The organism is Bradyrhizobium sp. CER78 (assembly GCF_029846235.1).
Lineage (GTDB): Bacteria > Pseudomonadota > Alphaproteobacteria > Rhizobiales > Xanthobacteraceae > Bradyrhizobium.
The window spans coordinates 114305-171975 of sequence record NZ_JARVWP010000010.1; the positions used below are offsets into that span (position 1 = coordinate 114305).

General features: G+C 61.5%; 52 protein-coding genes (2 of these 52 running past the window's edge). 42 read left to right on the top strand and 10 right to left on the bottom strand.

The annotated features are described in order from the left end of the window. The 5 genes from QDT69_RS22405 to QDT69_RS22425 all read left to right on the top strand — a co-directional run. Positions 1-2357 carry the 3' portion of an FAD-dependent oxidoreductase gene (locus QDT69_RS22405; RefSeq protein ID WP_279708641.1) on the top strand. It extends 496 nt beyond the left edge of the window, so the window shows 2357 of its 2853 coding nt (coding positions 497-2853); its start codon lies beyond the left edge, outside the window; its stop codon occupies positions 2355-2357. Positions 2358-2380: 23 nt separating this feature from the next. Then, positions 2381-2893 (top strand): aromatic-ring-hydroxylating dioxygenase subunit beta, encoded by a 513-nt coding sequence (locus QDT69_RS22410; RefSeq protein WP_163154246.1) that lies wholly within the window; start codon positions 2381-2383, stop codon positions 2891-2893. A gap of 80 nt (positions 2894-2973) precedes the next feature. Continuing rightward, positions 2974-5352, top strand: coding sequence for a xanthine dehydrogenase family protein molybdopterin-binding subunit (locus QDT69_RS22415; protein WP_279708642.1), 2379 nt, complete (start codon positions 2974-2976; stop codon positions 5350-5352). Next, a complete protein-coding gene (locus QDT69_RS22420; RefSeq protein WP_279708643.1) occupies positions 5349-6188 on the top strand; it encodes an FAD binding domain-containing protein in 840 nt (279 codons plus the stop codon). Before QDT69_RS22415 ends, QDT69_RS22420 begins: the two co-directional genes overlap by 4 nt. Continuing rightward, positions 6185-7327 (top strand): 2Fe-2S iron-sulfur cluster-binding protein, encoded by a 1143-nt coding sequence (locus QDT69_RS22425; RefSeq protein WP_279708644.1) that lies wholly within the window; start codon positions 6185-6187, stop codon positions 7325-7327. Before QDT69_RS22420 ends, QDT69_RS22425 begins: the two co-directional genes overlap by 4 nt. 87 nt (positions 7328-7414) lie before the next feature. Here QDT69_RS22425 and QDT69_RS22430 read toward each other — a convergent pair whose 3' ends face one another. After that, complete coding sequence (locus QDT69_RS22430) at positions 7415-7960, bottom strand: MarR family transcriptional regulator (protein ID WP_279708645.1); 546 nt, start codon at positions 7958-7960, stop codon at positions 7415-7417. 182 nt (positions 7961-8142) lie between these two features. Between QDT69_RS22430 and QDT69_RS22435 the strand changes: the two genes are divergently transcribed. The 7 genes from QDT69_RS22435 to QDT69_RS22465 all read left to right on the top strand — a co-directional run bounded on the left by QDT69_RS22435 (position 8143) and on the right by QDT69_RS22465 (position 15714). After that, positions 8143-9342 (top strand): ABC transporter substrate-binding protein, encoded by a 1200-nt coding sequence (locus QDT69_RS22435; RefSeq protein ID WP_279708646.1) that lies wholly within the window; start codon positions 8143-8145, stop codon positions 9340-9342. A gap of 79 nt (positions 9343-9421) precedes the next feature. Further along, the gene (locus tag QDT69_RS22440; RefSeq protein ID WP_279708647.1) at positions 9422-10390 is read left to right on the top strand and encodes an amidohydrolase family protein; all 969 of its coding nucleotides are present in this window, start codon (positions 9422-9424) and stop codon (positions 10388-10390) included. 19 nt (positions 10391-10409) lie between these two features. Further along, positions 10410-11210 carry an Asp/Glu racemase gene (locus QDT69_RS22445; RefSeq protein WP_163159960.1) on the top strand — a complete coding sequence of 267 codons (801 nt, stop codon included), beginning with the start codon at positions 10410-10412 and terminating at the stop codon, positions 11208-11210. Further along, positions 11207-12064 carry an alpha/beta hydrolase gene (locus QDT69_RS22450; protein WP_279708648.1) on the top strand — a complete coding sequence of 286 codons (858 nt, stop codon included), beginning with the start codon at positions 11207-11209 and terminating at the stop codon, positions 12062-12064. Before QDT69_RS22445 ends, QDT69_RS22450 begins: the two co-directional genes overlap by 4 nt. Then, positions 12045-13103 (top strand): 2,5-dihydroxypyridine 5,6-dioxygenase, encoded by a 1059-nt coding sequence (locus QDT69_RS22455; RefSeq protein ID WP_279708649.1) that lies wholly within the window; start codon positions 12045-12047, stop codon positions 13101-13103. Before QDT69_RS22450 ends, QDT69_RS22455 begins: the two co-directional genes overlap by 20 nt. Next, positions 13100-13765 (top strand): isochorismatase family protein, encoded by a 666-nt coding sequence (locus QDT69_RS22460; RefSeq protein ID WP_279708650.1) that lies wholly within the window; start codon positions 13100-13102, stop codon positions 13763-13765. The genes QDT69_RS22455 and QDT69_RS22460 overlap by 4 nt, the downstream gene beginning before the upstream one ends. Before the next feature lie 347 nt (positions 13766-14112). Beyond that, positions 14113-15714, top strand: coding sequence for an MFS transporter (locus QDT69_RS22465; protein WP_279708651.1), 1602 nt, complete (start codon positions 14113-14115; stop codon positions 15712-15714). 1194 nt (positions 15715-16908) lie between these two features. Here QDT69_RS22465 and QDT69_RS22470 read toward each other — a convergent pair. After that, complete coding sequence (locus QDT69_RS22470) at positions 16909-18279, bottom strand: styrene monooxygenase/indole monooxygenase family protein (RefSeq protein WP_279708652.1); 1371 nt, start codon at positions 18277-18279, stop codon at positions 16909-16911. Between the two features lie 89 nt (positions 18280-18368). Beyond that, on the bottom strand, positions 18369-19592 hold the full coding sequence (locus tag QDT69_RS22475) for an acyl-CoA dehydrogenase family protein (protein ID WP_279708653.1): 1224 nt from the start codon (positions 19590-19592) through the stop codon (positions 18369-18371). A gap of 511 nt (positions 19593-20103) precedes the next feature. Here QDT69_RS22475 and QDT69_RS22480 point away from each other — a divergent pair. From QDT69_RS22480 to QDT69_RS22530, 11 genes are all read left to right on the top strand, one after another. Continuing rightward, entirely contained in the window at positions 20104-21525 is a 1422-nt protein-coding gene (locus tag QDT69_RS22480) for an LLM class flavin-dependent oxidoreductase (RefSeq protein WP_279708654.1), read from the top strand. Between the two features lie 6 nt (positions 21526-21531). Continuing rightward, entirely contained in the window at positions 21532-22302 is a 771-nt protein-coding gene (locus QDT69_RS22485) for an ABC transporter ATP-binding protein (RefSeq protein ID WP_279708655.1), read from the top strand. Between the two features lie 7 nt (positions 22303-22309). Beyond that, the gene (locus QDT69_RS22490) at positions 22310-23191 is read left to right on the top strand and encodes a branched-chain amino acid ABC transporter permease (RefSeq protein ID WP_279708656.1); all 882 of its coding nucleotides are present in this window, start codon (positions 22310-22312) and stop codon (positions 23189-23191) included. A gap of 3 nt (positions 23192-23194) precedes the next feature. Then, on the top strand, positions 23195-24262 hold the full coding sequence (locus tag QDT69_RS22495) for a branched-chain amino acid ABC transporter permease (protein ID WP_279708657.1): 1068 nt from the start codon (positions 23195-23197) through the stop codon (positions 24260-24262). An 83-nt stretch (positions 24263-24345) separates the two neighbouring features. After that, positions 24346-25695 (top strand): ABC transporter substrate-binding protein, encoded by a 1350-nt coding sequence (locus tag QDT69_RS22500; RefSeq protein WP_279708658.1) that lies wholly within the window; start codon positions 24346-24348, stop codon positions 25693-25695. Between the two features lie 19 nt (positions 25696-25714). After that, complete coding sequence (locus QDT69_RS22505) at positions 25715-26503, top strand: ABC transporter ATP-binding protein (RefSeq protein ID WP_279708659.1); 789 nt, start codon at positions 25715-25717, stop codon at positions 26501-26503. A 16-nt stretch (positions 26504-26519) separates the two neighbouring features. Beyond that, entirely contained in the window at positions 26520-27605 is a 1086-nt protein-coding gene (gene sfnG, locus QDT69_RS22510; RefSeq protein ID WP_279708660.1) for a dimethylsulfone monooxygenase SfnG, read from the top strand. Positions 27606-27837: 232 nt separating this feature from the next. After that, entirely contained in the window at positions 27838-28866 is a 1029-nt protein-coding gene (locus QDT69_RS22515; protein ID WP_279708661.1) for an ABC transporter substrate-binding protein, read from the top strand. A 10-nt stretch (positions 28867-28876) separates the two neighbouring features. After that, positions 28877-29869: an ABC transporter permease subunit gene (locus QDT69_RS22520; protein ID WP_279708662.1), complete on the top strand. Its 993-nt coding sequence runs from the start codon at positions 28877-28879 to the stop codon at positions 29867-29869. Next, positions 29869-30657 (top strand): ABC transporter ATP-binding protein, encoded by a 789-nt coding sequence (locus QDT69_RS22525; RefSeq protein ID WP_279708663.1) that lies wholly within the window; start codon positions 29869-29871, stop codon positions 30655-30657. Before QDT69_RS22520 ends, QDT69_RS22525 begins: the two co-directional genes overlap by 1 nt. A 34-nt stretch (positions 30658-30691) precedes the next feature. Beyond that, positions 30692-30949, top strand: coding sequence for a hypothetical protein (locus QDT69_RS22530; protein WP_279708664.1), 258 nt, complete (start codon positions 30692-30694; stop codon positions 30947-30949). Positions 30950-31167: 218 nt separating this feature from the next. On the opposite strand, the gene QDT69_RS22535 is transcribed toward QDT69_RS22530, so the two are convergent. Continuing rightward, complete coding sequence (locus QDT69_RS22535) at positions 31168-32208, bottom strand: helix-turn-helix domain-containing protein (protein WP_279708665.1); 1041 nt, start codon at positions 32206-32208, stop codon at positions 31168-31170. A gap of 196 nt (positions 32209-32404) precedes the next feature. Between QDT69_RS22535 and QDT69_RS22540 the strand changes: the two genes are divergently transcribed. After that, a complete protein-coding gene (locus tag QDT69_RS22540; protein WP_279708666.1) occupies positions 32405-33385 on the top strand; it encodes an alpha/beta hydrolase in 981 nt (326 codons plus the stop codon). Positions 33386-33446: 61 nt separating this feature from the next. Here QDT69_RS22540 and QDT69_RS22545 read toward each other — a convergent pair whose 3' ends face one another. Genes QDT69_RS22545 through QDT69_RS22560 form a run of 4 tightly spaced genes read right to left on the bottom strand, consistent with a single transcriptional unit; the run spans position 33447 to position 37689 of the window. Beyond that, on the bottom strand, positions 33447-35057 hold the full coding sequence (locus QDT69_RS22545) for an ABC transporter substrate-binding protein (protein ID WP_279708667.1): 1611 nt from the start codon (positions 35055-35057) through the stop codon (positions 33447-33449). Next, complete coding sequence (locus QDT69_RS22550; protein WP_279708668.1) at positions 35020-35868, bottom strand: ABC transporter ATP-binding protein; 849 nt, start codon at positions 35866-35868, stop codon at positions 35020-35022. The genes QDT69_RS22545 and QDT69_RS22550 overlap by 38 nt, the downstream gene beginning before the upstream one ends. A 1-nt stretch (position 35869) precedes the next feature. Further along, positions 35870-36640 (bottom strand): ABC transporter permease, encoded by a 771-nt coding sequence (locus tag QDT69_RS22555; RefSeq protein WP_279708669.1) that lies wholly within the window; start codon positions 36638-36640, stop codon positions 35870-35872. Continuing rightward, a complete protein-coding gene (locus tag QDT69_RS22560; RefSeq protein WP_279708670.1) occupies positions 36637-37689 on the bottom strand; it encodes a glycine betaine ABC transporter substrate-binding protein in 1053 nt (350 codons plus the stop codon). Before QDT69_RS22560 ends, QDT69_RS22555 begins: the two co-directional genes overlap by 4 nt. 330 nt (positions 37690-38019) lie before the next feature. Between QDT69_RS22560 and QDT69_RS22565 the strand changes: the two genes are divergently transcribed. From QDT69_RS22565 to QDT69_RS22575, 3 genes are all read left to right on the top strand, one after another. Beyond that, positions 38020-38181: a hypothetical protein gene (locus QDT69_RS22565; protein WP_279708671.1), complete on the top strand. Its 162-nt coding sequence runs from the start codon at positions 38020-38022 to the stop codon at positions 38179-38181. Between the two features lie 206 nt (positions 38182-38387). Then, entirely contained in the window at positions 38388-39170 is a 783-nt protein-coding gene (locus QDT69_RS22570; RefSeq protein ID WP_279708672.1) for a MetQ/NlpA family ABC transporter substrate-binding protein, read from the top strand. A 448-nt stretch (positions 39171-39618) separates the two neighbouring features. Further along, entirely contained in the window at positions 39619-40593 is a 975-nt protein-coding gene (locus tag QDT69_RS22575; RefSeq protein ID WP_279708673.1) for an aliphatic sulfonate ABC transporter substrate-binding protein, read from the top strand. A 40-nt stretch (positions 40594-40633) separates the two neighbouring features. On the opposite strand, the gene QDT69_RS22580 is transcribed toward QDT69_RS22575, so the two are convergent. Then, positions 40634-41152 (bottom strand): nuclear transport factor 2 family protein, encoded by a 519-nt coding sequence (locus QDT69_RS22580; protein ID WP_279708674.1) that lies wholly within the window; start codon positions 41150-41152, stop codon positions 40634-40636. 133 nt (positions 41153-41285) lie between these two features. Between QDT69_RS22580 and QDT69_RS22585 the strand changes: the two genes are divergently transcribed. Further along, positions 41286-41606: a hypothetical protein gene (locus QDT69_RS22585; RefSeq protein WP_279708675.1), complete on the top strand. Its 321-nt coding sequence runs from the start codon at positions 41286-41288 to the stop codon at positions 41604-41606. Positions 41607-41645: 39 nt separating this feature from the next. Here the strand turns inward: QDT69_RS22585 and ftrA are convergent, their stop codons facing one another. Then, positions 41646-42689 (bottom strand): transcriptional regulator FtrA, encoded by a 1044-nt coding sequence (gene ftrA / locus QDT69_RS22590; protein ID WP_279708676.1) that lies wholly within the window; start codon positions 42687-42689, stop codon positions 41646-41648. A gap of 59 nt (positions 42690-42748) precedes the next feature. Between ftrA and QDT69_RS22595 the strand changes: the two genes are divergently transcribed. The 14 genes from QDT69_RS22595 to groL form a co-directional block, all read left to right on the top strand. Then, entirely contained in the window at positions 42749-43504 is a 756-nt protein-coding gene (locus QDT69_RS22595; RefSeq protein ID WP_279708677.1) for a carbon-nitrogen hydrolase family protein, read from the top strand. A gap of 22 nt (positions 43505-43526) precedes the next feature. Continuing rightward, positions 43527-44156, top strand: coding sequence for an MSMEG_1061 family FMN-dependent PPOX-type flavoprotein (locus QDT69_RS22600; RefSeq protein WP_279708678.1), 630 nt, complete (start codon positions 43527-43529; stop codon positions 44154-44156). Positions 44157-44171: 15 nt separating this feature from the next. Beyond that, complete coding sequence (locus QDT69_RS22605; protein ID WP_279708679.1) at positions 44172-44930, top strand: MBL fold metallo-hydrolase; 759 nt, start codon at positions 44172-44174, stop codon at positions 44928-44930. 780 nt (positions 44931-45710) lie between these two features. Beyond that, positions 45711-46016, top strand: a complete 306-nt coding sequence (locus tag QDT69_RS22610; protein WP_279708680.1) for a hypothetical protein — start codon at positions 45711-45713, stop codon at positions 46014-46016. A gap of 10 nt (positions 46017-46026) precedes the next feature. Next, positions 46027-46596 (top strand): DMT family transporter, encoded by a 570-nt coding sequence (locus tag QDT69_RS22615; RefSeq protein WP_279708681.1) that lies wholly within the window; start codon positions 46027-46029, stop codon positions 46594-46596. Between the two features lie 795 nt (positions 46597-47391). Beyond that, positions 47392-49002, top strand: a complete 1611-nt coding sequence (locus QDT69_RS22620; protein ID WP_279708682.1) for an ABC transporter substrate-binding protein — start codon at positions 47392-47394, stop codon at positions 49000-49002. A gap of 9 nt (positions 49003-49011) precedes the next feature. Continuing rightward, the gene (locus QDT69_RS22625; protein ID WP_279708683.1) at positions 49012-49929 is read left to right on the top strand and encodes an ABC transporter permease; all 918 of its coding nucleotides are present in this window, start codon (positions 49012-49014) and stop codon (positions 49927-49929) included. After that, positions 49926-50834, top strand: a complete 909-nt coding sequence (locus tag QDT69_RS22630; protein ID WP_279708684.1) for an ABC transporter permease — start codon at positions 49926-49928, stop codon at positions 50832-50834. Before QDT69_RS22625 ends, QDT69_RS22630 begins: the two co-directional genes overlap by 4 nt. Next, complete coding sequence (locus QDT69_RS22635) at positions 50831-52612, top strand: ABC transporter ATP-binding protein (protein ID WP_279708685.1); 1782 nt, start codon at positions 50831-50833, stop codon at positions 52610-52612. Before QDT69_RS22630 ends, QDT69_RS22635 begins: the two co-directional genes overlap by 4 nt. 2 nt (positions 52613-52614) lie before the next feature. Beyond that, positions 52615-53838 carry an acyl-CoA dehydrogenase family protein gene (locus QDT69_RS22640; protein WP_279708686.1) on the top strand — a complete coding sequence of 408 codons (1224 nt, stop codon included), beginning with the start codon at positions 52615-52617 and terminating at the stop codon, positions 53836-53838. A 205-nt stretch (positions 53839-54043) separates the two neighbouring features. Continuing rightward, on the top strand, positions 54044-54568 hold the full coding sequence (locus tag QDT69_RS22645) for an OsmC family protein (protein WP_279708687.1): 525 nt from the start codon (positions 54044-54046) through the stop codon (positions 54566-54568). A gap of 21 nt (positions 54569-54589) precedes the next feature. Next, positions 54590-55651 carry an LLM class flavin-dependent oxidoreductase gene (locus QDT69_RS22650; RefSeq protein ID WP_279708688.1) on the top strand — a complete coding sequence of 354 codons (1062 nt, stop codon included), beginning with the start codon at positions 54590-54592 and terminating at the stop codon, positions 55649-55651. Between the two features lie 221 nt (positions 55652-55872). Next, positions 55873-56160: a co-chaperone GroES gene (gene groES, locus QDT69_RS22655; protein ID WP_021077051.1), complete on the top strand. Its 288-nt coding sequence runs from the start codon at positions 55873-55875 to the stop codon at positions 56158-56160. An 85-nt stretch (positions 56161-56245) separates the two neighbouring features. Then, a protein-coding gene (gene groL / locus QDT69_RS22660) for a chaperonin GroEL (protein ID WP_279708689.1) crosses the window boundary here: on the top strand, positions 56246-57671 show its 5' portion. The gene runs 200 nt beyond the window's last position; only the first 1426 of its 1626 coding nucleotides appear in the window; its start codon is at positions 56246-56248; its stop codon lies off the right edge, out of view.

The window sequence follows — 57671 nt, forward strand, 5'->3', positions numbered from 1 at the left end:
CGCCACTCTCAAAGGATGTTCTCCTCGGAAAGGCGTCGATCGAATCGTGTCGGCGTTTGCCTGAAGCCGACGTGGTCTCCCTCGACGTCAGGATGCACCTCGGCCGCTCCGTCACTCGCATCGATCCCGCCGCCAGGATTGCGCTCTTGAGTGACGGGACTGCGCTTCAATACGATGCGCTCTTGCTGGCGACCGGTGGAGTCCCGCGGCGACTTTCCATTGCGGGTGCCGATCTACCCGGTGTGCATTATCTGCGCACAATCGAGGATGCCAATTCCATCAGGCGGTCTCTCGAAAAGGCGAAGCGTCTAGTCATCGTTGGCGGCGGCTTCATTGGCCTTGAGCTTGCATCGGCCGTCGCGACGCTCGGGGTCGCCACCGTCGTCCTCGAGCGCGAGGGCGAGCTGATGGCCCGCGTGCTGCCCGCACCACTTGGGCACACCTTTCGCTCTCTCGCCGAACGCCACAACGTCTCCGTTCTGCGCGAAGTGGAGGTTCAGGACATTCGGCTCGATGGTCAGCACCTTGTGGTCACTACATCCGCCGGCCCTTTCGCTGCGGACGCCGTTTGCATTGGTGTCGGGTTGGCCGTCGAGACCGAATTGGCAGCCGCGGCCGGGTGCTCCGTGGATGGGGGGATCGTTGTCGACGCAGAGCAAAGGACGAGCGTCGCAGGCATATGGGCAGCTGGCGATTGCGCGTTGCACCATAGTCCCGTCAGGGGACGCTCGCGCCGTTTAGAGAGTTGGCACAATGCCGAGCTGCAAGGTGCGGCCGCAGGTCAATCGATTGCCGGGGTGCCTCGGAGTGAGGACATCCAGGCCCCCTGGTTCTGGACCGATCAGTTTGGTCTGAACATCCAGATACTCGGTGTCTCGTCACCAGGCGACAAGGTCGCGCTCACTGGGCGCGACGGCGAGCGTGGCGCCGTGTACCGCACGATTGATCCGGAAACCGGGCGGCTTACCAGCGTGGTCGCGTTTTCCGATCCTGCCGCGATACGGCACGCGCGCAAGGAGCTCGAAGGCCCGGGAGTTTTTGATATCGCCAAGGCTTCCGCCGCTTGGCTCACGAGCGACGGCAAAGAGGAGAACGGTCAGGTGGTGAACGAGAAGTCAGTGGCGACGATGACGAGCCAATACGTCTGGCCATCCGAAGGGCTCACCAGGGTGCCCGATTGGGTCTACACGGACGACTACATCTACCGGCGCGAAGTCGAGAAGATCTTTCACGGGCGAACATGGAACTACGTTGCGCTCGAGAGCGAGATTCCTGATGTCGGCGACTTCATCCGTTCCAATGTGGGGCCAACGCCTGTCGTCGTATCGCGCGCCGAAGATGGCTCGATCAACGTCTTCGAGAATCGTTGTGCGCATCGCGCGGCTGAGTTCTGCCGCGAACTAAGCGGTAACGCCAAGGAATTCGTCTGCCCCTATCATCAATGGTCTTACGACTTGAAGGGCAATCTGGCGGGGGTGCCGTTCCGCCGCGGTGTGGACGGCAAGGGCGGAATGCCTCGCGATTTCAAGAATGCAGACCACGGGCTCAGGCAGCTAAAAGTCACGACCCATCGCGGTGTCGTGTTCGCGTCCTACTGCAACGACATGGAGCCGCTGGCCGAGTATCTCGGACCGGAAATTCTCCGCGAGTTCGAGGCTACCTTTGACGGGCGGAAGCCCAAGGTGCTCGGTCACTATCGCCACAGCCTGCCGGGAAACTGGAAGCTTTATCACGAGAACCTCAAGGATCCTTATCACGCAACGTTGCTGCACACGTTTCTGGTGACCTTCGGTCTCCTGGTGGCCGGTAATAAATCGTCCATGATCGCCGATGCCTCCGGTCGGCATGGCGTGATGGCATCGGCAAAGTCGGACGTCAGCAAACTCGACAACAGCACCAAGAAGGAGATGCGTGCTTACAAGGAAGGCATGAAGCTCGAGGAGCCGCGCTTCATGGATTTCATCAATGAGTTCGATAGTCCCTGGTCAGTGACCATGACGACGATCTGGCCCAATCTCATTGTGCAGCGGGAGATGAATACACTCGGTGTTCGTCAGATCGTCCCGACGGGGCCCAACGAGTTCATCATGAAGTGGACCATGTTCGGTTTTGAGGGCGACGATGAGGAAATGACGCGGCATCGGTTGCGGCAAGGCAACCTGATGGGACCCGCAGGCTTCCTTGGCCTCGAAGACAACGAGGCCATCAAGTTCGTGCAGGATGGCATGCTTGCGGTCCCCGATGGTGAACATGTGGTCGAGTTGGATCCTGGTGTCATCGGCACCGCGGATACCTTGATCTCCGAGGCGTCGATACGGGCGATGTATCAGCACTGGCGCAGCGCGATGGAACTCTAACGCGAGAGATACGGACTAATCAGATGTCGGCCACCGATCCCACCTACACCGCGGAAATCCGCCAGCTATTGCTCCGCAACGCAATTGAGCAGTTCAATTGCCAATACGCAGCCGCCCTCGACGAGCAGCGGCTCTCCGACTGGAGCGAGATGTTCACGGCGGACGCAAGCTATGTCGTTTTGTCGCGTGAGAACGAAGATCGCGGCCACCCGGTTGGTCTCATCTACTGCGAGAATAGGGGCATGATTCGCGATCGGGCTTTCGCATTGGAGAAGACCGCCATGTTTGCACCGCGGTACCTTCGTCATCTGATCAGCAATTTGCAGTTGCTCGGCGAAGATGAGGACGGAAACATAAAGGCTCGAGCGAACTACGTCGTCTTGCAAGTCTTGTTTGATCGCCCTGACGCGACCATTCACCAGGTCGGGACTTATCACGATGTGTTTCGGCGTTCCGACGAGGGCCTCAGGCTCAGGCAGCGCCGCTGCGTCTACGATAACCTGCTCGTTCCGAATGCGCTTTGCATTCCGGTGTGAAGCCCTTGGCGAGGAGAGGGTAGGTACTGTGACCTTGGTAGCGGCGAGGTCGGTTTGGCGGAGCGCATGAAGGGATCATGATGAGCAGGGTCAGCCCGGCCGGTGAAGGTATTGGGGCGCGAGCCCCGCGCAAAGAGGATGCCCGACACTTGCGTGGTCGAGGCCGGTTCGTCGGCGATATCCATATGCCCGGGCTACGGGAAGTAGCATTCCTGCGCAGTCCAGCGGCGCATGCGAAGATATCGTCGAAGGCAAAATCACCGGATCACGCCGTCGATACCTTCTTCTCCGAAGATCTCATCGGGGTCTCGCCGATCGTTACGCGATCTTCCATTCCGGGATACAAGGTATCGCAGTATCCGATCCTGGCCACCGACAGGGTGCGCTTCGTCGGCGAGCCGGTCGCCATGTGCGTGGCAAAGAGCCGTGCGATCGCGGAAGATCTGATCGAGCAGGTCGAGATCGGCTATGACGACCTGCCGGTGATCGCATCTTGTGCGGGCGGTCGCCGCGAGAACGCGGAACTCTTGCATCCGGAGTGGGGTGATAATCTGTTCCTGGAGACGTTCTTCGACAGTGGCGTCGACGAAGTCATCGCCAAGGCCCCGATCTCGGTCGAGCTCGAGATGACATGTGCTCGTCAGACGATGCATCCCATGGAAGGCAAGGGAGTGTTGGCTTGGTGGGATGATCGTGCTGATCAGCTTGTCGTTCACACCTCCACCCAGGTGCCGCATATGATACGGGCCGGGCTGGCCGAGTGCCTCGGGATCGCGCAGGCTCAGATCAGGGTCGCCCCGCCGGACGTCGGAGGCGGGTTCGGCTATAAGTGCCTGTTGCAGCCCGAGGAGGTTGCCGTCGCCTGGCTGGCTGCAACCTTCAAAAAGCCCTTCCGCTGGACCGAAGATCGCAGAGAGCATCTTGTCGCCGGCGCAAATGCGCGGCAGCACGAATACCACGTCAAAGCCTATGCGGACGCGCAGGGACGGCTTCTCGCGCTCGACGCCGAAGTGTCCGTCGACACGGGGGCGTACTCCGTTTGGCCATTCACCGCCTGCCTGGAGGCTGCGCAGGCCGGAGGCAACCTCCCCGGGCCGTATCACCTACCGGCCTATCGATGTCGGACCTATTCGGTTGCGACCAACAAGCCGCCTTTCGCGCCCTATCGTGGCGTTGCGCGGCCGGGCGTCTGCTTTGCAATGGAGCAGGTTATCGACGCGATCGCACAGAAGGTCGGTCGCGAAGCATGGGAAGTACGCCGTGACAATTTGGTCCCGGCTTCGGCCATGCCATACACCAACATCACGAACAAGCACTACGATTCCGGGGACTATCCGGAGGCGCTCGTTGCCGCAAAGGACATGATCGGACTCGAGGCGTTCCGCGCTGGGGCCAAGCGCGACGACCGGGGGCGTTACCTCGGCATCGGGTTTGCCAGTTTCACCGAACAGTCTGCGCATGGCACCAAGGTATTTGCATCCTGGGGATTGCCGCTGGTGCCGGGCTTCGATCAGGCACACGTGAAGCTGACGCCTGACGGCGCGCTGGAGGTTGCCGCAGGCATCCACACGATCGGGCAGGGCTTGGAAACAACGCTGGCGCAGATTGCTCACGAACAGACGGGTGTTCCGCTCAAGCACATCAGGGTCACCCTGGGGGACACCGCGACGACCCCATTCTCGACCGGCGCTTATGCTTCGCGCGGGATCGTCATGTCGGGCGGCGCGGTCTCACGGGCCGCGGAGGTCGTTGCCGGTCGGATCAAGTCAATTGCCGCCCATTTGCTGCAAGTCGAACCTGCCGCCGTCGGATTTGCCGAAGGGCGCATCTTTGCGGCAAATGCCAGCGTCACTTACGAGGATGTTGGGCGTGCCTGGTATCTTCGACCGGACCAACTTCCGGAGACCGTGAACACGGCGGGTCTGGAGGCGACCGAAGGATACAAGCCGGAAGTCGATACGGGAGTGTTCTCCTACGCCACGCACGCCGTTCGGCTCGCGGTTGACCCCGAAACCGGGCTTGTCGAGATCCTCGACTATGCGATCGTCGAGGACTGCGGACGCATGGTTAATCCGATGATTGTCGAAGGGCAGACCTATGGAGGTGCAGCGCAGGGTATCGGCACTGCGCTGTTCGAAGAGAGCCCGTATGACGATAACGCCCAACCGCTCGCATCGACGCTGCTCGATTATATTCTTCCTGGTCCGACGGAACTGCCCACATTTCGCATCGACCATCGCGAGACGCTATCGCCATACTCGGCGCACGGGATCAAGGGGGTCGGCGAGGGCGGAGCGATCGCGCCGCCTGCTGCGATCGTCAACGCGATAAACGACGCCTTGTCGCCCTTGAACGCTACGATACGGCAGGTGCCGGCGAGCCCGCAGCGAATACGGGAGGCAATCCGGCGCGCGCGTCCATCGCAGGCGACAGAATCTCGAAGGGACGTGGCCCGATGAAATCATCGGCTTTCGAGCTCAAGCATGCGCGGACCCTCGGGGAAGCAACCGAGCTCCTCGCAGGGGCAGACGGCAATGCCAAGGTGTTGGCTGGGGGCCAATCGTTGGTCCCGATGCTGAACCTGAGACTGGCACGGCCCAAACTGCTGGTCGATATCAAGCGCGCATCCGGCTTTCGGGAGCTTGCAGCCGACGACAAGGTATTCTCGATCGGGGCTGGATGGACGCATGCCGAGATCGAGGATGGTGTCCTGGAGGACCCGACGCGCGGACTGCTGCGATCGGTGGCGCATGGAATAGCCTACAGGGCAGTGCGCAATCGCGGAACGATGGGCGGGAGCCTGGCGCATGCGGACCCTGCCGCAGACTGGGTTTCGACGCTGGCGGCGCTCGGAGCCGTGATCGTCGCCCAGGGGGGCGAGGAGCAGCCGAAGCGCTACGCTGCCGAGAGCTTCGTCGACGGAGCGTTTTCGACGAAGCTCGGTGAGAGCGAAGTGATCGCCGCGATCGAGGTTCCACGGTTGTCGGCGGACGCATCGTGGGCCTATCAGAAGATTTGCCGCAAGACCGGCGAATTCGCCAACGCGATCGGCGTTGCCGTTCTCGATCAGAAGGCAGGCATAAAGCGGGTGCTTGCCGGTGCGACCAGCGGTTCGCCGGCGCTTCTGCCCGAGACCGCCGCACGTCTTGCCGAGGCGGGGCCGGGTGCGGCATGCGAGATCGCGGCGGAGGAAATCCGCCGCGTTCTGCCGAACCTCGATATCGACACGCAGGAATTGCATGCGGTCGCGGTTCGCCGGGCCCTGGCGACTTTGGGTGGGAGGCAGGGCCGATGACGCAGGTGTCAATGACGGTCAACGGAGGGGGTGTCGCGGCGGATGTTGAGCCGCGCACGCTGTTGGCGGACTTCTTGCGCAGCGAGCTTCACCTTACCGGAACGCATCTCGGATGCGAGCAGGGTGTTTGCGGTGCCTGCACGGTTGTGCTCGATGGCAGAATCCAACGCTCGTGCATCACATTTGCTGCTGACTGCAACGGCGCCGACGTTACCACGATCGAAGGTTTTGATGACGATCCGACCATGCAGGAATTGCGCGAGGCGTTTTCCGAGTGCCATGCCCTGCAATGCGGCTTCTGCACGCCCGGAATGCTGACGACAGCGCGAGATATCGTGCTTCGGCTGGGCGATATCGATGAGCGGGCTCTGCGCGAAGAACTGTCCGGCAATCTCTGCCGCTGCACCGGTTATGTCGGGATTGTCGCCGCGGTCAAAAAAGTCGCTGCGGGCAGAAAGCCCAACGTGGCGGCGGCCGTGGCTCCGGTTACCGTGAGCAGGTTCGAGGGCTCGAGGTCGCGGCCCGCGTCCCTTTTAGCGACAAACGGGCCCGTGACGCGTTCGTCGGCTGCAGCTAAAGCGGCACCGATTGGCGGATCGGCCGGCGGCACATCGATCGAGGAACGGGTACGAGTCGCGGCGCCCCCGGAGCAGGTTTGGAGCATTCTTTCGGACCTGAAACGGGTCGTCCCCTGCGTGCCTGGCGCTGAGATCACGTCGCTCGACGGAGAGGATCTCGTCGGAAAGGTTCGAATATCGCTCGGTCCGATCAAGGTCGCTTTCAACGGCCAGGCGAAAGTCGGCATGGATTCCTCGAAGCGAGAGGGATGGCTGACTGGCCGGGGGCGTGATTCCGGACAAGGGTCGTCCGCAGCGGGCAGCGCGCGCTGGAGCGTCATTGCGGACGGGCCAAGCGCATCACTGATTGCGGTCACGCTGACCTGGAAGCTGAGCGGACCGCTCGCTCAGTTCAACCGAGCCGGGTTGGTGCAGGACGTCGTGCGTCGATTGGCTACGGCATTCGCCGAAAACCTCGAAGCCAGTATCACGGGGGCGGCTCCGCCTCGGAGAAAGACGACGCTCGGCGGCCTTGGACTGATTTGGTCGGTTATCAAGGCGCGCTTGTTTTCGCGGCAGTAGGGCCGCAGCAGCGGCCCTACCCTTAGGAGAACTCCCGTACACGCTCTATATTAACGTGGTATACTGAGTATATTCAGCTATCCCGGCCTATTCTTTCTGACCTGCGGTCGACTTCCGCCGCCCGGATGCCGCGGCGGTGTCGGGCAGGCTGTACTTGCTGTTGCCTTCGATCAACTCCGTTACCATCGCGAGGAACGCGGCCCTGAATTCGGGGCGCAGCGGCGCGAGAAAGCGATCCTGCGCGCGCCGCATACTGTCGTACATCTTCTCGACAACCGCTTCGCCATCCTTGGTCAGGAAGGCCACCATCGAGCGTCGGTCCGTTTGGCTTCGTTCGCGCCGCACCAGGCCGCGTTCTGACAGGCGGTTCAGGACGTCTGCAACATTAGTGCGATCGATGCCGACCTCACCGCCTAGCGTCACCTGATCGATACCCGGGTTGTTGAGCAGGGTTGTGATCAGACCGTACTGCACCGGTGTGATGCCAAACTCCTGGCACTCTTCAAGAAAGATCGCCGAGTGGATCTGATGCAGACGGCGGATCAGGTAGCCAGGGCGCGATGCTAGGGGCATCCGTGCCATCTCCACCCTGACTTCGGGCTTCGTGGAATTGGCGGATGATTGCTTCTTCAACGTGCATTCCTTCCATTCTTTAGGCGGGCGCGGCGAGCGATTGCGCCAGAGGCCTCTTGACGAGCCGTCAAATTACTCAGTATACATCGCTTTATCGCGTACGATACCGCCGGTTTCAGGATTGACCTGAGAATAACAACAAGAAGATGGCGGCGGCGCGTGAGGCAAACGGAGGATGGCTCATGAACAGGCTCATATCATCGACTTTCGCGCTCATCTTAGTATCGGGTCTGGGTCCGGCCAAGGCAGGCCCCGACGCGATTACGGTCGGCGTCCTGAACGACTTGAGTGGTGTCTACGCGGATCTCGGCGGGCCCGGCTCCGTTGCGGCCGCGGAAATTGCGGTGGAGGAGTTCGGGCCAACCGTGATCGGCAAGCCGATCAAAGTGCTCTCGGGGGATCACCAGAACAAGGCCGATGTCGGTTCGCAATTGGCGCGTCGATGGTTCGATGTCGATCACGTCGACATGGTGATCGACTTCCCCAACTCGGGCGTGGCACTAGCCGTCCAGGAGGTCGCGAGAGCCAAGAAGAAGATCGCGATCTACTCCACGGCAGCAACGATGGATCTCACCGGGAAGGCGTGCTCGCCGACCGGATTTCAGTGGACCTATGACAACTATTCGAATGCTGCGGGGGTCGCCTCTGCCCTCGTGAAGAAGGGGTTTGACACTTGGTACTTCCTGACGGTCGACTACGCGTTCGGTCTTTCGCTCGAGGCGGAGGCGTCGAAGGCAGTCAAGGCAGCCGGCGGCAAGGTGGTGGGAGCCGCACGCCATCCGCTGAACACACCGGATTTCTCATCCTTTCTGCTTCAGGCGCAATCCTCGAAAGCGAAGGTCATCGCGTTCGCCAACGCCGGTGGCGACACGGTCAATGCCGTGAAGCAAGCCAATGAATTCCAAATAGTGCAGGGCGGGCAGACAATCGTTACCCCGGTCACGTTCATCACTGATGTGCACAGTCTCGGTCTTCAGGTCGCCCAGGGTCTCACTTTTGTGACCGGCTACTACTGGGATCTGAACGACCAGAGCCGCGCTTTCGCGGAGAAATTCTACGAGAAGCGCAAAGCCATGCCGACCATGGCGCAGGCCGGCGTCTATTCCGGCGTGCTTCACTACCTGAAGGCAGTGAAGGAGGCGGGTACCGACGACGGGATTGCCGTCGCGGAAAAGATGCGAGAGCTGCCTGTGCGGGATTCCTTCACGCAGACCGGTTCAGTGCGAGCCGACGGACGAATGGTCCACGACATGTACCTGGTCGAAGTGAAGAAGCCATCTGAATCGAAGGCGCCGTGGGGCTACTACAAGGTCCTGGCGACCATTCCCGCGGCCGAGGCGTTCAAGCCCCTGGCTGAAAGCGAATGTCCCCTCGTGAAATGACCAAGAGGGTCACCCCGGTCAGGTCCGTCTTAGCCGTGACCGGGGTCCGCGCACGTTCGAGATCCGTAAGGAGCAAGCCATGTCGTCCAGAATTCGCAAGATCGCGCTTGAAGAGCACTTCATGGTGCCAGGCTTCGAGGAGTACTCGAAGGTCTTCACCAAGCACATGGACTCCGCTGCGCAATCCAGGCTGTCGTCCCAACTGAAGGATTTCGACGACTTGCGGCTCGACGAGATGGATCGAGCCGGAATCGACAAGGTCGTCTTGTCGCAGACCGGCCCGAGCGTTCAGGCTGAGCCCAACGTAGACATCGCGATCCGGCGCGCCGCCGAGGGCAATGACTATCTTGCACGGCAGGTCAAGCGGCGTCCGGCGCGTTATGCCGGCTTTGCGTCGTTGGCGATGCATTCCCCGAAGGCGGCTGCGGACGAACTGACCCGAGCCGTTGAGGACCTTGGTTTCAAAGGGGCCCTGGTCAACGGTCATACAGGCGGGATCTACTACGACCACCCGTCCTACGACGCGTTCTGGGAGCGGATGCAACATCTGGACGTTCCGCTCTATTTGCATCCGACGGACCCGAGTCTGATTCCGAAGGCCTATGACGGCCATCCAGAGCTCACCGGTGCAGTGTGGGGGTGGGGCGTCGAGACCGCGACCCATGCGCTCAGGCTGCTGTTCGGCGGTGTCTTCGATCGCTTTCCCCGGCTGAAGATAATCCTCGGCCACATGGGAGAGGGACTCCCGATGCTGCTGTGGCGGTTCGACAGCCGCTTCGCCGTCTACCCGCACGGTGTTCAGCTGGCGCGCAAGCCTTCCGAGTATTTCGGACGCAACATCTTCATCACGACGTCCGGAGTCTGTTCGCCTGCGGCGCTGACCTGCGCGCTTGCCGAGATGGGCAACGACGCGGTCATGTTTTCGGTCGACTACCCCTACGAGTCGACGGCAATAGCCGCGGATTTCATCGAATCCACTTCGATACCCGAAGAGGTCCGTGCGCAAGTCTGCTCGCGCAACGCTGAACGCATTCTGAAATTGGCCTGATCGGCCGGGGAGACACCAAATGCAAAAGGTTTATCGCGTCGGTCAGATCGTTCCGAGCTCGAACACGACCATGGAGACTGAAATCCCCGCGATGCTTGGCGCGCATTCGCTCGCACACGGCACACGCTTCACGTTTCATTCCAGCCGGATGCGAATGAAGACGGTCAAGAAGGAGGAACTCGCTGCCATGGACAGCGAGTCCGATCGCTGCGCTCTCGAGCTTTCGGATGCGCGTGTCGACGTGCTCGGTTACGCCTGTCTCGTGGCGATCATGAGCATGGGCAAGTCATATCACCGGGTCTCACAGGAGCGGCTCCACGGTCGCACGGCCGAGAACGGTGCACCGGCGCCCGTTGTGACCAGCGCCGGTGCCCTCGTTGACGCCCTTCATGTGATCGGTGCCAAGCGTATTGCCGTGGTTGCGCCATACATGAAGCCACTTACGCAGCTTGTGATCGACTACATCGAGCATGAAGGGATCAGCGTCTCCGATTCTCGCGCGCTGGAGATCCCGGACAACATCATGGTCGGTCGGCACGACCCCGCGAACCTGCCGAAGATCGTGGCGAGCATGGATCTGAAGGATGCCGATGCGATCGTCTTGTCGGCATGCGTGCAGATGCCATCGTTGCCCTCGATTGCGGAGGTCGAGGCCAGAACCGGCAAGCCCGTCGTCACTGCCGCCGTCGCGACGACATACGCGATGTTGACGGCCCTCGAACTGGACACACGGGTGCCCGGCGCCGGTGCGTTGCTTTCGGGCGCCTTCAACAAGGATGCATCGTCCGCTCGTATCGCAAAGTTGCAGGCCGCAAGATGAGTGCGTTCCGGAGCGGCGGCAACGTTCATGTGAACGGGATCAGGCTCCACTACCTGCTCTACGGGCAGCCGCGGGCGGGGCGTGATCCAATCATCATTCTGCCCGGCATTACCAGTCCGGCCGTGACTTGGGGGTTCGTCGGCGAACGGTTTGGCCGCGAGTTCGAGACCTACGTTCTTGACATTCGGGGCAGGGGACTGTCCGAGAGCGGATCTTCGCTCGACTACAGCCTGGATGCGCAGGCTGCCGATCTGGCCGGGTTGGCCGCAGCGTTGAAGTTGTCACGATACTCCGTCGTAGGCCACTCGATGGGCGCTCGTATCGCAGTCCGTGCGGCGCGCATGGGGCTGCCCGGACTAGCGAGGCTCGTCCTGGTGGATCCCCCTGTCTCAGGACCCGGCCGACGGAGCTATCCGGCAAAACTCGATTGGTATGTGGATTCCATTCGGCTTGCGAGCCGCGGTTGCGACGCCGAAGCGATGCGCGCGTTTTGTCCGACCTGGACCAATGATCAGTTGCGGCTTCGAGCAGAATGGTTGCACACCTGCGACGAGCGTGCGGTGCGAGAGAGTTTCGACGGGTTTCACACCGACGACGTTCACGCCGATCTCGGAGGAATCTGCGTACCCGTGAGGCTGATCGCGGCCGGACGCGGTGACGTCGTTCGCGACGATGACATTTCCGAAATCCAACGACTTGTGCCGGGCACTTCGACCACCCGGGTGACCGACGCGGGGCACATGATCCCTTGGGATGATGAAGAAGGTTTCTACGCTGCCTTCGAGGCATTTCTCGGCGCTCGTCTGGACGCCGCAACCAGCAAGGAGAAAGAACATGTCAGTCAGCGATCATGATCTGATACAGGCCTGGAAGCAGGTTCTCGCGCTTTCCAAGCTGGGGCCGGGTCAACTTGTCACGGTGCTCACCAGTTCGTCGACGCATCCGCAGACCCTGTCCACGGCAATCCTCGCGGCTGCATCGATGGGCGCAATCGTCAACCGGCTCGATCTGCTTCCGGTCAATGGCGAGAAGGCGTTGAGCCGAGATTCGCTTGCCTATCTGGGGACGACGCCCTTGACCGGAAATCGGGCCGCAATCGCGGCATTGAAGGAGAGCGATCTTGTCCTTGATCTCATGACCCTTCTGTTCTCTCCCGAGCAGCACGAGATACTGAAAGCGGGGACCAAAATTCTGCTCGCTGTCGAACCTCCGGAAGTCCTGGTGCGCATGGTGCCGACGCTGGCCGAGCGGTCCCGCGTCATGGCCGCCAGCGCCAAGCTCAGCAAAGCGAAGGAGATGCATGTCACGTCGCCGGCCGGGACGGATGTGCGTTTCAAGCTGGGCCAGTTCCCGGCGATCAGCGAGTACGGCTTCGTTGACGAGCCGGGAAGATGGGATCATTGGCCCAGCGGGTTTGCCTTGACCTGGGCGAACGAAGGTGAGGCCGACGGAACGATCGTGATGGAGCGGGGCGACATCCTGCTCCCGATGAAGTCCTACATTCAGGATCGTATCCACTTCAAGATCGAGAAGGGTTTCGTCACGTCGATCGAGGGCGGCGTCGATGCCGAGATCCTGAGCGAATACATGGCCTCGTACAATGATCGTGACGCATACGCGATGTCGCACATCGGCTGGGGACTGCAGCCGAGGGCGAAGTGGTCGACGCTCGGTCTCTATGACCGGGAAGCCACGATCGGCATGGACGCACGGGCCTTCGAGGGCAATTTCTTGTTCTCGTTCGGGCCGAACAACGAGGCTGGCGGTAGCCGGACGACCGCGTGTCACATCGATATTCCGATGCGTAACTGCACGATTGCGCTCGACGGGGAGGAAGTCGTCCGGAACGGAAAGGTGCTCGATGATGGTCCGGTTCGCGAGGCGGCCGAATGACCGACGACAAGTTGACATATCGCCGCCAGGGCTTCGGCCAGGACCTAGATATTGTTGCTCCGTTCGGGCTGCTAATCGTCGATTTCGTCAATGGCTTCCTCGATCCTGTCGTTTTCGGCGGCGGCAACATTGCCGCCGCCATGGAGAAAACGGTTGGTCTGGTGGGCGAAGCTCGTCGGCGAGGGTGGCCGGTTGCGCACTCCAGGATCGTATTCGCGGACGACGACGCTGACCGCAACGTCTTTGCGATGAAGGTGCCGGGGCTGCTCGCGCTGAAGGAGGGCTCCTCGAACAGCGCGATTGTTTCGCAGCTCGCGCCGGAGACGGATGAGCTGGTCGTGCGCAAGACCGTGCCGTCGGCATTTTTCGCAACAGGACTGGCACCTTGGCTGACGCAGCGCGGCGTCCGGACACTTGTGGTCGCAGGCTGCGTCACCAGCGGCTGTGTCAGAGCCAGCGTCGTTGATGCGATGTCGTTAGGCTTCCTTCCGCTTGTGGTCCGCGATTGCGTCGGAGACCGCGCGATCGGGCCGCATGAAGCGAACCTGTTCGACATGTCGGAGAAGTACGCGGTCGTGATGGATCTCTCCGATACATTGGAGCTGGTGGAAGCGAAGACGCCCGGATCTGCCGCTGTGATCGGCGGCTCGGGCAGGCGCTAGTGGCCCGCTTCGTGATGTCAGCACGGGGGGTGGCGATAGCGGCGGATTGCGCACATGTCGCCGACCTTGCCCGTATCCTTCGATAATCAGGTTGCCGTACCGTCCGGCGTTCTGCGGGACCTTTTGTTTGCGCGAACGAGTTTGGTCTGCCCGGCGACAACTCGTTCAAAAATAATTTGTATACTGATGAATAAACGAGACGCTTAAGATCACTTTTCGAATAGCCGATGGCAATTTTCTTTCAAAACAGCGCGTACTGGCCCGAATCGATTCTGAGTTGTTAACCGTCGCGAAAGTGATATGCTCAGTATACATCTCAATTAAACAAGATAAGAGGTGAGGGGACGATGACGGACACGCTGCATTCTGTAAGCGCTACGCGTGCGACTTCCGCAATGACCGCCGAGGAGAAGAAGGTCGTATTGGCGTCTTCATTCGGTGCGCTGCTTGAGTGGTACGACTTCTACATCTACGCGGCTCTGGCGGTTCAGCTCGGGCATCTCTTCTTCCCGAAAGGCAACGAGACGGCGGCATTCCTCGCAAGCCTCGCAACGTTTGGTGCCGGTTTCCTCGTTCGTCCGATCGGCGCGCTGTTCTTCGGTCGCCTGGGAGACATGGTTGGACGCAAGAAGACGTTTCTTGTGACCATCATTCTCATGGGCGTTGCCACGGTGGGGGTGGGACTGCTTCCAACCTACGATCAAATCGGGATCGCGGCGACGTGCGGACTCGTGCTTTGTCGCTTGCTGCAGGGCCTGGCGCTGGGCGGCGAAGTCGGTGGAGCCGTGACCTATGTTGCGGAACACTCGCCGGTGCACCGGCGTGGGGCCTACACTAGTTCACTTCAGACCACGGCGACGCTCGGGCTCCTGAGCTCTATCATCGTGGTATTCGGGTTGAAGCTCATACTCTCCGATAAGCAGTTCCACGATTGGGGCTGGCGCTTGCCGTTCGTGTTGTCGCTGCTGCTGCTGATCGTGTCCGTCTACTTTCGTGCGAAGCTACACGAGTCGCCTACGTTCCAGCGGATGAAGGCTGCCGGCGCAACGTCGAGGGCGCCGGTCACCGAGAGCTTTACGCAGGCCTCGAACCTCAAATGCATCGTTCTGTTGTTCGTTGTCGCTGCAGGCCTCGGAGCGATCTTCGGCACCGGACATTTCTACTCGATGTTCTTTCTCAACAAGACACTAAAGGTGCCTATGGAGGAGGTGCAATTGCTGATCGGCCCCGCTTTGGTCGTGGTAACGCCTCTCTATGTTTTCTTCGGCTGGTTGTCCGATCGCATCGGCCGCAAGCCCATCATGGCGCTGGCTTGCCTGTTGGCGGCTGTCACCACCCAGCCGATCTTCAAGGGCTTGACCCACTATGCAAACCCGGGCCTGGAGCGCTTTCTCGAGAACGCCGATATAGTCGTCACGGCTCGCGACTGCAATTTCCGCTTGTTTGCTGAGGCTGCCACGGAATGCGATAAAGTGACGGGCCTTCTAGCTGACCTTGGTGTCCAGTATCGGTCGGAGCAGCCGGCCCCCGGCGCGCCGACCACGGTCAAAATCGCAGGACGTCTCGTAGAGGACTTTAACCCCGACACGCTTAAGCAGGCGTTGGTCTCGGCGGGATGGCCATCATCCGCCGATCCTTCGAAGATCAATCGCCCTGCGGCATTTGGGCTCCTGTTCGTACTCGTGCTTTATCTGGCGATGGTGTACGGCCCAATGGCAGCTTTCATGGTCGAGTTGTTTCCGGCGCGCATTCGATATACGTCCCTCTCGTTTCCGTTTCATGTGGGCGCGGGTTGGGTTGGCGGAATGCTATCCTTTGTTGTCACAGCAATGAATGTGTATTCCGGAAATCCCTATTTTGGATTGTGGTATCCGGTGATCGTGTCGGGGTTCGCGTTCGTTGTCGCTATTTGCTTCGTGCCGGAGACTCGCGGTCGTCCGTTGGATTGATGACAACGGAGCATCATGGCGGCGACCCTTCGATGGCAGATTGGGCTCGGCAGGGTTCGATCGTCTTGCTTTGGTGTTGAAGGAATTCGCCGACCGGCTACTCGTCGCCGGTCAAGAAGAAATTGGCCAAGGCCGTCTTCAGATTGGCTCTCAGGCCAGCTTCAGTCGACGATTGGCAGATCGGTGAACGGCCGGTGAACTAGGGCGCCAGGTTTTCCGACTATACGGCCCAAGACTGCAAATCTTTGACGTCGTCGGAACAGATTTGCGCGAAGCCCAGGTAGCTAGTCAACGTCCCCGCATGAATCCGCGCCGCTGAGCCAGTACACGAACGAAAAGAGCTCGTATCTGGTGCGGACGTCGTGCTACGGGCAACGATCGCGCAGTAAGATATTGATCCTCTTGCTGGGCCCGGCAGGACTCGAACCTGCAACCAGACCGTTATGAGTAGCCGGCGGATCTCACGAGAATAGGGCGGGGTTGCATCCGGGCGACTAGCTCTTGTCTGAACCAGGGCCGAAAAAGCACCTTTGACGGCGAAGTGCACTTAGCAACTTCGACCATCCAGATAAGCTGTTGAAATCGCAACAAACGCGAACGCCCTCCGAGCGCACCATAAACCCACGCTTAGCATCGAAGTCGCCGGCTATCGCAGCCGTCACAGGTTCAAATCCCGTCCCCGCAACCAACTTGGTCGAAAGCCCCAGCAATCTCAAAGGTTTGCTGGGGCTTCGTTTTCCGGTAAGATCGAGCGTAACAGTCTCAATGACTTAGCTCGTAGGTTCAAATCACCCCGCAAACATCCGATGACGAGCTATGGCGCCGAGCCCTCTCACCTCGACTTTTTCGTCGAGGGCGCTGCGTCCTGAACCAACCTGAGTCCGCAGCCGTGTCGATGACGCACGCCGTTGCATGTGAGGTGCGATGCGTCGTCTCGCCGATCAGCAATTCTCATCCAGTGCGCATTGCTCGGCCGACATCAACACGACCGTGCGCAGGCGATAGCTTTTGCAGTCACCTGCTGCGGGGTCTGCGGTCGAAAATCTGCTGAATTTCCGCCAGGCCGTCAAAACTTGCGCGTGCCCTTCGCCGATTCAATGCTCCTTGAAATCTCTGGCCGCGAGAACCGCATTTGCAGCTTCGACGAAGCCGTCGCCGCCTGGTCCCGCGGCACCTGCGGGACAACGCGGTCGCTTATGTGGAGACAAGCGTACGCTCGTCGGCCTTAGCTTGCGCAAGTTGCTCGGGTGGCTTGAACCTCGCCAGGACGGTCTCGGCTGCCTCTCCCGCCAAATCCGAGATAAACTTGCCGATCTGCTCTCGCGTCTGGATACCAAGCAGCGGCTGTGGCTCCGAGAGAAAATCGAAGAACGCGCTTCCAATCCTTGCGTTGACGGCTGCGGCCGGGAATAGCAGCTCGGCATGCGTTGCATACTTTTTGTCACCGAGGAACAGTCGGGTAACTTCCGTAGCGGCCTCGGCGCGATGCTCCCAATGCGAATTGAACTGGTCCTGCAGCCATTCGTAGGTGATCTTGCCCGTATGCTCCCTGAGGGCCCTTATCAGCAGCACGGATTGAACGACCGCATTCTGCGCTCCCTGACCGCCGATCGGATCGAAGGAAACTGCGGTATCGCCGATCGCGGCAACAGAGTGTCCATTTTTCGTGCGGGCAACGGCACGCCGAACGGTCGGAGTGACTGCGCCGAGGAACCATGAGTGCGGGTCCTCATGCAGGGGCTCGAGTTGCTCGACCAACGCCAGATCTTCCGGGAAGTATGTCGCGAACAGCTTCACCACGGCGTCGCGCGCGCTCTGGGTATCGGTCGCGGATTTGAACAGGTCGATCCACGGACTGCCTGGCTTAGCGAACCCGATAAAGGCTCGTGTTGCGCCGGCATCCTTGTGCAGGTAGGGGCCAAAAAAAGTCTCACCAAAATCGGCATGGATGGTGAACCAGTTGTGCCTGGCGCCGTCCGAACTGCGATAGGCAAACTGATGATCGGCGCGATCCGGCCCCCTGAACGTCGCAAGCAGTAGATGCCGCTGCGGCTCCGCGTAGACAGTGCGATCCGGGTCAGGCGGGAACAGCGAGGACAGGCCGCCTCTTCCAGTCGCAACGAGGGTGAGATCGACCTCCGCGGCAATTGCATCGAGATCCTCTGCCGTGACCGTACGCACGACGAATTTGCCGCCTCGCGCGAGGAAGCGATCCAGCCGATCGTCGGCGCGCAGCCGCGTATCGACAGCTTGCGCCCGATAGTTGAACGGACGATCGAACTCGATGATCGGAGTTCGGGCTTCGCCGGTGCCGGAGAATATCCGAACGCTCATCCCGGTGCTGGTTCCGACATCGTAGAGGTCCTCGATAATCTCGGCATCGTATTCCAGGGATTTGCCGAAGTAGACGGCAGTCCCGGTCGGAGGCACATCGTTGCGTAGCGACGCGCGGTCTCGATCGCTGTATATGGTGACGTCAAACCCGGCGTTGACGAGGCCAAGCCCGGCCGTCGTCCCGGCGAGACCTGCTCCGACAATGGCAACTTTTCGTTTGGTATTGGACACGTGGCTCTCCTGAAGAAATTGCTTATGCCAAGAAGCGAGGCCCGGGCATGCACCGTCTCAACGGGCTAAACTGCAGAGCGCGCAATCTTCTAACGGGTGTGCTGCCCGGCCCGACGAACGCCGGCACTCCATGCATATGGAAGGGCCTCGCCATTCAATTCATGTGCGCCGATTGCGCGAAGCTTGAAGATTGCGGGATTGTGGGAGGCGATGGTGCGTGCGTTGCGCCAGTGCCGATCAATCGCGAGCTTATCGGAACTGAGAGAGGCTCCGCCGACCTCGAAAAGAGCGGTCACGGCGTCGAGAACCAGCTTGATGACGACCACCTGGGCCTCGGCTGCCGCGAGCTCGGAGGCATCGAGCTGCTCAGGGTCCTGGTGGCGACCGTCAAGGGTCCGCGCGAGCTCGTCGACCGCGACGAGGACGGTCGCTCGCGCGCCGAATGCCGCGCTGAACAGCTGCCCGATGACCTGCTGCACAAGGGGATCATTCCGTGGCAGGTCGGCGACAGCGTGGGAAAAGGTGCGGGTTCGCGCCTTGATCCATTCGGTCGTATCGATGGCCGCGCGTTTTGCGATTCCTGCGAGGGTCGCGAGCAGGATCAACTGAACGTGGGCGGTTCCGAAGACGCGTCCTTCCGATCCATAACCCGGGCCCACAACGCGGTCTGGACCGACGGTTACATCCTTGAACTCGGCCGTGCCGCTCGCCGTTAGTCTCTGGCCGAAGCCGTCCCAGTCGTCCTGAACGTCGACGCCGGGCTGGTTGGCATCGACAAGAACCGTGACCCGTTTGCCGTCCTGGTCAGCCGCCACGATCAGATGATCGGCATAGAGGGTGCCGGTCGTATAGTATTTTGTGCCATTGAGCCGGAGCGCGGCCCCCTCCGACGTCACGGCGGTTTGATAGCGATCGACCGCGCCAATGCCAGGTTCAGTCACCGCGACGCCGAACAGTGCGCCGTTTGCGATTGTCGTGAGCCACCGCGCTTTGACGGTCTGATCCGTGTTGAGCCGCAAGTCCTCGACCAGGTTGAAGTGAGCTCTCAACGCCTGAGGCAGGTTGGAATCCGCGGCTGCAAGCCCGATCAGCAGGTCGAAGGTCTGACGAAGCGTTGCGCCAAGTCCCCCGAACTCAACCGGTACGCGCAAGGCCCCGAAGCCTGCCTCCTTCAACAGTCTGATTTCGTCGAATGGCAGTGTGCGGTTTCGTTCGCGCGCGACCGCCCCCGCCGCGATCTTCGCGAAGATCGGTGCAAACCGTGTTTCCAGCTCGTTGTCGCTCGTCGTGGGGTTCGCAACGTGAATGGTCATCGTTCCGCTTCAGCTCGTTCTGACATCAATCTTGATGACTTGAAGAATAGTCTGCTCCCGGCCGAGAGCCAGACTGTATTTGCGCTGGATCGAAGACGAACGTTCGGAGCAGTGCGTCGTACGAAGAAAATTCTGCCGTACATCATGATGTCTGATTCTGTGGCGGCGCTATTCGCGCTTCGTTGAAGCGCGGCCGAGATGAACGCGACGATGTTCAGTTCGAGAGAAGTGTTCTCCGAAGCGAGGCGCGACGCGGCGGATCGTATCGAGATTCAAATGCGTCGGGGCGATTTATTGTCGTGGTCCGTATGAGTGCGCCGCCTAACGTCGCGCGACGATCACGGATTGGAATTCGTCGAGAGAGATTTTCTCATCCGGCAAATGGCTGCGACGAAAGATGCGCATCGAAAAATACCGATAAACGCGATGGACCATCGATCGCTTGTTGTGGCGAGATACCGTCGAAGGAAGCGAGAGCATCGCAAATGAGCGATGCAACGGAGAGATGTGCATGGCGCGACAGATTCGGTTCAACGCGTTCGACATGAATTGTGTCGGCCATCAATCTCCCGGTGTCTGGGCGCACCCGCGAGATCGTTCCTACAAGTACAAGGACCTCGACTATTGGCAGGACCTTGGGCGAACGCTGGAACGCGGGATTTTCGACGGCATCTTCATCGCCGATGTCATCGGCTATTATGATGTGTACAAGAATTCCCTGTTCCATGCGCTCGAGCAGGCGGCGCAAATCCCCGTCAACGATCCCTTGCAGTTGGTGGCGCCGATTGCGCTGGCAACCGAGCATCTCGGCATCGGCATCACAGCATCGACCTCATTCGAGCATCCCTACAGCTTCGCCCGCAGGCTTTCCACCGCGGATCACCACAGCAAGGGCCGTGTCGGCTGGAACATCGTGACCTCGTATCTGGAGAGCGGGGCGAAGAACATCGGTCAGGGCGGGCTGCGCCGCCACGACAATCGATACGAGGTGGCGACTGAATATGTCGAGGTTCTCTACAAGTTGCTCGAGGGAAGCTGGGAGGAGGGGGCGGTCCTGCGCGATGCCGCGAAGCGGATCTTTACTGATCCGTCGAAAGTTCACGAGATCGGGCACAAGGGAAAATACTTCGACGTGCCGGGCTATCATCTTTGCGAGCCGTCGCCGCAGCGAACGCCGCTGCTCTACCAGGCGGGTGCGTCGGGCCCGGGCAAGGCCTTCGCGGCTCAGCACGCGGAATGTGTGTTTGTCGCCGCGCCGATCAAGCCGGTTCTGAAATCCTACGTCGCCGAGGTGCGGCGGCAGGCGGCTGAAGCCGGCCGCGATCCACGCAAGATCCTGACCTACAATCTGGTCACGGTGATCGTCGACGAAACCGACGCCAAGGCGGAAGCGAAGTTCAGGGAATACCAGCAATATGCTTCCTATGACGGCGCGCTGGTGTTCATGTCGGGCTGGAGCGGCATCGATTTCGGACAGTATGCGCCGACCGATCTGGTCAAGAAGGTCGAGACCAATGCGATCGTGTCCGTCGTCGATCATCTCGCCAGCGGCAGCAAGTCCTGGACCATCGAGGAACTGGCGCGCTGGGGCGGCATTGGCGGCCTCGGTCCGGTGTTCGTCGGCTCGCCGTCGACAATTGCCGACATCCTGCAGGAGTGGGTCGAGGAGACCGACGTCGACGGCTTCAACCTCGCTTATGCGGTGACGCCGGAGACCTTCGAGGACGTGGTCAATCTGCTGGTGCCGGAGCTACAGAAGCGCGGCGTCTATCCGACGGGCTATCGTCCGGGGACGCTGCGCGAGAAGCTGTTCGGCGAGGGGCCATATCTGCCGTCGAGCCATCCTGCCGCGGCCTATCGTGACATCGAGGCGGTCAAGCGTAGCGCCACCCAGGCGGCCGGTGTGGCCGGGCGACAGCCGGTCGAGGTCTGAGGCGCGATGTCCGGACCGATCCTGCAACTCCGCGACGTGTCCCTGTCCTTTCAGGGCATCAAGGCGCTCAACGCGCTGAGCTTCGAGGTCGCGCGTGGCGAGATCTGCGCGCTGATCGGTCCGAACGGAGCCGGCAAGAGCTCGCTGCTCAACATCATCAACGGGGTGTATCGGGCCGACAGCGGCAGCGTCACGTTCAATGGCGAGCAGTTCATCCGGATCCGCCCGGCGCATGCGGCGCATCTGGGCGTGGGCCGGACCTTCCAGCACAACGCGCTGTTCCGGCATCTCAGCGTTCTCGACAATGTGCTGGCCGGACTGATCAGGCATTCCCGAACGACGCTCCTCGAGCACGCCTTTGGCGTTGGCCGGGATCGGCGCGAGACCCGCGAGTTCAAGCGCCGGGCGGACGAGATCATCGCGTTCCTGGACCTGACCAGGCATCGCGACACAGTGGTGGCGACGCTTCCCTATGGTGTTCAGAAGCGGGTGGATCTTGCGCGCGCACTGGTCGGCCGGCCGAGCCTGCTGCTGCTCGACGAGCCGATGGCCGGAATGAACCAGGATGAGAAGCACGAGATGAGCCGCCTGATCCTGGAGACCAATGCAAGCCTCGGCACCACCATCGTGCTGATCGAGCACGACATGAGTGTCGTGATGGGGCTCTCGCATCACGTGGTCGTGCTCGACTATGGCCGCAAGGTCGGTGACGGCTCCCCCGAGGAGGTGCGCAAGAATCCGGACGTGATCGCGGCCTATCTCGGCACGGCGCATTGAGGTTGAGATGAGCTTCTTCATCGAAACGCTGGTCGGCGGCCTGCTCGCGGGCGTCATGTACTCGCTGGTTGCGATCGGCTTCGTGCTGGTCTTCAAGGCCTCCGGCGTTTTCAACTTCGCGCAAGGGTCGATGGTATTGTGCGCGGCACTCACTTTCGTGACGCTGCGCGACAAGGGAATTGACTTCTGGCTGGCGGCGCTGATCACGCTGGCGGTGATGGTTCTGATCGCGATCGCGGTCGAGCGCGTCGTCTTGCGGCCGCTGGTCAATCGCCCGCAGATCACCCTGTTCATGGCGACGCTCGGGGTGTCCTTCGTGATCGAGGGGCTCGCACAGATCGTGATGGGTGCGAGCGTGCACGAGCTCGATCTCGGCATCGTCGATACGCCGATCGAGATCGGCGGGGTTCAGGTCAGCCAGTTCGACCTCATCGCGGCAGGCACCGCCGGGATTCTCGTGGTCGCGCTCTCGATCTTCTTCAACAAGACCCGCGTCGGGATCGCGCTGCGAGCGATCGCCGATGATCCGCAGGCTGCGCTCTCGATCGGGATCCGGTTGCAGACGCTGTGGCAGATCGTTTGGGGTGTCGCCGGCTTCGTGTCGCTGGTTGCGGGTCTCTTGTGGGGCGCGCGCCAGGGGGTTCAGTTCGCGCTCACACTCGTGGTGCTGAAGGCGCTGCCGGTGCTCATCATCGGCGGGTTTACCTCGATCACGGGCGCGATCGTCGGCGGCCTGATCGTCGGTGCGGGCGACAGCCTGGCGGAAATCTATCTCGGAAGCCTGTTGGGCGGCAGTGTCTCGACCTGGTTTTCGTATGTGTTGGCGGTCGCCTTTCTGCTGATCCGGCCGGCTGGTCTGTTCGGCGAAGCGCCGATCGAAAGGATTTGACGCATGTCGACGATCGGCACAGAAGCCATCGAAGGGTTCAACCCGTCGCACGAGACCGTGCAGAGCACGCGCGACCGGCTGCGCGCAGGCTCGGTCGTGGTGTTGCTCGCCGCACTCGCGGGCATTCCGTTGGTGGCGAACGATTACTGGCTCAACGCCGTCCTGATCCCGTTCCTGATCATGTCGCTCACGGCGCTGGGCCTGAACCTGCTGATGGGCTATGCGGGACAGGCCTCGCTCGGCAGTGGCGGGTTCATGTCGGTCGGCGCGTATGCGACCTACAATCTGCTGCTGCGACTGCCGGAGCTGCCGCTGCCGGTCAGCCTGCTGCTCGGGGGCATCATTTCCGGGCTGGTGGGGGTCATCGCGGGACTGCCGAGCCTGCGGATCAAGGGCTTCTATCTCGTCGCATCGACGCTGGCGACCCAGTTCCTGCTCGAATGGCTGTTCAATCAATATGGCTGGTTCTCGAACTACTCGACCTCGAGCTCGATCTCGGCGCCCCGGCTCGCGTTCCTCGGCCATGATCTCTCGAGCCCGACCGGTCGCTATCTCCTGACCCTCACCACCGTCGTGGTCGTGACGGCCGTTGCGGCGCGGCTGGCTCGCAGCCAGACCGGCCGGGCCTGGATGGCGATCCGCGACATGGACACCGCTGCCTCGGTGATCGGCGTTCCCGTATCCGCTGGAAAGCTGAAGGCGTTCTTCGTGAGCTCGCTGGTGATCGGGATTGCCGGAGCGCTCTGGGCCTTTGCCTATCTTGGCACGGTCGATGCGCGCAGCTTCAATCTGGATCGGTCGTTCCAGGTGATGTTTGCGATCATCATCGGTGGCATGGGCAGCATCAGCGGCAATTTTCTCGGTGCCGCCTTCATGATCTTCGTGCCTATTCTGCTCGATCATTTCGGGGGCGGGGTGTTCGGCGGCGCGGTCGATCCCGGGCAGCTCGAAAACTTTCAGAAGGCGCTGTTCGGCGCGCTGATCGTCTGGTTCCTGATCAAGGAGCCGCGTGGCCTTGCGGCCTTGCTGTCGCGGGCGTGGACGCGGCTCGCATCGCGGATCAATCGTTAGCAAACGACGAAACTTGTCGTGCGCGGGTGTAAACCGCGCGCACGATCGAACGTGAATTCTGCAGTCATATGGAGGGTAGGCAGATGTCTTTGTGGAAACAGAAGCGGATCGTGAGTAGGGCGGTCGGGCTAGCGGCGCTCGCTTTGTCGGCGGCCGTCGGAACGAGCGCCTCGGCGGAAGAGGCAAAAACGCAATACTTCCCGCTCGCGACCTTCCGGGTCGGGGCCTATGCGTCGAGCGGCATTCCGGTCTGGGCGGGCGAGATCGACTATTTCCGCTACATCAACGAGGTCGAAGGCGGCATCAACGGCATCAAGCTCGTCTGGGATGAGTGCGAGACCAATTGGGAAGTCGAGAAGGGCGTCGAATGCTATGAACGCGTGAAGGCGGGCAAGAATGGATCACCGGTTCCGATCTTCCTGCCGCACGGTGATCCGATCTCGAAGGCGTTGACCGAGAAATCGGTGGCCGACAAGATTCCGCTGGTCACGATCGCATATGGCCGGACGGAGGCTATCGACGGGCGCGTCTTCCCCTACAGCTTCCCTGTCGTCTTCAGCTTCTGGAGCGAAGCCTCGTCGGCGGTCAATTTCATCGCGGAGAAGGCCGGCGGCAAGGACAAGCTGAAGGGTCTCAAGATCGCGACCGTCTATCATGATTCACCTTACGGCAAGGAAACCCAGGTCCCGCTCGCCCATCTCGCGAAGACCTATGGCTTCGAGGACATCCAGATTCCGGTGCCGCATCCCGGCAATGAGCAGTCGGCGCAATGGGCCAAGATCCGCCAGCTCAAGCCCGACTGGGTGTTCTTGCGCGGCTGGGGCGTGATGACGCCGGTCGCAATCAAGACCGCCGCCAAAGTCGGCTTCCCGGTCGATCATATCATCGGCGGCATTTGGTCGGGCTCGGAGGAGGACGTCCGTCCCGCCGGCGCGGTCGGCAAGGGCTATCTGGCGATCACGCCATTCCCTGCGGGCGCCAATTTCGAGATCCATCAGAAGCTGAAGAAGTACATCCTCGACAAGGGGCTGAGCGATCTCAAGGATCCCAAGAGCTTCGGCTCGGTCTACTACAATTCCGGCGTCGACGAAGCGATCATCGCGGTCGAGGCGATCCGGACTGCGCAGGCTCATTTTGGCGTGCGGCCGATCAACGGCGAGGAGGCGCAGTGGGGCCTCGAGCATCTCGACCTCTCCGAGAAGCGCCTCGCGGAAATCGGCGCCACGGGCCTGCAGCAGCCGCTGAAGCTTTCGGCCAAGGACCACGAGGGCGGCGGTGCCGGCAAGGTGCTGCAATGGGACGGCGAGAAGTGGAACGTGGTGTCGAACGGCTGGGTGAAGTCCGACCGGGACCTGTTGCTGCCGCTGATCTACGAGCGCGCCGCCGCCTATGCCCGGGAAAAGGGCATCACGCCGCGCGACGCGACCAACTGACGTCGCCTGAGGGATCGTTATGACCACGTCTTCGTTTCTCGAAGTCGACAATATCGAGGTCCTCTACGGTCAGGCGATTCTGGCCCTGCGCGGCGTGTCGCTCAGGGTCGAGCAGGGATCGATCGTTGCTCTTCTCGGCGCCAATGGCGCCGGGAAGACCACGACCCTGAAGGCAATCTCCAACCTGCTAGGGTCCGAACGCGGTCACTTGAGCCGGGGCGCAATCACGTGGCGCGGCGAGGTGACGAGCCGGCTTGATCCGGCCGATCTCGTTGCCCGGGGCGTGGTCCAGGTGCTCGAAGGCCGTCATGTCTTTCCCCAGCTTACGGTCGAGGAGAATCTGCTCAGCGGCGGCTTCGTGCGTCGGCCGAGCCGTCGCGCGCTCGCCGACGATCTTGAGCGCGTCTACACCTGGTTTCCGCGGCTCAAGCAGCGCCGCAGCGCGCGTTGCGGCCTGACCTCGGGCGGCGAGCAGCAGATGGTCGCGATCGGGCGTGCGCTGATGACGCACCCGACCCTCGTGCTGCTCGACGAACCCTCGATGGGACTTGCCCCGATCATCGTGGAGGAGATCTTCCACATCATCCGCGATCTCAACAGGAACGAGGGGGTCAGCTTTCTGCTGGCCGAGCAGAACGCGCATCTCGTGCTTCAGTTTGCCGATCACGGCTACATTCTCGAGAACGGCAGGGTCGCCGCGTCGGGCACGGCGGCCGAGCTCGCCGAACGCGACGACGTTGCAGAATTTTATCTCGGCGCCGCGACGGCCGGAGCGGCAGCACCGTCCCCTCAAACCTCGGTCATCTGAGCAGGAGCACCGCGCCATGGCCATTCGTTTCGGATATTGGATGCCGCTCGGCAGCGGCGGCTTCGTCATCAGCAACGTTCCGCAGCGTACCGATTGGACACTTGACTACAATGCCTCCCTCGCGCGCGAGGCCGAAGAGCTCGGCTTCGAATATGGCCTGGCGCCGGCACGCTTCATCGCAAGTCATGGCTGGGAGCTGCAGCAGGAAGCGATCACCTGCACGGCGGTGCTCTCGGCTCAGACCAAGCGGCTGAAACTCATCAGCGCGATCCACACCGGCTTCTGGCATCCTGCGATGATCGCGAAGGTGGGCGCTACGATCGATGTCTATTCCAAGGGGCGGTTTGCCATCAATATCCTGACCGGCTGGTTCAAGGACGAGTTTCGCGCCTTCGGTGAGCCCTGGCTGGAACATGATGAGCGCTACCGCCGCTCGGAAGAATTCATCCAGGTGCTCAAGGGGCTCTGGACGCAGGACCGTTTCACCTTCAAGGGTGATTTCTACAGCATCAATGATGCCTGGTTGAAGCCGCGCCCGATCTCGCAGCCCTATCCGGAGATTTTCCAGGGCGGCAATTCCAAGGCCGCGCGGCGGATGGCTGCGAAATATTCGGATTGGTACTTCCTCAACGGCACGACGGTCGAAGGCGCTAAGCAGCAGATCGACGAGGTCCGCGCGCTCGCCAAGGCAGAAGGGCGCACCGTCAAGTTCGGGCTCAACGGCTTCATCATCCAGCGGCCGACCGAGCGGGAAGCGCTCGAGCAGCTCGAGGCGATCGCCGCAGGCGCCGACCCCGAGATCGTTCAGGCCTTCGCCGAACAGGTGAAGCAGGCCGGCGCATCGACTGCGGACAAGATCGGGATGTGGGCGGACTCGAGCCACGCCAATCTGGTGCAGCCCAATGACGGCTTCAAGACTCGCTTGTTTGGTCCTCCCGAGCTGATCGCCGAGCGCATCCGCGCTTACGAGGCCATCGGCGTCGACATGATCCTTTGCGCCTTCCTGAATTTCACCGACGAACTGCCGGCGTTCGGCCGCGAGGTGATTCCGCTCTTGAACTCGGCCAAAGCCAGCAGAGCCCATGAGCCTGAACCGGCTTGAGGCGGCCGTAGCGGAATGTGGAAAAGGAATGAGCTGCGGACGTATGCGAATACAAAACAAAGCGCGCGCAAAGTGAACGATCAGCAACGCGCGCGTCACTATTTTCGCAGCTTGCTCGACACGTCGGAACCGACGACGCATCATCATCACGCATCGACGGACACCGCGCCGGTCGTTGTAACGGTTCTCGTTGATCAACTTTGAATCATCAGATTGGGACTGGAGCTTCGAAATGAGCAAATCGGAACGACGTCACAAGGTCAGCCGGCGTACTTTCCTGCGGGCGACGGGTGCTGCGGGGCTCGTGGCATCCGGCGGCATCGCGGCGAGCAACGTCTATTCGCCGGCGATCGCCGGTCCGGCGCCGAAAATCAGGTTGGCCTGGACCGAGGTGGCCGCCTGCCACTCGCCGCTTGGCTTCGGCCTGGCGAAGGGGATCTATGCCAAGCATAACATCGACGTTGAGCTGTTTTACCAGGGAGCGAGCGGCCAGACGTTGATTCAAGCACTGGCGACGGGCAAGGCCGACGCCGGCGCCGGCCTGATCGGCGACTGGCTGAAGCCGCTGGAGCAGGGATTCGATGTCAAGCTATTCGTCGGCTCGCACGGCGGATGCCAGCGCCTGCTGGCCTCGCAGGCGTCGGGGATCAAGGATGTTGCGGGTCTCAAAGGCAAGACGATTGCGAGCTATGATGTTGTTTCGCCGCCGAAAGTGGCTTTCCAGGTGACGCTCGCGAAGGCGGGCATCGATCCGGAGACCGACGTCACGTGGAAGGTCGTGCCGTTCGATCTGGTCGGCGAAGCCGTCAATCGCGGCGAGGCTGACGTCGCGGCCCATCTCGATCCCTGGGCCTACTCGATCGAGAAGAAGTTCAACTTCGTCAAGATCGCCGATACTCAGACCGGCGTTTATCAAGGCCATACCTGCTGTGTGCTCGGCGCCAACGGCCCCTTTCTGAACGCCAACAAGGACGCGCTGCGGCGGCTTGCCGAGGCCAATATCGAGGTCCACGAATACACTGCGAACCATCCCGACGAGGTTGCGGCCTGGTATCTCGAAACACTGAAGCCTGCGGGTTTGACGCTAGCCGAGCTCACCGAAATTCTCGGAACTCTGGTCTATCACGATCATCCGATCGGGCAGCCACTGGTCGATCAGATCAGGGTGACGGCGGAGGACCTCAAGCTCGTCAAGGTGCTGGACTCCTCGACGGATCCGAAGGCCTTCGCCGAGCGGGTTACCGTGAACCTGCTCGGCTGAGATTGGCACAATGAGCGAGGCGCAAGCGCTCGATGGCGCAGCCCAGGCGCAGCTGACATCGTTTCGACGGCTGTGGCGCGACGGCTTCTTCGCAGCGTTCTCCTGGGGGGCGGCTGCACTGGTGACGATCGGGCTGCCCGACGTCGTTCCCTGGGGAAGTGCCGGTCTGTTCGCCGCGATCACCGGCGCACTTGCTGTGCTCTTCGTCCTACTGTCACCGGTCGTCTACCGGCTCGGGCGCGCTGGCGAGGTCATGATCCATTACGGCCCATGGCTCGTCGCAATCGGCGTCTGGCTCGCCCTTTGGGAGCTCTCCACCGCAAAATCCGGTTGGCTGCCGAAGCCGTTCTTCTCTCCGCCACACGGGCTGCTCAACGTCTATGTGGCGGACGGAACGCGCCTGTTGATCTGCATCGGCTATACGCTGAGATTGTGGTCGCTCGGTTTCCTGTCGGGCGTGGCCGTCGGCTATGCCACCGGCGTGGCGCTAGGTTGGTCGAAACGATTCAGCTATTGGGGCATGCCCTTCCTCAAACTGATCGGGCCTGTGCCCGCGACGGCATGGATTCCCTGCACATTCTACTTCTTCCCGACCACGTTTGGAGCAAGCGTCTTCATCGTTGCTCTGGCGTCCGGCATTCCGGTTGCGATCTTGACCGCGTCGGGCGTCGGTTCGGTCAACCGTTCTTTCTACGACGTGGGGAGAATTCTGGGTGCTGACAATCGCTATTTGATCCGTCGGGTCGCAATACCCGCGTCGCTGCCCCACGTCTTCGTCGGCCTTTTCATGGCGCTCTATTACTCCTTTGCGGTGCTGGTCGTAGCGGAAATGCTCGGCGCGAAATACGGTCTCGGCTGGTACATCCAGTTCCAGACGGCCTATTCCGGCTACGCCAACGTCTATGCCGCCTTGATCATCATGGCCGCGCTCTGCGCCGGCATCGTCCGCCTGCTGTTCGTCGTTCGCGACCGCCTGCTGCGCTGGCAGGAGGGATTCATCTGATGCCGAGCGTCCCGCTTGCCTCCAGGAGTCCCGAACTCGTGAGCTCCGCGATCGATATTCGAGCGGTAAGCCATCAGTTCAGCCTGTCCGGTTCGAAGCTGCCGGTCATCGATGCGATCGATTTCAGCGTCGTGCCCGGAGAATTTGTCGCGTTGTTGGGGCCGTCGGGCTGTGGCAAGTCGACCTTGCTTCGCCTGATCGCCGGTCTCGAGTTGCCGAGCAACGGCTCGATCCTCGCCGACGGCCTGCCCGTGATACGCCCCGATCCGTCGCGCATTCTGGTCTTCCAGGACCCGACCCTGTTTCCCTGGACAACGGTCTGGAAGAATGTGGCGACCGGCCTGGAGGCACGAGGGGTGCTCAAGCAGTCCCACGCGCGGGTGGACGCTGCCCTGTCGCTCGTCGGTCTCAGCGAATTCGCCGCGGCCTATCCGCATCAACTCTCGGGCGGCATGGCCCAGCGCGCATCGCTGGCTCGGGCGCTCGTGAACGATCCGAAACTGCTGCTGCTCGACGAGCCGTTGGGCAAGCTCGACTCGCTCACGCGGCTGACGCTGCAGGCCGAACTGGTTCGCCTATGGCAGCGTAACGGCTTTACCGCGATTCTCGTCACGCATGATGTCGAGGAGGCGCTGCTGCTGTCGTCGCGCATCGTCGTCCTGAGCGAGCGGCCCGCCCGCGTCAAGGCCGAGTTCCAGTTCGGCAAGCCTTATCCGCGGCATCGTGACGATCCTGAGCTCGTCGCGCTACGGCGGAGAATTCTCGACACACTCGGCCTTGCGACCTGAGGTGAGGTCGATGCGGCATGCACGAACTTGTCTGGTGCTGGGCATCGGCGTTCTCGTGCTCGCAGTGCTCTGGTGGTGGATCACATATCGTGATGTGGTCGGCTATGCCTATTTGTCGACGCGCGAAGCGGGCTTTTGTCTGGTCGGCCGCTCGGATCTTTGCGATTTGGCGCGGGCGCTCTGCCGCGGGACGCATCCCGCGATTGCGCTGGGCTACTGGTGGGGTACGTTCTGGATCGGTGTTGCAATCGCTTCGCTGAGCCTGGCATTGCCAGCACAGCGGCAGTCGTGATGGCCTCTACCTACCTCGCTTGTTGGACCCGATCGATTCATGAACGATGTGGGTCGCGCCTCCCAGCTGCGCGCGAACGAGGGGATGACGCGTTCGCGCATGCGTACGTGGACTACTGCAAGATATTGTCACAGCAAAATCGCGCAGGCGTTTTTCGGAGTGCGGGACGAGCGCGACCATGACACCGGCCGGCCGGCTCTCCGCGCAGTTGCCCTTCGTCAAACTCCCATCATTGCGCCGAGTGTCTGCAGCCGCCTGCGAACGCCACCGTCATCCTCGCGCGGGAAGAAACTTCCGGCGCGAATTTGGCTTGGCGTTGAACCGGTCGCGTTCTTCAGAAACCGGCGCAGGCTCCTCGCGTCGGAATAGCCGAGCTCCGCCGCGATCGCCTCGACGCTGTCATCGGAATCTCGCAATCGGCGAACCGCGGACTGCGCCAGGGTGCGCTCGCGCGCGTGACGAAATCCGCCGCCGATCCCCAACCGCCGCCGTAGTGTTGACGTGCTGACGCCGGCATCTTTGGCAAGATCCTTCAACCGCGGCCGGCCGCCGTCGCGTAGACCCCCGCAGCCATTGAGCGACAGGTCTTCCGGCTCGACAAAGTCGAGCCACAATCGAAAGCACTCCCAGTGCGGGTTGGCCCCGGCCCGACCCGTGCCGCGCCTGCCGAGCAGGGCGCGAGCAAACCGCATGCCGGTGACGGCCCCGTGACGGACAGGAGCACCGAAGGCGAAGTGACGTTGGCCGAGATTGAAGTGAAAGGCATCGCGGGTCGTCACATCGACGACCGGCATCGCCGTTCCGAGAAAGTACATGCAATGCATGAACACCCAACTGAGGTAGATATCCTCGAGCAGAACCGCATCCGCGTCTCGTGCCGAGTCAGCGCGGACATTCAGGATCGCAAGGTCGCTTGTGGTTTTGAGCTCGATCTGAACGGCGCTGGACGCAGTTTTGTAGAGCCGCCCGACTGACAGGATCGCGTCCTCCAGCGTGGCGCAACCAAGGGCTACTCTCAGCCCGAGAGCCGTATAGACGGGATCGATGCGGGCGCGGGTCAAGCCATGGGCCGCATCGCTGATCCCCAGCGCGGTGTTCAGACACAGCAACAGATATTGCGCCGGACCGACTACGTCGCGGTTGTCCCCGTAACGCAAGTCGATCAGCGATGCCGCCATCATCTGCTCGAACGGCAGGCCTTGGCGAACCACGCCGCTGACGTGCCGGGTGATCCAATCGAAGGGCATGCGCTGATGCATGAAGCCTCGCAACCGTCGAGCGGTGGCGCCGATCCTAAGCGGAAACGGGGAGGGTCGCAATTCGCTCAAGCCAGGATCAACCGGCTGCTCTCATGTCTCTGATCGCTTTTGTCCCTCCAATCTGCATGTCTCGGTCAGCGCGGGACATCGGGCTACCGGCTACGCTCGGAATTAACTTGGTAGCATGGAGCATCCGATGGATCAGATCACCCCGCAGCGCCAGCGTCGGCCGGAACTTGAGCAAGCCTTCGCGCATCTCGCCGGGCTTGCCGCCTCGGCTGACCTCAGCGGGATATCCGATCCGCTCCTGCAATTCGTTGCCGTCATCAGAGCTCTGATGCCGCGCTATGGCGACGTCGGTGCGGCACCGGCCCTCGACGGCGTCGAGGTTGTGCCGGTGGACGCCGGTGGAGTGCCGGCGGAGTGGGTGATGGCGCCGGGGGCCGATCTTGCACATCGCCTGGTCTACATCCATGGGGGCGGGTGGGTTGGTGGCTGTCCTCGCGACTACCGAGCCATGGCGGGTACGCTGGCCAGGCTCTCCGGCGCGGCCGTTCTAATGGTTGATTATCGTCTGGCTCCGGAGCATCGCTTTCCCGCCGGCCTGGACGATTGCGTCACTGCCTTCGGCTGGGCTTCGCTCCGTGGGCCTGACGCGCACCGGCAGAGCCGAAAGAAGCCGCAGGGGCATCTAAGCTTGATCGGCGACTCAGCAGGCGGAAATCTGGCGGCGGCGACCTGTCTGGAACTGGTGGCCAAGGGCGCGCGCGTGCCCGACCGCCTAGTGCTGATCGCGGGCACGCTCGACAACCAGTCGCCAGTCGACCGGGCTGGAATAGACGACCAGGTTGCGACGGTGGAATCTCTTGCCACCGCCACCGCCGCGTATCTCGGTCCGGGCGGAGATCCGTCGGATTATCGCGTCTCGCCGGTTCGTGGGCCGCAAGCGCTGCTTGCTGGATTTCCACCCACCTTGTTGCAGGTGAGTGCGATCGAGACGCTCGCCTATGACAGCCGAAATTTCGCAGCGCGGCTCGCGGACGCGGGCGTGCGGGTCAATCTGAGCATCTGGCCGGAGCTTCCCCACGTCTGGCACGCTTTTCTTGGCTTGTTTCCCGAGGCGATCCAGGCGTTGCAGGAGATTGCGGCGTTCGTGAACGGGGGCATCGATCGCTAAACGGCAAATCACGCTGAAGTCTTCGGTCCCTTTGCGGGCTCGCGCGAGAGCGATTTTCTCATCAACTATCGAGCCACGCGTCGGAAAAGTCCCCCGCGGTCAGGTCGACGCTGTTGTAAAGATTGCGCACGCGTGCATTGCTGACGAGGGTTGTCTCCAGCGCCACCAGGGGCAAGGCTGGCAGGTCATCACTGGCGATCTTTTGGATCTGCCGGAATTGATCCGCGCGCCGCGCTTCGTCGCGTTCCGTGGCCGCTTGCCGGAACAGCTCATCAACCGTCGGGTTATTGTAGTGGGCCGCATTGACATAGGGCAGTGGGTGCTTGATTCCGTCGGACCAGTAGATCCGCTGCATGCCGACCGTCGGGTCGAACAGCAGGCCGAGCCCGTTGAGGTTGATGTCGAAATCACGGTCGTAATAGACCCGCTTGATAAAGGTGCCGAGATCGCCGTCGAGGATGTCGACGCGGATGCCGGCACGACCGAGGGCGGATCGCAGGTAGCCGGCAGTCGCCTTGAATGCGGCCCCGGGAATGAAGGTCAGCTTCAGCGCAAACCGGATGCCGCCGCTTCCGCGTTTTAATCCCGCCTCATCGAGAAGGCGATTGGCCTCGTCGAGATTGAAGGGATGGTCGAAGCTCGTCGGGTCGAAATAGGATGAAAGCACTTCGGGAATCGGCGAGCGAATCCGGCTGGCATATCCGTAATAAATCCACTGCCGGATGAAATCGCGATCGATCGTGCGCGCGATGGCATGCCGCACGGCGCGTTGCGCGAGGTATTGGTTGTCGAGGCTGAATTCCAGCACGGCGGCGTTGTTGAGATAGGCATCTCGCTGCGACGAGACGACAAGCTTCCCGCCCTCTGCCAGCCGCTTCACATCGCCGAGCGAAATGCTGCCGCTGGTGTCGGCTTCTCCCGTTTCAAGCGCCGTGGAAGCTGCGGCCGGATCACCAACGAACTTGACCACCACCCGATCCAGAAAGGGCCGCTCGGGCCGCCAATATTGCGGGTTCCGGCGCAGGCTGACGTGGCTGCCGCGCTTCCATTCCTCGAAGACGAATGGTCCGGTCCCGATCGGTGCGTTGTTGTTGGGGCTGCCGTCGAGATTATCGGGTTGATAGGCGTGACGCGGAACGATCGGCGATTCCGCAGCCGCGAGCGCCTTCAGGAAGTAGGGTGTCGGCTTCGACAGCTTCACCACGGCGGTCAGCGCATCAGGCGTTTCGACACGATCGAGATTGGCGAAGCTGATCCGGCCGCGCGGCCCGACCTTCTGCAGCGCTTGCAGCGAAAACTGGACGTCGGCGGACGTGAAGCCGGCGCCATCGTGCCATTTCACGCCGGGACGCAAGGTGAAGGCATATTCGAGTCCGTCTCCACTCGACTTCCAGGCCGTCGCCAGAAGCGGACGCGGTGTGAAGTCTGCATCGTAAGCCAGCAGACCTTCGGTAATTTTGGTGCTGATATTGCGGGTCTGTGTGTTGGTGTCGAGCAAGGGAACGAGCGTTCGCGGTTCTCCCTGCGTGACGACGGTCAGCGTCCCGCCGCGCCGCGCTTCGGCCGCGAGCGCAGGCGAGCCGGCGAGCGGCAGCGCGAGCGCGCCGGCCCCCGCCTTAAGGACACTTCGCCGATCAATGAGACCGTGGATACGATCGTAAGTCGTCACCATGTGGCAAGCTTCCCGTTGTTGCGTGTTGAGGACGTGCGGCCTGTTCGCGCAACGTCGCCAGGATCGACCGTTTCAACTCGCCGAACGAGGGCATCGCGACGATCTCCTGATAGGCGCGCGGCCGCGGATAGGGGACGATAATCTCTTCGACGATGCGGCCAGGGCGGCCGCTCATGACGGCGATGCGGTCCGACAGGAACAGCGCTTCCTCGATGTCGTGCGTGACAAACAGGACCGTGGAGCGGCGTTGCTCGCGTGCGGCGAGCAGCAGCTCTTGCATCGCGAGCCGGGTCTGAGCATCCAGCGCCCCGAATGGCTCGTCCATCAGGAGGAGCAGCGGCTGCGATATCCAGGCGCGGGCGATTGCGGCGCGCTGGCGCATTCCACCCGATAGCTCATAGACGGCATAATGCTCGAAGCCGCGCAGGCCCATCATTTCGATCAGCTCCTGCGCCCGGGGTCGATATTCGGACGCCGGGCGTCCGGCCAGACGCGATGCGAAGGTGATGTTGTCGATGACGGACAACCACGGGAACAGCGTCGCTTCCTGAAACACGATGCCGCGATCAGGGGACGGGCGACCGACCGGCTTGCCGTCGATCGTCACGCGGCCGCGCGTGGGGTGCTCGAAACCAGCCAGTAGGTCGAGCACGGTTGATTTGCCGCAGCCGCTGGGTCCCAGCAGGCATACGAATTCGCCTTCGCCTACGCCAAGCGATAGTCCGTCGAGTGCGATGGTCTCGCGTCGGGCGCGCCGGTCTTCGAAGCGCTTCTCGACGTTTTCAAGCACGATCAATGGAGAGGTCGTCATCTCAGGCGCGCCCCGACCAGGGGGCCGCCCAGCGCTGCAGCCCCACGAGCGCCAGGTCCAGCGCGTAGCCTGTGCCGCCGAGGATGACGATGCCGAGCATGACGACGTCAGTGCGCAGATAGGAGCCGGCGTTGACGACCATCCAGCCGATCCCGGCGTCGGAGGCGATCATCTCGGCCGCGATCAGGGTCGTCCAGCCGATCCCGAAGGACAGGCGCAGCGTCACGAACAACTCGGGCAGGATGTGGGGCAGGATCACGTAGCGAAACAACGCCAGGCCGTGAGCGCCAAGCGCCCGGCCGGCGCGGATCCGTTGTCTCTGTACGGTGCTGACCGCAGCTGCCGTTCCGACAATGATGCTGAGCGCGGCCGAGATGAAGATCAAAAGAACCTTCGAGGTTTCGCCGATGCCGAACCAGAGGATCACGAGGGGGATCAGTGCGAGCTTCGGGAGCGGCCGCAGGAATTGGACGAAAGGATCGAGCACGGCGCCAAAGCCCGGCGCTGCTCCCATGGCGAGGCCGAGCGGCACACCGACCAGCGTCGCCGCCGCAAACGCGCCCAGAGCGCGGGCGAGACTGAGCGCCAGATGCTGCCAGAGCGCGGTACCACGATAGCCGTCCCGCGCCAGATCGATCGCGGTCGTCACGATCTCGGATGGCGGCGGAAGCAACAGTGGTTCGACCAGATGAGTCCGCCCGGCGATTTCCCACGCCAGCGTGACGCCGGCGACCGCGGCAAGGCCGATCAGGAAACGACGGCTGGCGTTCAAGACGGGAACGCGCGCCGCAGCAATGCGTAGTTCACCGCCGGGACGAACGAGGCGGGGACGTCGTCGCGTTTGATCTCGCCCGTCTCAGCCAGGAAGGCGGCGGCATCACCGAGCGCCTTGATGAGCGGTGCATCCTTTGCTGCGACCGGTCCATCGCCCCAATATTTCGGACCAAGCTGATCCTGGAAGGTGGGATAGCGCAGCCCGGACAGGGTGTTGCGTACGGCTTCGAACGGTGCGCCGAAATCCTTTGCCAGAATCCGCGACACGCCCTCCGGATCGGACCGGTATCGGTCGAACTGCGCCTGAACGGTCTGCAGCCAGGCCACCACTGTCTCGGGGAATTGCTCGGCGAATTCGCTCCGCACCACGGCGCTGTTCCAGACAAAAACCCCTGAGGGCTGCAATTGTTCGGAGACCAGCAATTGCTGGCCGCCGTCGGCCAGAAGCTCTGCCCAGAACGGGCCGTTGATATAGGTCGCGTCGATGTCGCCGCGTTTCCAGGCTGCGATCGTGTCCGGTTGGCTCAGGGGCAGGCGTTTGATCTTGCTGGCGTCGAGCTTGTTTATACGGATCAAGGCTTCAAGCGCGAACGCCATCGTGGAGGAGGGGGCAACCGCGATGCGCTTGCCCTCGAGATCCCTGAGTGTGGTGATGCCCGCCTTGGCGACGAGCCGCTCGCTGGTGGCGACGATCTCCGGCGAGCCCAGAATTTGAATGGGCAGTTTGCGCGAAAGCCCGGCCACGATCGGCGTATTACCGAAGATCGCGAAATCGATCTGCTTGGCGGCAAGCAGCGACAGCGCCGGTCCACCCGATGGGAACGGTACCCACTCGACCTTGACACCAAGCGCCTTGTCGAAACTGCCGTCGCTCTTGCCGACCACCCAGGCCCGCGCCGCCGTCAGATAGCCGATGCGGACGACATCGGGCTTCGTCGTGGTCTGCGCGCGGCTGCGTGCTGCCGTCAGTGACAGCAGGCCCGCGCCGAGGCCCAGTCGCAGCACGTCGCGTCGTCCCGGCCTGCCCGCGCGGATATATGTCGTCATGGTACACCTTCATGGATGAGGCGTGCAGATCGTCATCGCAGCGGCGTCGAGTCAATCGCGGTTGAAAAATAAGATATTCGTTTCAGCGTGTCGCGGACGAACGCAATGAATTGCGCTTCCATCGCGCGTGATAAATGAGATTCATTCTTCGGGAAGACGCTGAAGGCAGCGTTGATGAAGTTCGCCGTCTGCGGGCCGAGCAGATCTGAATCATCCTCAGTTCGCGGACCTATTTGGAATTGACGGCGATAAGCGCGAACGCCCAAATGCGCAAACGCCCGGCGTCACAAAAATCCAGATGAAATCCGTCGCGTCTCGAAGGAAGTTCACATGAAGCGCTTGTTGTCGTCGCTGCTGGTATCGCTTTCGGCTGCGTGGTTGCCGGCTTCGGCGAAAGAACCGCAGATTCGGCGCGCCACGCATTTCGTCGAGGTCGAGACGGGACGCGATGTGCTGTTCCGTGAAGTGCAGAGCTTTCTTGACCGCAATTGACGGGTCTTGGGTGACTGATGGCACCGGCTGCATTCACCGCGTGGAACGTGGTCGGTGCGGATGAAAGAATGCCGCCACGGCGTAATGCGCGGAGCATGGTTCTTCCATTCCGGCAACCATCTTTGGTTTAGAGTTTCATTGAGCGCGCGCGGAGTTTTTTGCACTATGCGCTACCCCATTCAACACAGCTGCAAGATCGCACGACAATGAAACATCGCCTGCTCGCACTTATTGCCGTAGTCGCGCTCCTTGCCGCGCCTGCTTTTGCGGATCAGAAGATCAAGGTTGGAATATCCGGAGGTGATTCCGAGATCGTCTGGGGAAAGGTGAAGGAGATCGCAGCCAAGGACGGGCTCGACGTCCAAGTGGTGGTATTCAGCGACTACCTGCTGCCGAATGCCGCACTCGACGCCGGTGATCTCGACGCCAATGCGTTCCAGCACAAGCCGTTCCTTGACAATCAGATCAAGACAAGAGGCTACAAGATCACTCCGGTGGGAGAGACCATCGTTGCGCCGATCGGTCTCTACTCCAAAAAGGCAAAATCGGTCTCCGAGATCAAGGATGGATCATCGATCGGAATTCCGAACGATCCCTCCAACGGTGGCCGCGCGCTGCTGCTGTTGCAGGCTCAGGGCCTGATCAAGCTCAAGGATGGGGTTGGCATCTTGCCGGCTGTGCTGGATATTATCGACAATCCGAGGAAGCTCAAGATCCGCGAGATCGATGCGGCGCAGCTCCCGCGCAGCCTTGACGACGTCGACGCGGCGGTGATCAACACCAACTATGCCGTACCGGCCGGGCTGATCCCAGGCAAGGATTCCATCGCGATCGAATCCTCCGTCAACAATCCGTATAGCAATTTCATCGCCGTCCGCGAGCGCGACAAGAATGCCCCCTGGGTCGCCAAGCTGGTACAGGCCTATCAGAACGACACCATCCGACAACTCATCAAGGATAAGTTGCCCGGACAGATCCCCGCGTTTTGAGGCATGAGACGGGCGGATGGATTCATCAATTTGGCGGTTGGCACTGGCCGCAGGCATAGTGCCCGCCAAGCGGAAGCCCTAAGGCACTGGGGTTTCGCGCTCTTGCCGCTGATGGGAAATGTGATGTCGGTTGTCGGCCCCCTCGATGGAGGGGAAGACAACATGTGACGCGAGTGTCGCGTCGACGCTCGCTGCGATACCTGATGGCCCTTCTTTCGTAACTTCGAAGGTCCTTCTTGGCCCCGAGGCCGGCGGACTGAGGGCCTAGTCCATTCATCATGGTAAATTTGGCATGCAAACGAGCGCCTCTTTGCAACACTCTTTCATTGCGAGATTGAAGGACGAAAGCCTTTTTTCGATGCGGCTGATTAAAAAGAAGCTCTGTCCGCGCACGGTCGGATATCGAGTGCGCTTCCCGTAGCGACCACCCGCGAGCCGAGGAACGACAATGTCCACTTCCCGACGTCAGATCATCACCGCCGGCCTCGGTCTCCTTGGTACGGCCTTGCTTTCGCCACGCGTCAGTATCGCCGCGCCGGGCGGCGTCGTGCCGAAGGAGTTCAAGGTCGGCTTCCAGAAGGGCGCAGCCATTTTGGTTCTGGGGCGAGAGCAGCAAGTGATTGAAAGGCGGCTGAAGCCATTGGGTGTGGACGCCGTCCAGTGGGTGGAATTTCAGTTCGGTCCCCCCATGCTGGAAGCTCTTGGCGCGGGGGCTATCGACATCGGCTCGGTAGGCGATACACCACCTATCTTCGCGCAAGCCGCCGGCTCCCCGTTGGTATATGTGGCGTCCACGCCGTCCGCCGAGCACGCCGTGCTGGTGCAGCACGATTCGCCTATCAAGACCCTGGCAGAACTCAAGGGCAAGCGCGTCGCCTTCTCCCGGGGTTCCAGCGCCCATAACGTAGCGGTCAAGGCACTGGCGCTGGCCGGCCTGGGCCTCAAGGATATCGTGCCGACCTATTTGGCGCCTGCGGACGCCACTGCCGCCTTTAACGGCGGTACCATTGATGCCTGGGTGGTGTGGGATCCGTTCTACGCGATCGCTCAGGAGCGCTACAGTGCGCGCATTATTGCCGACACCTCCGACAAGCGGCTGGCCAGCTCGTCGTACTACCTGTCGAGCCGTGACTTCGCCGACAAATATCCCACTGTGCTGTCTGCTGCGCTGGACGAGATCGGCAAGCTGACGGAGTGGTCCGGCCAACATCGTGATGAACTGGCCAAGCTGGCTGCTGCCGCCACCAGCATCGACGAGAAGTCATGGCGCGCTGCCTTCGCGCGGGCAAGCTTTACCTTCGGTGAGGTGACTTCAGCGCAGGTCGCTCAGCAGCAGCAATTGGCTGACACCTTTTATGAACTTGGCATCGTGCCCAAGAAGGTCACGGTTGCCGATATCGTTTGGCATCAACCCAAGAGCTGACGTCGTCGCGGCATATCGGCGATGAAATCGGGCGCGTCTCTCAGGTATCCTTCAGGAAAATGGGATCGATCTCCATGGATGGAGGTGGAGCGGCACTCATGAATACCGGCTGGATTGTGTGTGATTTGAACTGCCACGAATTGTTGTTGTTCAGCACGCACTCATTGATCAAATCCGCCACCATCATTGGAGGATTTGACTGTCGCGTGGACGGATAGGTCAGACCACCGTAGAACACGATGATGCCTACCACTGTCGCGGAGCGTTCGCTGCTCGACGCGACGTGCAGATTGGTGATCAGGTGGCGCACGGCCTTCACGCCACTGATCGCCAGTCGGTCCGCTGCGTTCTCGCCGATTTGACGCGCGCGCCACTCATAAAATGCGCGGATCGCTTCACGTCCCTCAAAGCGGTTGTGACCCACGATCTTTACGCCGTCCGGCATGAAGAACTCATGGGCCGTGCGCCCGTCGTTGAAGTCGACGTCATACCAATATGTCACCTCGAGACGATGAAGGGCATGCCAGAGAAGCAGGTCGTCGTGGGGTGTCATCGGCATCCAGACTACTCCGGAGAGCTGGCGGCTCCGCCGCCGACCTACATCCGCGAGCGGAACCGATGGAACGCTAGTGCACGGTTGCGAAGGTCGCGAGATCCGTCTCGCCATCGCCCTATGCTCCGACGATAGCATCATGCAGTTGTTTTGCCGGACGTGTCAAACGGCTTGGTCCGACGCGTTGCCGCGCACATCGCTGTTCGTGCAAGCCCTTGATCTGACACGGCGCGGCTACTGTGCATGGGGTTGTTTTCGCCGTTTTGGCGAGAAGTCGGCTTACGCCGAGCGCTGTTGCTGCACCTGGCGGTCGAAACGGCTCGGCAGTGGACCCAAGGCCGAGCCCGTCGCGCAGCGTGCCGTCGCGATACTCACTTCGGAACAGGCCGCGTTTGCGCAGCAGCGGCAGGATCCGGCCCGCGAAGACGGCGAACTGTTCCGTCTAGGTAATATTGGATGAGTGGTCGCGGGTTCGGTTGGCAAAGGAAAGGGCGATAGCTCAGCGACTGTCTGCCCCGGCCTGCGAGCGGGCGGACGCCTGAAAGACAGCGCGATAGCGCACTGGACTCGTGCCGAGCCGCTGTCTGAAATGATGCCTCAGCGCTTCGACCGAGCCGAACCCCGTGGCCGTTGCGATGCCTTCGATTGGAAGCTGCGTCGCCTCGAGAAGCTCCCGGGCCCGCGACACCCGTGCCTGCACCACCCATTCGCCAGGTGTCATGCCGGTTGCTTCTTCGAACCGTCGGATGAAGGTACGGCGGCTCATTCTTGCCCGCGAAGCGAGACTGTTGATTGCCAGGTCTTGATCGAGGTGGCGTTGCGCCCACGCAAACACCGAGGCCAGCGCATCGCCCTCAGCCTTGCGAACGGGTTGCGGAATATACTGCGCTTGCCCGCCTTCGCGATGAGGTGGCACGACAAGCCGCTGCGCTACCTGATTGGCGATCTGCGCGCCATAGTCTCGTCTGACGATGTGGAGGCACAGATCGAGACCTGCGGCCCGCCCGGCTGAACTCATGATGTCGCCATCGTCGACGTAGAGTACGTTTGGATCGACTTCTATCGTTGGATATTTGCTTGAGAGCAGATCGACTTGCGCCCAATGTCCTGTGGCACGGCGTCCATCGAGCAATCCGGCCGCAGCGAGGACGAACACGCCGGCGCAGATAGATGCGATCCTCGCACCCCGTCGATGTGCACGGCGGAGCGCGTCGAGCAGCGCTGCGGATGGCGCGTCTTCGATATTTTCCCATCCTGGAACGATGATTGTGGTGGCTCGCCCCAGTGTCTTCAGGCTCGCATCGGCGACAATTCTGATGCCGTTGTTCGCAACAAGCGGCCGTCCTGGATGCTCGGTGCAAACGACGACGCGATACCAGCCAGCTCCCATATCGGTCAGGCCGAACACTTCGACGGCCATCCCAAGCTCAAAAGCGTTCACGCCATCATAGGCGAGCACGGCGACAAGTTGGTCCCGTCGCGACGGAGTTGGTTTCGGGGCGGCGCGGGTGCGGAATGGCATTATCTTAACGCTATACGGCATTCGTGCCACTGGTCAATCCGCCTCGCTCGTCACAATATCTTGGCGAGATGGAGAACACTGTGAGCTTTCGAGTAGCGACCTGGGAATTTCCCGATCGTGCTTATGAAGCAGGGGCGATGTGGCGCAGGCTCGAAAGTGAGCTTGCCAAAGCGCCCGTCGATCTCCTGGTCCTTCCCGAGCTCGCAGGCGTTGACAGCTTTTGGGAAAGTCCTGTGTTCAGTGAGGCGGTCTGGCGTCAAGCCGTTGCCACGCATGCCAGGATCTCGGACGAGCTGAAGCACCTCGCGGCGAAGCGTATCGTCGGGACGCGGGCGGTCGAGGTGGATACACGGCGGTGGAACGAGACGTTTCTTTGGAAACCGGAGATCGGTCTCGTCCGAGGCAGACCCAAGGCGTGGCTTCCCCAGCAAGAAGGTGGCTGGGAAGCCACCTGGTTCGAGCGCGGGCCACAAAGCGTGCTGCCGGTGTGGGACGGCAGACTCTGTTTCGCCGAGCTGGTGTGCACGGAGATCATGGTGAGCACCGCGGCGCGGTGCCTCGGACAGGCCGGGGTTCAGTTGATTGCGGCGCCGCGAGCGACCGGCAGCCATGCGCGCTGGGAAGTGGCGACGCGGATGGCGGCGATTGCGGCCGGCGCCTTCGTGGTCACGGCAAACCGCCGCGGCGGCAACCTCGCCGGCGGGAGCTGGATCGTAGCACCTGACGGAGATATTCTTGCGCGCACGAGCGAGGCCAATCCAATCATCAGCCTTGACATTGACCTGTCCGCGGCCGACGCGGCCAAACAGACCTATCCGCGCAACGTCAGGGATTGACTGGATTGAGGAGCCCCCTCCGATGCTCGAGGAGTTGACCTATCTTACGTCTGCCGAGGAGCTGCGGCCCCCGTATCTGGCGCCATCGGCGCTGATGCGCGCCAAGCAGCTCGACCGGCTGGATCGCCATTGCTGCAACTTCATTGCGCATGCGCCGCTTGTCATCATCGGCTCTTCGCATCCCGAGCGCGGCCACGACGTCAGCCCCAGGGGTGATGCTCCGGGGTTCGTGCATATCTTCGATCCCTATCACCTGGCGATCCCGGACCGGCCCGGCAACAACCGCCTCGATACGATGGAGAATCTCTTCGCCGATCCCGCAATCGGGCTGCTGTTCATCATTCCCGGCATCGAGGAACTGCTACGGGTCAACGGCACGGCGCGTCTCACGCGTTCGCAGAAGCTCCTCGAATCCATGTCCGTCGGCGGCAAGATGCCGAAGCTCGCCATCATCGTGAGTGTCACGGAGGCATTCCTTCATTGCACGAAGGCGCTCAAGCGCAGCCGTCTCTGGCAAGATGACCATCGGCTGGATCGGGCCAAGCTGCCGTCGCTCGGACAGATGATTTCCGATCAGGCCGCGCCTGCGGGTCTTCCTGTAAAGGACATCGAGGCGCGAATTGACGCCGACGCGCAAAAAAATCTCTATTAGCAACGGGAATGACGGATGAAGCTGCAGCTCTTGCGAAACGCAACATTGAAGCTGAATCTCGGCGTGCGGACGATCCTCATCGATCCGTTCTTCGCTCCGAAGCACAGCCGCCCTTCCATTGCGGGACGCTCACCAAATCCGCTGGTCGACCTCCCCGTGAACATCGATCAGGTCCTGGACGGCGTCGAGCTCGTTATCGTTTCTCATCTCCATTCGGATCATTTCGATCCCGTCGCGCAAAGTCTGGTCCCCAAAAGTCTGCCGATCGTCTGCCAACCCGGAGATGACACCAAGATCCGCTCTTTTGGCTTCGAAACGGTCACGCCGCTTCACGACAACCTTGTTTGGCGCGGCGTTAAGCTCACCCGACGCGAAGGTCGTCACGTCTTCGGCCCCGTCGTCGAGAAGATGGGGCCGGTCATGGGGGTCAGCGTTGAGCTGGAGGGCGAGCCGAGCCTCTATTGGGCAGGCGACACGGTCCTTTACCCGCCGGTCGAGGAGACGATTCGAAGTACCCACCCAGACATCATCGTGATTCATCCGTCCGGTGCGCTCTGGGAGAGGCAATCGATAGCTATGGATGCAGAGCAAGCCGTGACCCTCGGCAGGATCTATTCGCGCCCGATTATCGTCGCGACCCATTTGGAGGCTCTTGATCACGCGACCGTCAGCCGAGATGATCTGCGGCGCAAATTGCTCTCCCAGAACATCGCTGCCGAACGATTTCTGATCCCCTATGACGGCGAGGTGCTGACCCTCGGCGTTCCAGCTTGAGCCTTGGGCGAGAGTCTGCGCGAGCGTCAAATGCTGCCTGGAATATCAGGCTGTGAAATGGCCACTCACCAAATCGAATGTTGGTGGCGTAGAGCAGAATGGTGGAGCAAAAAGGACGACGATGTGCGATCGCCGTTCCAGCAAGTTGGGCGGACAAGAGACAGACGACATGTTGGCGCGCGCACCATTCGCGGCATTTCCTGCCCTCAAGCTGATGGAGCAGTTGGATGACGAGATGGGTTGTAATCTTTGAGGACCATCCTGAAGCCGAAAGGGGCTGGATACGGCAACGGCACTCGCAAGATCATTTTGCTTACCTTGCGCAAAATCGTGGAAGGATCCTTCTCGCCGGCGGACTACGGACATCTCCGGACGAATGGTACGGTGGCGGATTGTGGGTATTGGAAGTGAAAGATCGGAACGAAGCCGTCTCGCTCTGCGAACAGGACCCATATTTTCGCCTCGGCCTGCGACGAGGATATCAACTCTACTTATGGGGCAAGGCACCGTGCTACGGCGATGTCCAACTATAGCTCCGAAGGCTGTGCGGTCGGGCACGACTCGGATTGTTAGCAAGTCATGGCGTGGTGCGCACGTTTCAGAAGCGTGCTCATCGCACAATGCGACGGGCCACTTGGCCGTCCGCGGAAAAGAACAGTCATTTCTCGGAAAGATAGACCTCGCGTGGCCGGTGGAGAGACGTTCTCATCCCCAAGTTCGAGGCGTCATCCTGTAGCAATGCACGTTTTAATCTCAACTCCTGGACGTGAATGCACATCGATGAATGTCGTAGCCCCGCTGCTTTTTCTGGTTATGTGGAGCAGCGGTGCCATTTTCGTGAAGCTTGGCCTCATGAGTTCGTCCGTCTGGACGTTCCTCGCCATCCGCTCCACCGGCGCGATGCTCGTTCTCGCGGTCGTCCTGGCTATCGGCTTCCGATCTGATCTTCGCGCCGCGTTAATGCTGCCTCGTCGGGTCATTCTCTGGGCGGTCTTTGTCGGCGTCTTGCTGCAGGCAGGCTACCAAGGCGCGTATTTTCTGGCGATCGCTCACAAACTGTCGCCCGGCACTCACGATCATCCTTGACGCGCAGCCCTTGACGCCATTTGTCGCCCGGGAACGGACGTCATGGCCGGCCAAGGCGCTCCTGCTTACAGGATTCTTCGGATTGGTATTGGCGGTTGCCGGTACACGAGAGTTGGGCGATGGTTCGGTGCTGGGGCTTACTTTCGGGGGAGTTGCGCTTGCGGCCATTACGGTAGGGACCGCCTTGCAGAAACGGATCGGGGTCGCTGTAGCCCGCTCGATCCTGTGGCAATATATCGGCTCGGTATTGATCTTTGGCGCGATCGTAACGGTAACCGGCTGGTCCGCCACGCCAAATATCAGTTTCCTAATCTCTGCGACATGGATGATCCTGGTCGTGTCCGTTGGTGCGAACGTATTGCTCCTATACATGTTGTCGCGACATCCGGCCTCGAAAGTCGGTGTCGTATTTTACTTTGTACCGATCGTTACCTTGATCGGGGAGCATTACATCTACGGTACGTCTCACAGTGCAGAAGCGGTGATCGGGGCTGCGATCGTCGTCCTGTCCTCACTGATCTTTGCCAAGCTCGACGTCCTGCTGCCGCATCAAAGCACTCGCATGGCGGACAAATCGTAGCCGACCGAGAGGTTGTCGTGTTCCTTTGATGGCGCGGCGTCCTGTTGGCGCATTGCGACAGCAATAGTCTATCTGAGTCACATTGCGGCACTGCTTCAACCTCAATGTCCCCGGCGTCAAGGGGCACTACCGCGAGGTCTCCGAATTCACCCGTCGCTCCGGTCTCAACCTCGCCGACCGCATGCAGGAGTGGTTCGAGGCCGGAGCCTGCGACGGGTTCATGCTGCAGATCCCTTCTTCCGGGCGGCGTCGAGGACGTGGTGCACCGGCTGGTACCCGAACTGCGACACCGCAGCTTGTTCCGCAGAGAATATGACGGCTCGACTTTGCGGGATTCGCTCGGGCTGGCCCGGCCGGTGAGTTGATTGATACGGCGATGTTGGCTGATCCTGCAGAGTGCACCCGGAACATCGGTGCAGGCTTTTACTGTTGGACCAATTGGGTGAGACGGGGGTGACAGCGTCCCCGCATCACTCCCCGATCACCAGGGTATGTTCGGAGAACCGCCGTTTCGTGTCACGTCGGGGCAGCATCGGATTGTCGGCTTCGCATCGGGCTGGATCGATTTCATCCATCAACGATGCGGGATTGCGAATTATTTTTCAAACTTCGCCTGCGGACAATGTGTCAATCGTTTGCTTGTTGCGCTCACGCGCAGCCACGACTTAGATCGCACTGCAACAGAAGCGATGTCTGCAGAAAATGGCTGATGCGCCGACGTCTCCATCGTCCTGACGGGGAATGTTCGATGCGCCGGCGACGCGGGCATTGAAAAAATATGTGCAGGTGATGCGAATGAAGAACAATAGTTTGCTCGTAAACGGGATTGCCGTTGCGTTGCTGGGGATAGGCGCGGCGCAGGCCGCAGATCAGCCGATCTCCGGCGGGGCGTTGACATGGGGTGTCACGACCGAGCCATCCTGCTTCGATCCCCATCGGTCATCGCAGCAGGCTGCGTTCTTCGTCGCACGCAACTATATCGACTCGCTGATCGCGAAGAAGACCGACGGCACTTTCGCGCCATGGCTCGCCACGGAGTGGTCGATTTCAGCGGACGGCAAGGAATATACCTACAAGCTCCGCGAGGACGTCGTTTTCCATGACGGCGAGAAATTCGATGCCGTGGCGGTCAAGGCGAATTTCGACTTCATCTTCAAGCCGGAGAACGCGGCGACCGCGGTCTCTCTTTTGCAGACTTTCGATCACGCCGAGGTGGTCTCGCCCTACGTCGTGAAACTCGTTCTGTCCAAGCCGGATTCGAGCTTCCTGGAATCGACATCGAACGTGAAGCTGGGTCTGATTTCGCCGAAGGCGCTGGAGAAGGGTGATTTGTGCGGCGGGGGGCGCGCGTTGGCGGGCACTGGGCCGTTCATCTTCGAGGGCTACACGCGCGGTCAATCCGCGGTGTTCGTTCGCAATCCCGCCTACAAATGGGGACCGGGCAACGCGGCACATGAGGGGCCGGCTTATCTTGATCGCGTGACCTTTCGGTTCCTGCCCGAATATGCCGTGCGCACCGGCGCTTTGACGTCTGGACAGGTTGACCTGATCGAGGGCGTGCAGCCGACCGATGCACCGTTGTTTGCCGAGCAACCGGACTTCAAGCTGCTGACCGGGCCATCCGGCGCCAGCACCTCCTTTACGTTCAACATCAATTATACGCGTCCGCCGGCCGACGATGTCCGCGTGCGTCGCGCATTGCGCGACGGCTTCGATCTCGAGCCGATCGTCAAGCAGGTCTACCTGGGAACGGTGCCGCGTGCCTGGTCGATCATTGGGCCTGCCAATCCTGCATACAACAAGGCGCTCGTCGGCTCCTGGGGCAACGACATCGCGGGAGCTAACAAGCTGCTCGATGAAGCGGGCTGGACCGGCCGCGACTCCGAAGGGTTTCGAACCAAGGACGGCAAGCGGCTCTCGATCGAGGTCGGCTATCCCCAACCTTATGTGCGGGACAATCGTGACATCCTGATTCAGGGTGTTCAGGCGTCGCTCCGCAAGAATGTCGGCCTGGATCTGAATTTGCGGCTCATCACGGCCGGGGAGTATGCCAAGAACAACGCCAACGGCACCTGGACGATCTACCCGAACACGGACAATCCCTCTGATCCGGCGCGCGAACTCTGGGACATGCTCGGCTCGAAGGGATTCCTGTATGCCAACATCTCCAATCCGGATCCCGAGATCACCCGCCAGATCGATGAAGCGCTTGCGTCGACCGATCCCGTTCGCAAGCGGGAACTGACGGACGCGGTCCAGAAGCGTGGCGTCGATCAGGCCTTTATCGTGCCGCTGTTTGCGCCAAGCTGGTTCCTGGCGGCAAAGAGCACCGTCAACGGTTTGAGCTTCGAGGCTGGCCTCGACTCGCCGTCCAGTGCTTACGACTTCTGGATCGCAAAGAAGTAGGCCAGCTGGATGTGGTCCCGTATCATATCCAGGCTGTTCACCAGCCTGGTGGTCGCCTGGGCAAGCGTGACCGCGACATTCGTCGCGCTGCACGCTCTGCCGGGGCGCATCCAGGACATTCTTGCCGGAGACCTCGAATATCCCGGCCTGCGCGAAGCGATCGCCGCCGAATGGGGGCTGAACCGTACGCTGCCTGAGCAATATCTCGATTTCCTGTTCCGTATCTTTCGCGGCGATTTCGGCACCTCCTACGTGCTACGGCAGCCCGTGATCGAGGTGGTTGGTTCGCAACTGCTGCCGACGGTCGAGCTAGCTCTGACCGCAGGCGTGCTCGCGGTCGTGATTGCAGGCGGCATCGCGCTCCTGACCGCCGGCCGCAGCAATTTCTCGCGAGAGGTTGCATCAGTCCTCGAACTGGTGTTCGCCTCGACGCCTGTATTCTGGCTCGGCATTCTGCTGCTGATGGCATTCTCCTTCAACCTGCGCTGGTTCCCGGTGTCCGGCGCCGAGGGATGGAAGTCGATCGTCCTGCCGTCGATCACCCTGGCGCTGCCGACGGCGGGTCTGCTGACGCAGGTCCTGCGCGAGGCCATGGAGAAGACGCTCGACCAGCCGTTTGTGACGACGGTGCGGGCACGCGGCGTCGGTGAGTTCATCATCCGGTGGCGACATGTGCTGCGGCACGCTTTGCTGCCGGCAGTGACGTTGGGTGGCTGGTTGATCGGTGGCCTGCTCGGCGGCGCGGTGATCACGGAAAAGGTATTCGGCCGGCCGGGTCTCGGCACGGTGACGCTCGGCGCTGTGCTTACCCATGACGTGCCTGTGGTGCTCACAGTCGTGCTGCTTGCCGCCTTCATTCACGTCGCGGCTTCGACCCTGCTCGATATCCTCTATGTCCTGATCGACCCGAGATTGAGGGCTCAATGACCGCGCCGTCGCACCGCTCATTCGAGCAAGCCGTCCCTCTCGATCGGCCCGAAGACCTCGCCGGGTTCGAAACCTCGCTTCCAGTGATAGCGGTTCAGCGTCGTCCGCCGCTCGCGTTCATCGTCTCCGTCGCATTCGTGGTGCTCCTGATCGCTGCGGCGGCCGTGCCGTGGCTGTTCACCCACTTCGATCCGCTCGTCGGTGATTTCACCGAGGGGCTGAAGCCGCCCGGTTGGGCGCATTTGTTCGGTACGGACCGCCTCGGCCGCGATGTGTTTGCACGAACCATCTACGGCACCCGGTACTCGCTTCTGATCGGCTTCGGCGGCGTTGCCGTCGGGCTCGGTCTGGGTGTGATTCTCGGAATCATCGCCGGCCAGCGCAATCGGATCCTCGACGAATGCGTGTCGCGTCTGTTCGACATGCTGTCGTCCTTTCCTGGCGTGTTGCTCGCGATGCTGATCGTCACCTTTCTCGGCCAGGGCATGCTCAATATCGCGATCGCGGTCGGGATCGCCGGCATTCCCAAGTTCGGCCGGGTGGTCCGGGCGCAGACTCAATTGGTGCGTGACGCGGATTACGTGACACAGGCGACAGTCTATGGGCTGAGCCAGTGGCAGGTGTTTCTGCGGCACGTGTTGCCCAATGTGCTGGTCGCCATCCCGATCATTGCGACCGTCTATATCGGCAGCACGATCCTGATCGTATCGGGTCTCAGTTTTCTGGGCCTGGGCCCGCAACCACCGACGCCGGAATGGGGCGTCATGCTGGCGGAAAGCCGGGACGTCTTGCGTGTGGCGTGGTGGCCGGGCGTCTTTCCGGGCCTTGCGATCACGGCCACGGTGATTGCCTTCAGTGTGGTCGGCAACTTCCTGCAGAAGAAATTCGAGGGGCGGATGGCATGAGCACCGGTCAATCCGTGCCCGCGCAACAGGCTCCGCTGGTCGAGATTCTGGGTCTGAATGTGGGCTTTGCCGGTGCAAATGCCGATAGGTCGATCGTGATCGACGTCGATCTAACGATCCGGCCCGGCGAGTGCGTCGCATTGGTCGGTGAGTCCGGCTCAGGCAAGAGCGTGACCGCGCGAAGCCTGTTGAGCCTCGCTGGAGAGGGGGCCAGGACGACCGCCCGTCGCTTCGAGATTAAGGGACGCGATGTGCGCGGCTATCGGGAGGCCGACTGGCGCAAGCTGCGTGGAACGGTCACCGGTCTCGTCATGCAGGATGCGCTGGTCTCGCTCGACCCGTTGCGCACGATCGGACAGGAGGTCGCCGAAGTGATCTCCAGTCACAGGATTCTGACCGACCCCGGATCGATCCGGGAACGAACGCTGGACACGCTGCGCAGGGTCGGCATTCCCAATGCTGCGGATCGCGCCTTGCAGTATGCGCATCAACTCTCGGGCGGATTACGCCAGCGTGCGCTGATCGCATCGGCAATCGCCGCCAATCCCGATCTGATCATCGCGGACGAGCCGACCACGTCTCTCGACGTCACCGTGCAAGCGCAAGTCCTGCAGGTGCTCGCGGAACGAATCCGCGAAGGTGCGGGCGTATTGCTGATCAGTCACGATCTCGCCGTCGTCGCCGGAATTGCGGACCGCGTGATGGTGATGCGTGACGGCAGGGTCGTCGACAGCGGACCGACCCGCGACGTGCTGACCCGGCCACGACACTCCTATACGCGGCAGTTGATCGCGGCCGTTCCGTCGGTCCGCTCGCGCGGAGCGCGGCTCGCGTCGGCGCGAATTGGGCCCGCGGCAGTGAACGCCGCAAACGGAGATGCCGTCACGATTACGCGTGAGCCGTTGCCGGCCCGCCGCGAGGCCGGCGAGGTGGTTCTGGAGGTCGAGATGATTTCCAAGAGCTACATTTCGCCCAAGGCGACAGGGCGCGTCCGTTCGACTGTGTTGCAGGACGTCAGCTTCGACGTCAGGGCGGGCGAGGTTGTCGGCATCGTAGGCGAGTCGGGGTCGGGCAAATCGACCTGCGCCAAGATCGTTCTCGGCCTGCTTTCACCCGATCAGGGAGAGGTGCGGTTGCTCGGCGGCCCCTGGTCGGCGCTATCAGAAGCGGCGCGGCGGCCGCTCAGGCGTAAGCTGCAATATATTCCGCAGGATGCGCTCAGCAGTTTCGATCCCCGCTATCGCGTTCAGGACATGATCGCTGAAAATCTCGCGGGCCTGCCCGAGCGCAAGCAACAGCGTGAACGCATCGTTTCGCTGCTTGAGCTCGTCGGCTTGAGTGCCGAATACCTCGAACGCCGGCCGAGGTCGCTGTCCGGCGGCCAGCGTCAGCGGGTCTCGATCGCGAGGGCATTGGCGGCCGAACCCGCCCTGATCGTCTGCGACGAGCCGGTATCGGCGCTCGATATCTGCATCCAGGCTCAGGTGCTGGACTTGCTCGCGGAGTTGCAGTCGAAGCTCGGCACCGCGTTATTGTTCATCTCGCATGATCTGGGTGTGATCGAACATCTGGCCGATCGGGTGCTCGTTTTCCACAACGGTCGCGTGGTTGAGCAGGGGGCCGTCGAGGCGGTGCTCGGACATCCGCAACAACCCTACACCCAGGCGCTGCTCGCCGCAGTCCCGGATATCCAGCGTGGATTGACCGCCAGGACGCTAGCGGCCGGCGCACTCGTCGCCGGCCCTGCTAAGGGGGCAGAGGCCGCAACAGGAGGATAGCGATGACGCAGATCGATCAAGCCTGGGGCAGTGGCCCGTCGACACGATATGAAGACCTTGCGGAACCCTTTCGGCCGTTGTTCCGCTCGATCAAGGACACCACCGTCGCGCGTGATCTTGAGCGGCGCCTGCCCTATGACGAGATCAAGGCGTTGCGCGCGGCTGGCTTCACGACCGTGCGGGTGCCGGACGAGTTTGGCGGCGCCGGCGCGACGCTGCCGGAGCTGTTCAACCTGCTGATCGAACTGTCGGAGGCCGACTCGAACGTCACCAATTCGCTCCGCTCGCATTTTGGCTTTACCGAGGATGTGCTCAACTCGGCCGATCCGACGCACCGCGAATTGTGGCTGCGCCGCATCGGCGAGAAGACCCTGTTCGGTAATGGGCACAGCGAGGTCGGCGACAACAAGCTGCAGGCGTTCTCGACCACTGTTTCCAGCAGGGACGGCCGGCTGGTGCTCAACGGCAGGAAATACTACACGACCGGCACGCTGTTCGCTGACTGGATCAACATCGCGGCCCAGCATGAGAATGGCGAACCGGTCGGTGTCGTCGTTTCCCGCCATTCGCCCGGGGTCGAGGTGCTCGACGATTGGGACGGCTTTGGCCAGGCGCTCACGGCGAGCGGCACGACGATATTCAAGGATGTTCCCGTCGAGGGTAACCAGGTCATTCCGGTGACCGCACGGTTCAAATATTCCAATCCGTTCTACCAGCTGGTCCACCTTGCAACACTCGCGGGCATTGGGCGCGCCGCGGCCAATGACGTTGCGCGCCTGGTCAAGCAGCGGACGCGGGTTTTCAGCCACGGCAACGCCGATCGCGTAGCGGCGGACCCCCAGATACTTCAGGTGGTAGGCAGGGTACGCGGCAACGCTTATGCGGCCGGGGCAATCGTGCTCAAGGTCGCCGAGGCCTTGCAGCGCGCCCATGAATCGCAGCTCTCTCGTGATGAGGAACGAATTGCCGCCGCCGTCGCCATCGCCGAGCTCGAACTCGATCAGGCCGTCACGGTTGTCTCAAGCCTGATCCTGGAGGCGACCACGATCTTCTTCGATGCCTTGGGTGCATCATCGGCAGCGCGCGATCTGGCGCTTGATCGCTACTGGCGCAATGCGCGGACAATCACCAACCATAACCCTCGCGTTTATCGGGATCGCATCGTCGGTGATTTCGCGGTCAACGGAACGCCTCCGCCGGGCCAATACCGGATCGGCACGGCGTAAGACGGCGGCATGCTGCGTCGCTTGCCGAGCGACGCGCCTGTGACTGCGACGGTTTTCCTTCACACTGGTTAAGCCGTGGAACGAATGTGTTGTCGGTCCAACCTGCGAGGCTCTGTTCATCGCTTTTGTTGTAGCTCGATTGATAAGCAGGCCGTGCGGCCTCACAATTTGGCCGTCGCGGCTTACTCAGGCGGAGGGACTTACGATGAGCTTCAAGTTCAAGGACGTGTTCACCGGAACCCAGGCTGCATTGGGCGTAGACCCGGCGCAGGCTCAGGCCGCGTTCCATGCGCAGTCGCGCCTCGGTGACGGTGTCAATAGCGCTGTTTCAATCCGCCAGTTTCATGTCGCCGTGGACGAGCCTCCGGGCCTTAGCGGGAATGACACCGCGCCGAACCCGGTCGAATACGTCCTGGCTGCATTGGGCTCCTGCCAGGAGATCACCTACCGGCTCTATGCGGACGCGCTCGGTATTCCGCTTGATGGTGTCTCGGTTCGTCTCACCGGGACAATTGATCTGCGCGGCTTCTTCAACGTGCAACCAGACATCAGAGCGGGCTTTCAGGGGATCGAAGCCGAGGTGATCCTCGACAGCTCAGCCTCGCAGGCGGAGCTGGAGCGTCTCAAGCAGGTCGTCGACGCCCATTGTCCGGTGCTCGATATCCTTCGCAATCCGACGCCTGTGCAGCTTTCGTTGCGGCGGGGATCGTTGAGCGCGGCGGCCGAGTGATTGGACCGCGAGGTTTCGAGCATGACGTTACCCTTGCGATTTGGCGTATGGGCACTCACCCATGGCAGCTGGGCCTCCCGACATCATCCCACCGATCCGCCCGATGCGTCATGGAAACGCGTTCGTGCCCAGATTTTGCAGGCCGAAGCGCTCGGGTATGAATCCACGCTGCTTGCGCAGCACATCATCCATCCGAGCGGTGACGACCAGGATCTGCTCGAAACCTGGACCGGCGCGGCCGCGCTTGCCGCCCTGACCGGCCGGATCGAGCTGATTGCCGCGATCAAGCCCTTGCTGGTGCACCCGGTCGTGCTCGCGAAGATGGCGCTCCAGATCGAGAATATCAGCGAGGGGCGGTTCGGCATCAATCTGGTCAATGCGTGGTATCGACCGGAGCTGGAGCGCTCGGGAATTGGCTTTCCCGATCATGACGATCGCTACGCCTATGGGCGGGAGTGGGTCGAGATTTTCGAGCGGCTGACATCTGGCCACCGGGTGGACTTTCACGGCCAGCACTTCAATGTCGACGCCTACCAACTCCGTCCGCGCGACCAGTTTCGGCCACGGCCGGCGATCTATCTTGGCGGCGAGTCGGAGGCGGCGCGGATGCTCGCAGCCCACGCGGCGGACGTCTATTTCATGAATGGACAGCCGCTCGAGGACATCCGAGTCCTTGTCCAGGATGTCGCCCGCAGGCCACGTGTCGGACCGCCCATCCGCTTCGGGATGTCCGCCTTCGTCATCGCACGCGACACGGATGCCGAAGCGGAGGCCGAGCTGACGAAGTTGTTTTCCATCGCGGAGCAGGACAAGCCGACGCGCGCCCGGCTCGTGGCGAATGCGGATCCCGAAGCGCAGATGTTCAAGACCGCGGCCAAGGAGGCGAGAGTCGGGACCAATGGCGGCACGTCGGCACGGCTGGTCGGAAGCTACGACACCGTTGCCAGGCGCATCGTTGAATTCAACGCAATTGGTGTCGAACTCTTCATGCTGCAATTCCAGCCGGTCGACGAGAACATGACGCGCTTCGCCGAGCACGTGATCCCGCGCGTACGACGCTTGCAGGCCAAGGCCGCAGCCTAGACGATGCGACACGCGGCTGATCTCGTTCGCGTGCGTCCTTGCATCTTACCGATCCAAACGTTTTTCCGCCCCGCACTGCGTTGGCAGCAATCATCTATTTTGTCGACGCAATTTGACATGGACACGACACGATCGCGACCATAACGTTTTGAAGGCGTCAAAAGCGATATTGCACCGTTGATGCGCGAACCTGAACGCAAATATTATCAAAGGTAGGCCCGATGAGCTTCCGTCCGTTGCATGATCGTGTAGTGATCCGCCGCATCGAGGAGACCAACAAGACCAAGGGTGGAATCATCATTCCCGACACCGCGAAGGAGAAACCTCAGGAAGGAGAAGTCGTCGCCGTCGGCGGCGGGGCGCGGGATGAAACCGGCAAGCTGCATCCACTCGACGTGAAGAAAGGCGATCGGGTCCTGTTCGGAAAATGGTCCGGAACAGAGGTCAAGATCAATGGCGAAGATCTGCTGATCGCCAAGGAATCCGACATTCTCGGCGTGATCGCCTAGACCTCGTCATCAACAACACCTCAACGATGTCCAACCGCGCAGTCTTGTGCGCGGCAGGGACAGTCTTGCTCGAAGGACAGTGCATATGGCTGCAAAGGATGTGAAATTCTCGACCGATGCCCGCGATCGCCTCTTGCGCGGCGTGGACACGCTTGCGAACGCCGTCAAGGTGACTTTGGGCCCCAAAGGGCGCAATGTCGTCATCGAAAAGGCATTCGGGGCTCCGCGGATCACCAAGGACGGCGTGACGGTCGCCAAGGAGATCGAACTCGCGGATAAATACGAGAACATCGGTGCGCAGCTTCTGCGCGAGGTGGCTTCCAAGACCAACGATCTCGCCGGCGATGGCACCACGACCGCGACCGTACTGGCGCAAGCCATCGTCCGGGAGGGCGCGAAGGCCGTCGCTGCAAGCCTCAATCCTCTCGACCTCAAGCGCGGTATTGACCTGGCGGTCGCCGAGGCGATCAAGGATATCGAAAAGCGGGCGCGAAAGGTGCAGTCCTCCGAAGAAGTCGCCCAGGTCGGCACGATCTCGGCGAACGGCGATGTCGCGGTCGGAAAGATCATCGCTAACGCCGTCAAGAAGGTCGGCAACGATGGCGTCATCACCGTCGAGGAAGCAAAGAGCCTCGACACCGAGCTCGATGTCGTGGAAGGCCTCCAGTTCGACCGTGGCTATCTGTCACCCTATTTCGTCACGAACGCGGAGAAATTGCTGGTCGAGTTCGAAGATCCCTATCTCCTGATCCATGAAGCCAAGCTGAATTCGCTGCATCCCTTGCTGCCGGTACTTGAGGCGGTCGCGCAGTCCGGCAAGCCGCTGCTGATTGTCGCCGAGGATGTCGAAGGCGAGGCGCTTGCGACCCTGGTCGTCAACAGGCTTCGCGGCGGCCTCAAGGTGGCCGCCGTGAAGGCGCCAGGGTTCGGCGATCGGCGAAAAGCGCAGCTCGAGGATATTGCGGTCCTGACGGGGGGGCAGACGATCTCGGATGAACTTGGAATCAAGCTCGAAAACGTGACGCTGTCGCAGCTTGGCCGTGCCAAGCGGGTCCGGATCGACAAGGAGAGCACGACGATCGTCGGCGGGGCCGGCAAGCGCAAGGATATCGACAGCCGGATTGCCCAGATCAGGGCGCAGATCGAAGAGACCACTTCGGAGTATGACCGCGAGAAGCTGCAGGAACGCCTTGCCAAGCTCTCGGGCGGGGTTGCCGTGATCCGCGTCGGTGGCGCGACCGAGGTCGAGGTCAAGGAAAAGAAGGATCGTGTCGACGACGCGCTCAATGCCACGCGAGCGGCAATCGCGGAAGGCATCGTGCCCGGCGGCGGTGTTGCGTTGTTGCGGGCGAAGGCCGCCATCGGTCGGCTGAGCCATGCCAATTCCGATGTGCAGGCCGGAATCAATATCGTGCTCAAGGCGCTGGAAAGTCCGATCCGGCAGATCGCTGAGAATGCGGGCGTTGAGGGATCCATCGTAGTCGGGAAGATCCTGGAGCAGCGATCGCCGA

Bases quoted from the DNA above. Each gene is read 5' to 3' on its own strand.
- QDT69_RS22540 (WP_279708666.1), top strand. From the start codon at position 32,405: ATGGATCAGATCACCCCGCAGCGCCAGCGTCGGCCGGAACTTGAGCAA.
- QDT69_RS22600 (WP_279708678.1), top strand. From the start codon at position 43,527: ATGCTCGAGGAGTTGACCTATCTTACGTCTGCCGAGGAGCTGCGGCCC.
- QDT69_RS22495 (WP_279708657.1), top strand. From the start codon at position 23,195: ATGTCGACGATCGGCACAGAAGCCATCGAAGGGTTCAACCCGTCGCAC.
- QDT69_RS22440 (WP_279708647.1), top strand. From the start codon at position 9,422: ATGTCGTCCAGAATTCGCAAGATCGCGCTTGAAGAGCACTTCATGGTG.
- QDT69_RS22525 (WP_279708663.1), top strand. From the start codon at position 29,869: ATGCCGAGCGTCCCGCTTGCCTCCAGGAGTCCCGAACTCGTGAGCTCC.
- QDT69_RS22625 (WP_279708683.1), top strand. From the start codon at position 49,012: ATGTGGTCCCGTATCATATCCAGGCTGTTCACCAGCCTGGTGGTCGCC.
- QDT69_RS22505 (WP_279708659.1), top strand. From the start codon at position 25,715: ATGACCACGTCTTCGTTTCTCGAAGTCGACAATATCGAGGTCCTCTAC.
- QDT69_RS22520 (WP_279708662.1), top strand. From the start codon at position 28,877: ATGAGCGAGGCGCAAGCGCTCGATGGCGCAGCCCAGGCGCAGCTGACA.
- QDT69_RS22580 (WP_279708674.1), bottom strand. From the start codon at position 41,152: ATGCCGATGACACCCCACGACGACCTGCTTCTCTGGCATGCCCTTCAT.
- QDT69_RS22575 (WP_279708673.1), top strand. From the start codon at position 39,619: ATGTCCACTTCCCGACGTCAGATCATCACCGCCGGCCTCGGTCTCCTT.
- QDT69_RS22535 (WP_279708665.1), bottom strand. From the start codon at position 32,208: ATGCATCAGCGCATGCCCTTCGATTGGATCACCCGGCACGTCAGCGGC.
- QDT69_RS22455 (WP_279708649.1), top strand. From the start codon at position 12,045: ATGTCAGTCAGCGATCATGATCTGATACAGGCCTGGAAGCAGGTTCTC.
- QDT69_RS22460 (WP_279708650.1), top strand. From the start codon at position 13,100: ATGACCGACGACAAGTTGACATATCGCCGCCAGGGCTTCGGCCAGGAC.
- QDT69_RS22425 (WP_279708644.1), top strand. From the start codon at position 6,185: ATGACGCAGGTGTCAATGACGGTCAACGGAGGGGGTGTCGCGGCGGAT.
- QDT69_RS22465 (WP_279708651.1), top strand. From the start codon at position 14,113: ATGACGGACACGCTGCATTCTGTAAGCGCTACGCGTGCGACTTCCGCA.
- ftrA (WP_279708676.1), bottom strand. From the start codon at position 42,689: ATGCCGTATAGCGTTAAGATAATGCCATTCCGCACCCGCGCCGCCCCG.
- QDT69_RS22550 (WP_279708668.1), bottom strand. From the start codon at position 35,868: ATGACGACCTCTCCATTGATCGTGCTTGAAAACGTCGAGAAGCGCTTC.
- QDT69_RS22420 (WP_279708643.1), top strand. From the start codon at position 5,349: ATGAAATCATCGGCTTTCGAGCTCAAGCATGCGCGGACCCTCGGGGAA.
- QDT69_RS22560 (WP_279708670.1), bottom strand. From the start codon at position 37,689: ATGACGACATATATCCGCGCGGGCAGGCCGGGACGACGCGACGTGCTG.
- QDT69_RS22645 (WP_279708687.1), top strand. From the start codon at position 54,044: ATGAGCTTCAAGTTCAAGGACGTGTTCACCGGAACCCAGGCTGCATTG.
- QDT69_RS22650 (WP_279708688.1), top strand. From the start codon at position 54,590: ATGACGTTACCCTTGCGATTTGGCGTATGGGCACTCACCCATGGCAGC.
- QDT69_RS22620 (WP_279708682.1), top strand. From the start codon at position 47,392: ATGAAGAACAATAGTTTGCTCGTAAACGGGATTGCCGTTGCGTTGCTG.
- QDT69_RS22605 (WP_279708679.1), top strand. From the start codon at position 44,172: ATGAAGCTGCAGCTCTTGCGAAACGCAACATTGAAGCTGAATCTCGGC.
- QDT69_RS22545 (WP_279708667.1), bottom strand. From the start codon at position 35,057: ATGGTGACGACTTACGATCGTATCCACGGTCTCATTGATCGGCGAAGT.
- QDT69_RS22585 (WP_279708675.1), top strand. From the start codon at position 41,286: ATGCAGTTGTTTTGCCGGACGTGTCAAACGGCTTGGTCCGACGCGTTG.
- groES (WP_021077051.1), top strand. From the start codon at position 55,873: ATGAGCTTCCGTCCGTTGCATGATCGTGTAGTGATCCGCCGCATCGAG.
- QDT69_RS22565 (WP_279708671.1), top strand. From the start codon at position 38,020: ATGAAGCGCTTGTTGTCGTCGCTGCTGGTATCGCTTTCGGCTGCGTGG.
- QDT69_RS22490 (WP_279708656.1), top strand. From the start codon at position 22,310: ATGAGCTTCTTCATCGAAACGCTGGTCGGCGGCCTGCTCGCGGGCGTC.
- QDT69_RS22500 (WP_279708658.1), top strand. From the start codon at position 24,346: ATGTCTTTGTGGAAACAGAAGCGGATCGTGAGTAGGGCGGTCGGGCTA.
- QDT69_RS22610 (WP_279708680.1), top strand. From the start codon at position 45,711: ATGAATGTCGTAGCCCCGCTGCTTTTTCTGGTTATGTGGAGCAGCGGT.
- QDT69_RS22480 (WP_279708654.1), top strand. From the start codon at position 20,104: ATGGCGCGACAGATTCGGTTCAACGCGTTCGACATGAATTGTGTCGGC.
- QDT69_RS22410 (WP_163154246.1), top strand. From the start codon at position 2,381: ATGTCGGCCACCGATCCCACCTACACCGCGGAAATCCGCCAGCTATTG.
- sfnG (WP_279708660.1), top strand. From the start codon at position 26,520: ATGGCCATTCGTTTCGGATATTGGATGCCGCTCGGCAGCGGCGGCTTC.
- QDT69_RS22630 (WP_279708684.1), top strand. From the start codon at position 49,926: ATGACCGCGCCGTCGCACCGCTCATTCGAGCAAGCCGTCCCTCTCGAT.
- QDT69_RS22640 (WP_279708686.1), top strand. From the start codon at position 52,615: ATGACGCAGATCGATCAAGCCTGGGGCAGTGGCCCGTCGACACGATAT.
- QDT69_RS22515 (WP_279708661.1), top strand. From the start codon at position 27,838: ATGAGCAAATCGGAACGACGTCACAAGGTCAGCCGGCGTACTTTCCTG.
- QDT69_RS22570 (WP_279708672.1), top strand. From the start codon at position 38,388: ATGAAACATCGCCTGCTCGCACTTATTGCCGTAGTCGCGCTCCTTGCC.
- QDT69_RS22475 (WP_279708653.1), bottom strand. From the start codon at position 19,592: ATGACCATTCACGTTGCGAACCCCACGACGAGCGACAACGAGCTGGAA.
- QDT69_RS22415 (WP_279708642.1), top strand. From the start codon at position 2,974: ATGAGCAGGGTCAGCCCGGCCGGTGAAGGTATTGGGGCGCGAGCCCCG.
- QDT69_RS22435 (WP_279708646.1), top strand. From the start codon at position 8,143: ATGAACAGGCTCATATCATCGACTTTCGCGCTCATCTTAGTATCGGGT.
- QDT69_RS22445 (WP_163159960.1), top strand. From the start codon at position 10,410: ATGCAAAAGGTTTATCGCGTCGGTCAGATCGTTCCGAGCTCGAACACG.
- QDT69_RS22635 (WP_279708685.1), top strand. From the start codon at position 50,831: ATGAGCACCGGTCAATCCGTGCCCGCGCAACAGGCTCCGCTGGTCGAG.
- QDT69_RS22485 (WP_279708655.1), top strand. From the start codon at position 21,532: ATGTCCGGACCGATCCTGCAACTCCGCGACGTGTCCCTGTCCTTTCAG.
- QDT69_RS22450 (WP_279708648.1), top strand. From the start codon at position 11,207: ATGAGTGCGTTCCGGAGCGGCGGCAACGTTCATGTGAACGGGATCAGG.